Source organism: Sphingomonas sp. HITSZ_GF, assembly GCF_029543155.1.
Lineage (GTDB): Bacteria > Pseudomonadota > Alphaproteobacteria > Sphingomonadales > Sphingomonadaceae > Sphingomonas.
In genome coordinates, this window is the sequence record NZ_JARQXA010000002.1 from 168,118 (window position 1) to 222,403 (window position 54,286).

Annotated in this window: 57 protein-coding genes and 1 pseudogene (2 of these 58 running past the window's edge); 36 read left to right on the forward strand and 22 right to left on the reverse strand. The window is 67.4% G+C overall.

Annotated features, from left to right (window positions below; translation table 11 throughout):
• The 4 genes from P6144_RS06535 to P6144_RS06550 form a co-directional block, all read left to right on the forward strand.
• Nucleotides 1-646 carry the 3' portion of an N-acetylmuramoyl-L-alanine amidase gene (locus P6144_RS06535; RefSeq protein WP_277766932.1) on the forward strand. It extends 569 nt beyond the left edge of the window, so 646 of the gene's 1,215 nt are visible here — the last part of the coding sequence; the start codon falls outside the window, past its left edge; its stop codon occupies nucleotides 644-646.
• Between the two features lie 286 nt (nucleotides 647-932).
• Nucleotides 933-3,446, forward strand: a complete 2,514-nt coding sequence (locus tag P6144_RS06540; RefSeq protein ID WP_277766933.1) for a transglycosylase domain-containing protein — start codon at nucleotides 933-935, stop codon at nucleotides 3,444-3,446.
• Between the two features lie 131 nt (nucleotides 3,447-3,577).
• A complete protein-coding gene (gene prfB / locus P6144_RS06545; protein ID WP_277766934.1) occupies nucleotides 3,578-4,705 on the forward strand; it encodes a peptide chain release factor 2 in 1,128 nt (375 codons plus the stop codon).
• A 14-nt stretch (nucleotides 4,706-4,719) separates the two neighbouring features.
• Nucleotides 4,720-5,472, forward strand: coding sequence for a class I SAM-dependent methyltransferase (locus P6144_RS06550; protein ID WP_277767415.1), 753 nt, complete (start codon nucleotides 4,720-4,722; stop codon nucleotides 5,470-5,472).
• Here the strand turns inward: P6144_RS06550 and P6144_RS06555 are convergent.
• A complete protein-coding gene (locus P6144_RS06555) occupies nucleotides 5,458-5,823 on the reverse strand; it encodes a JAB domain-containing protein (RefSeq protein ID WP_277766935.1) in 366 nt (121 codons plus the stop codon). The two genes, P6144_RS06550 and P6144_RS06555, sit on opposite strands and share 15 nt — an antisense overlap.
• Nucleotides 5,824-5,982: 159 nt before the next feature.
• Between P6144_RS06555 and P6144_RS06560 the strand changes: the two genes are divergently transcribed.
• The 5 genes from P6144_RS06560 (at nucleotide 5,983) to P6144_RS06580 (ending at nucleotide 10,802) form a co-directional block, all read left to right on the forward strand.
• On the forward strand, nucleotides 5,983-6,777 hold the full coding sequence (locus tag P6144_RS06560) for a thymidylate synthase (protein ID WP_277766936.1): 795 nt from the start codon (nucleotides 5,983-5,985) through the stop codon (nucleotides 6,775-6,777).
• 59 nt (nucleotides 6,778-6,836) lie between these two features.
• The gene (locus P6144_RS06565) at nucleotides 6,837-7,655 is read left to right on the forward strand and encodes a hypothetical protein (RefSeq protein ID WP_277766937.1); all 819 of its coding nucleotides are present in this window, start codon (nucleotides 6,837-6,839) and stop codon (nucleotides 7,653-7,655) included.
• A gap of 149 nt (nucleotides 7,656-7,804) precedes the next feature.
• The gene (locus tag P6144_RS06570) at nucleotides 7,805-8,425 is read left to right on the forward strand and encodes a dihydrofolate reductase (protein WP_277766938.1); all 621 of its coding nucleotides are present in this window, start codon (nucleotides 7,805-7,807) and stop codon (nucleotides 8,423-8,425) included.
• A gap of 98 nt (nucleotides 8,426-8,523) precedes the next feature.
• The gene (locus tag P6144_RS06575) at nucleotides 8,524-9,696 is read left to right on the forward strand and encodes a dipeptidase (protein WP_277766939.1); all 1,173 of its coding nucleotides are present in this window, start codon (nucleotides 8,524-8,526) and stop codon (nucleotides 9,694-9,696) included.
• A 182-nt stretch (nucleotides 9,697-9,878) separates the two neighbouring features.
• On the forward strand, nucleotides 9,879-10,802 hold the full coding sequence (locus P6144_RS06580) for a bifunctional riboflavin kinase/FAD synthetase (protein ID WP_277766940.1): 924 nt from the start codon (nucleotides 9,879-9,881) through the stop codon (nucleotides 10,800-10,802).
• Here P6144_RS06580 and P6144_RS06585 read toward each other — a convergent pair.
• The gene (locus P6144_RS06585) at nucleotides 10,799-11,020 is read right to left on the reverse strand and encodes a hypothetical protein (RefSeq protein ID WP_277766941.1); all 222 of its coding nucleotides are present in this window, start codon (nucleotides 11,018-11,020) and stop codon (nucleotides 10,799-10,801) included. The genes P6144_RS06580 and P6144_RS06585 overlap by 4 nt on opposite strands.
• 107 nt (nucleotides 11,021-11,127) lie before the next feature.
• Between P6144_RS06585 and P6144_RS06590 the strand changes: the two genes are divergently transcribed.
• From P6144_RS06590 to P6144_RS06600, 3 genes are read left to right on the forward strand one after another with little or no spacing between them, the layout of a single operon-like run.
• Complete coding sequence (locus P6144_RS06590) at nucleotides 11,128-14,094, forward strand: isoleucine--tRNA ligase (protein ID WP_277766942.1); 2,967 nt, start codon at nucleotides 11,128-11,130, stop codon at nucleotides 14,092-14,094.
• On the forward strand, nucleotides 14,091-14,660 hold the full coding sequence (gene lspA / locus P6144_RS06595; protein ID WP_277766943.1) for a signal peptidase II: 570 nt from the start codon (nucleotides 14,091-14,093) through the stop codon (nucleotides 14,658-14,660). Before P6144_RS06590 ends, lspA begins: the two co-directional genes overlap by 4 nt.
• Nucleotides 14,653-15,066: a DUF3035 domain-containing protein gene (locus P6144_RS06600; protein ID WP_277766944.1), complete on the forward strand. Its 414-nt coding sequence runs from the start codon at nucleotides 14,653-14,655 to the stop codon at nucleotides 15,064-15,066. Before lspA ends, P6144_RS06600 begins: the two co-directional genes overlap by 8 nt.
• A 148-nt stretch (nucleotides 15,067-15,214) precedes the next feature.
• On the opposite strand, the gene P6144_RS06605 is transcribed toward P6144_RS06600, so the two are convergent.
• From P6144_RS06605 to P6144_RS06620, 4 genes are all read right to left on the reverse strand, one after another.
• Nucleotides 15,215-16,000 carry a TorF family putative porin gene (locus P6144_RS06605; protein ID WP_277766945.1) on the reverse strand — a complete coding sequence of 262 codons (786 nt, stop codon included), beginning with the start codon at nucleotides 15,998-16,000 and terminating at the stop codon, nucleotides 15,215-15,217.
• Nucleotides 16,001-16,239: 239 nt separating this feature from the next.
• Complete coding sequence (locus tag P6144_RS06610; RefSeq protein ID WP_277766946.1) at nucleotides 16,240-16,704, reverse strand: RidA family protein; 465 nt, start codon at nucleotides 16,702-16,704, stop codon at nucleotides 16,240-16,242.
• Between the two features lie 9 nt (nucleotides 16,705-16,713).
• Nucleotides 16,714-17,349 carry an HAD family hydrolase gene (locus P6144_RS06615; protein ID WP_277766947.1) on the reverse strand — a complete coding sequence of 212 codons (636 nt, stop codon included), beginning with the start codon at nucleotides 17,347-17,349 and terminating at the stop codon, nucleotides 16,714-16,716.
• Nucleotides 17,346-17,612, reverse strand: coding sequence for a DUF3572 domain-containing protein (locus P6144_RS06620; protein ID WP_277766948.1), 267 nt, complete (start codon nucleotides 17,610-17,612; stop codon nucleotides 17,346-17,348). The genes P6144_RS06615 and P6144_RS06620 overlap by 4 nt, the downstream gene beginning before the upstream one ends.
• Before the next feature lie 37 nt (nucleotides 17,613-17,649).
• Between P6144_RS06620 and P6144_RS06625 the strand changes: the two are divergent.
• Nucleotides 17,650-18,009 (forward strand): annotated as a pseudogene (locus P6144_RS06625) (response regulator); the annotation flags it as partial.
• Between the two features lie 156 nt (nucleotides 18,010-18,165).
• On the opposite strand, the gene rpmG reads toward P6144_RS06625, so the two are convergent.
• Entirely contained in the window at nucleotides 18,166-18,333 is a 168-nt protein-coding gene (gene rpmG, locus P6144_RS06630) for a 50S ribosomal protein L33 (RefSeq protein ID WP_025560997.1), read from the reverse strand.
• Nucleotides 18,334-18,650: 317 nt separating this feature from the next.
• Here rpmG and P6144_RS06635 point away from each other — a divergent pair, with 317 nt between their 5' ends.
• Together P6144_RS06635 and P6144_RS06640 are read left to right on the forward strand one after the other, a co-directional pair.
• Entirely contained in the window at nucleotides 18,651-19,214 is a 564-nt protein-coding gene (locus P6144_RS06635; RefSeq protein ID WP_277766949.1) for a TMEM165/GDT1 family protein, read from the forward strand.
• A gap of 88 nt (nucleotides 19,215-19,302) precedes the next feature.
• Nucleotides 19,303-19,806 carry a DNA starvation/stationary phase protection protein gene (locus tag P6144_RS06640; protein ID WP_277766950.1) on the forward strand — a complete coding sequence of 168 codons (504 nt, stop codon included), beginning with the start codon at nucleotides 19,303-19,305 and terminating at the stop codon, nucleotides 19,804-19,806.
• A 179-nt stretch (nucleotides 19,807-19,985) separates the two neighbouring features.
• Here the strand turns inward: P6144_RS06640 and P6144_RS06645 are convergent, their stop codons facing one another.
• Together P6144_RS06645 and P6144_RS06650 are read right to left on the reverse strand one after the other, a co-directional pair.
• Nucleotides 19,986-20,318 carry a hypothetical protein gene (locus P6144_RS06645; RefSeq protein WP_277766951.1) on the reverse strand — a complete coding sequence of 111 codons (333 nt, stop codon included), beginning with the start codon at nucleotides 20,316-20,318 and terminating at the stop codon, nucleotides 19,986-19,988.
• 35 nt (nucleotides 20,319-20,353) lie between these two features.
• Entirely contained in the window at nucleotides 20,354-21,205 is an 852-nt protein-coding gene (locus tag P6144_RS06650) for a metallophosphoesterase (protein WP_277766952.1), read from the reverse strand.
• 52 nt (nucleotides 21,206-21,257) lie between these two features.
• Between P6144_RS06650 and P6144_RS06655 the strand changes: the two genes are divergently transcribed.
• From P6144_RS06655 to P6144_RS06670, 4 genes are all read left to right on the forward strand, one after another.
• Nucleotides 21,258-22,835, forward strand: coding sequence for a cisplatin damage response ATP-dependent DNA ligase (locus tag P6144_RS06655; protein WP_277766953.1), 1,578 nt, complete (start codon nucleotides 21,258-21,260; stop codon nucleotides 22,833-22,835).
• 63 nt (nucleotides 22,836-22,898) lie between these two features.
• Nucleotides 22,899-23,963, forward strand: a complete 1,065-nt coding sequence (locus tag P6144_RS06660; RefSeq protein WP_347275371.1) for a M28 family metallopeptidase — start codon at nucleotides 22,899-22,901, stop codon at nucleotides 23,961-23,963.
• Nucleotides 23,964-24,014: 51 nt separating this feature from the next.
• Nucleotides 24,015-24,455 (forward strand): hypothetical protein, encoded by a 441-nt coding sequence (locus P6144_RS06665; protein WP_277766954.1) that lies wholly within the window; start codon nucleotides 24,015-24,017, stop codon nucleotides 24,453-24,455.
• Complete coding sequence (locus P6144_RS06670; RefSeq protein ID WP_277766955.1) at nucleotides 24,452-25,285, forward strand: DMT family transporter; 834 nt, start codon at nucleotides 24,452-24,454, stop codon at nucleotides 25,283-25,285. Before P6144_RS06665 ends, P6144_RS06670 begins: the two co-directional genes overlap by 4 nt.
• Before the next feature lie 165 nt (nucleotides 25,286-25,450).
• On the opposite strand, the gene P6144_RS06675 is transcribed toward P6144_RS06670, so the two are convergent.
• On the reverse strand, nucleotides 25,451-26,776 hold the full coding sequence (locus P6144_RS06675) for a S41 family peptidase (RefSeq protein WP_277766956.1): 1,326 nt from the start codon (nucleotides 26,774-26,776) through the stop codon (nucleotides 25,451-25,453).
• A 109-nt stretch (nucleotides 26,777-26,885) separates the two neighbouring features.
• Here P6144_RS06675 and P6144_RS06680 point away from each other — a divergent pair, with 109 nt between their 5' ends.
• Nucleotides 26,886-27,362, forward strand: coding sequence for an Lrp/AsnC family transcriptional regulator (locus P6144_RS06680; RefSeq protein WP_277766957.1), 477 nt, complete (start codon nucleotides 26,886-26,888; stop codon nucleotides 27,360-27,362).
• Here the strand turns inward: P6144_RS06680 and P6144_RS06685 are convergent.
• Both P6144_RS06685 and P6144_RS06690 read right to left on the reverse strand, forming a co-directional pair.
• Nucleotides 27,359-27,724, reverse strand: a complete 366-nt coding sequence (locus P6144_RS06685; RefSeq protein ID WP_277766958.1) for a hypothetical protein — start codon at nucleotides 27,722-27,724, stop codon at nucleotides 27,359-27,361. The genes P6144_RS06680 and P6144_RS06685 overlap by 4 nt on opposite strands.
• Nucleotides 27,725-27,797: 73 nt before the next feature.
• On the reverse strand, nucleotides 27,798-28,592 hold the full coding sequence (locus tag P6144_RS06690) for a cold-shock protein (protein ID WP_277766959.1): 795 nt from the start codon (nucleotides 28,590-28,592) through the stop codon (nucleotides 27,798-27,800).
• Nucleotides 28,593-28,804: 212 nt separating this feature from the next.
• Between P6144_RS06690 and P6144_RS06695 the strand changes: the two genes are divergently transcribed.
• The 7 genes from P6144_RS06695 (at nucleotide 28,805) to P6144_RS06725 (ending at nucleotide 34,632) form a co-directional block, all read left to right on the forward strand.
• Nucleotides 28,805-29,623 carry a TerC family protein gene (locus P6144_RS06695; RefSeq protein ID WP_277766960.1) on the forward strand — a complete coding sequence of 273 codons (819 nt, stop codon included), beginning with the start codon at nucleotides 28,805-28,807 and terminating at the stop codon, nucleotides 29,621-29,623.
• Between the two features lie 32 nt (nucleotides 29,624-29,655).
• Nucleotides 29,656-30,276 carry a ribonuclease D gene (locus P6144_RS06700; RefSeq protein WP_277766961.1) on the forward strand — a complete coding sequence of 207 codons (621 nt, stop codon included), beginning with the start codon at nucleotides 29,656-29,658 and terminating at the stop codon, nucleotides 30,274-30,276.
• A 43-nt stretch (nucleotides 30,277-30,319) separates the two neighbouring features.
• Nucleotides 30,320-30,964, forward strand: coding sequence for an LPS export ABC transporter periplasmic protein LptC (lptC, locus tag P6144_RS06705; RefSeq protein ID WP_277766962.1), 645 nt, complete (start codon nucleotides 30,320-30,322; stop codon nucleotides 30,962-30,964).
• Between the two features lie 5 nt (nucleotides 30,965-30,969).
• Nucleotides 30,970-31,566, forward strand: coding sequence for an LptA/OstA family protein (locus P6144_RS06710; protein WP_277766963.1), 597 nt, complete (start codon nucleotides 30,970-30,972; stop codon nucleotides 31,564-31,566).
• Nucleotides 31,567-31,691: 125 nt separating this feature from the next.
• On the forward strand, nucleotides 31,692-32,468 hold the full coding sequence (lptB, locus tag P6144_RS06715) for an LPS export ABC transporter ATP-binding protein (RefSeq protein WP_277766964.1): 777 nt from the start codon (nucleotides 31,692-31,694) through the stop codon (nucleotides 32,466-32,468).
• A gap of 116 nt (nucleotides 32,469-32,584) precedes the next feature.
• The gene (gene rpoN, locus P6144_RS06720) at nucleotides 32,585-34,117 is read left to right on the forward strand and encodes an RNA polymerase factor sigma-54 (RefSeq protein ID WP_277766965.1); all 1,533 of its coding nucleotides are present in this window, start codon (nucleotides 32,585-32,587) and stop codon (nucleotides 34,115-34,117) included.
• A gap of 128 nt (nucleotides 34,118-34,245) precedes the next feature.
• Nucleotides 34,246-34,632, forward strand: coding sequence for a hypothetical protein (locus P6144_RS06725; protein WP_277766966.1), 387 nt, complete (start codon nucleotides 34,246-34,248; stop codon nucleotides 34,630-34,632).
• Nucleotides 34,633-34,866: 234 nt separating this feature from the next.
• Here P6144_RS06725 and P6144_RS06730 read toward each other — a convergent pair whose 3' ends face one another.
• Complete coding sequence (locus P6144_RS06730; RefSeq protein WP_277766967.1) at nucleotides 34,867-35,313, reverse strand: hypothetical protein; 447 nt, start codon at nucleotides 35,311-35,313, stop codon at nucleotides 34,867-34,869.
• Between the two features lie 60 nt (nucleotides 35,314-35,373).
• Nucleotides 35,374-36,372 (reverse strand): ligase-associated DNA damage response exonuclease, encoded by a 999-nt coding sequence (locus P6144_RS06735; protein ID WP_277767416.1) that lies wholly within the window; start codon nucleotides 36,370-36,372, stop codon nucleotides 35,374-35,376.
• 18 nt (nucleotides 36,373-36,390) lie between these two features.
• On the opposite strand from P6144_RS06735, the gene P6144_RS06740 reads away from it, so the two are divergent.
• Genes P6144_RS06740 through P6144_RS06750 form a run of 3 tightly spaced genes read left to right on the forward strand, consistent with a single transcriptional unit; the run spans nucleotide 36,391 to nucleotide 41,355 of the window.
• Complete coding sequence (locus P6144_RS06740) at nucleotides 36,391-38,808, forward strand: ligase-associated DNA damage response DEXH box helicase (RefSeq protein ID WP_277766968.1); 2,418 nt, start codon at nucleotides 36,391-36,393, stop codon at nucleotides 38,806-38,808.
• 52 nt (nucleotides 38,809-38,860) lie between these two features.
• The gene (locus tag P6144_RS06745) at nucleotides 38,861-39,889 is read left to right on the forward strand and encodes a retroviral-like aspartic protease family protein (protein WP_277766969.1); all 1,029 of its coding nucleotides are present in this window, start codon (nucleotides 38,861-38,863) and stop codon (nucleotides 39,887-39,889) included.
• A 32-nt stretch (nucleotides 39,890-39,921) separates the two neighbouring features.
• On the forward strand, nucleotides 39,922-41,355 hold the full coding sequence (locus tag P6144_RS06750) for a mannitol dehydrogenase family protein (RefSeq protein ID WP_277766970.1): 1,434 nt from the start codon (nucleotides 39,922-39,924) through the stop codon (nucleotides 41,353-41,355).
• A 282-nt stretch (nucleotides 41,356-41,637) separates the two neighbouring features.
• Here the strand turns inward: P6144_RS06750 and P6144_RS06755 are convergent, their stop codons facing one another.
• From P6144_RS06755 to P6144_RS06765, 3 genes are all read right to left on the reverse strand, one after another.
• Nucleotides 41,638-42,735: an ATP phosphoribosyltransferase regulatory subunit gene (locus tag P6144_RS06755; RefSeq protein ID WP_277766971.1), complete on the reverse strand. Its 1,098-nt coding sequence runs from the start codon at nucleotides 42,733-42,735 to the stop codon at nucleotides 41,638-41,640.
• Between the two features lie 112 nt (nucleotides 42,736-42,847).
• The gene (gene serA, locus P6144_RS06760; RefSeq protein ID WP_277766972.1) at nucleotides 42,848-44,425 is read right to left on the reverse strand and encodes a phosphoglycerate dehydrogenase; all 1,578 of its coding nucleotides are present in this window, start codon (nucleotides 44,423-44,425) and stop codon (nucleotides 42,848-42,850) included.
• Nucleotides 44,426-44,550: 125 nt separating this feature from the next.
• Nucleotides 44,551-45,711 carry a phosphoserine transaminase gene (locus tag P6144_RS06765; protein ID WP_277766973.1) on the reverse strand — a complete coding sequence of 387 codons (1,161 nt, stop codon included), beginning with the start codon at nucleotides 45,709-45,711 and terminating at the stop codon, nucleotides 44,551-44,553.
• Between the two features lie 145 nt (nucleotides 45,712-45,856).
• Between P6144_RS06765 and P6144_RS06770 the strand changes: the two genes are divergently transcribed.
• From P6144_RS06770 to P6144_RS06780, 3 genes are read left to right on the forward strand one after another with little or no spacing between them, the layout of a single operon-like run.
• Nucleotides 45,857-46,516, forward strand: a complete 660-nt coding sequence (locus tag P6144_RS06770; protein WP_277766974.1) for a DUF4328 domain-containing protein — start codon at nucleotides 45,857-45,859, stop codon at nucleotides 46,514-46,516.
• A 37-nt stretch (nucleotides 46,517-46,553) separates the two neighbouring features.
• Entirely contained in the window at nucleotides 46,554-47,243 is a 690-nt protein-coding gene (locus P6144_RS06775) for an extensin family protein (RefSeq protein WP_277766975.1), read from the forward strand.
• A gap of 36 nt (nucleotides 47,244-47,279) precedes the next feature.
• Entirely contained in the window at nucleotides 47,280-48,206 is a 927-nt protein-coding gene (locus P6144_RS06780; RefSeq protein ID WP_277766976.1) for an LOG family protein, read from the forward strand.
• A 4-nt stretch (nucleotides 48,207-48,210) separates the two neighbouring features.
• Here the strand turns inward: P6144_RS06780 and P6144_RS06785 are convergent, their stop codons facing one another.
• The 4 genes from P6144_RS06785 to P6144_RS06800 form a co-directional block, all read right to left on the reverse strand.
• Nucleotides 48,211-48,606 carry a nuclear transport factor 2 family protein gene (locus P6144_RS06785; protein ID WP_277766977.1) on the reverse strand — a complete coding sequence of 132 codons (396 nt, stop codon included), beginning with the start codon at nucleotides 48,604-48,606 and terminating at the stop codon, nucleotides 48,211-48,213.
• A 13-nt stretch (nucleotides 48,607-48,619) separates the two neighbouring features.
• A complete protein-coding gene (locus tag P6144_RS06790; protein ID WP_277766978.1) occupies nucleotides 48,620-49,732 on the reverse strand; it encodes an HD-GYP domain-containing protein in 1,113 nt (370 codons plus the stop codon).
• A 67-nt stretch (nucleotides 49,733-49,799) separates the two neighbouring features.
• Nucleotides 49,800-50,744 carry a hypothetical protein gene (locus P6144_RS06795; protein WP_277766979.1) on the reverse strand — a complete coding sequence of 315 codons (945 nt, stop codon included), beginning with the start codon at nucleotides 50,742-50,744 and terminating at the stop codon, nucleotides 49,800-49,802.
• Nucleotides 50,745-50,847: 103 nt separating this feature from the next.
• Nucleotides 50,848-51,519 (reverse strand): cytochrome c family protein, encoded by a 672-nt coding sequence (locus tag P6144_RS06800; RefSeq protein WP_277766980.1) that lies wholly within the window; start codon nucleotides 51,517-51,519, stop codon nucleotides 50,848-50,850.
• A 102-nt stretch (nucleotides 51,520-51,621) separates the two neighbouring features.
• Between P6144_RS06800 and P6144_RS06805 the strand changes: the two genes are divergently transcribed.
• The 3 genes from P6144_RS06805 to P6144_RS06815 all read left to right on the forward strand — a co-directional run bounded on the left by P6144_RS06805 (nucleotide 51,622) and on the right by P6144_RS06815 (nucleotide 53,396).
• Nucleotides 51,622-52,512 carry a prephenate dehydratase gene (locus P6144_RS06805; RefSeq protein WP_277766981.1) on the forward strand — a complete coding sequence of 297 codons (891 nt, stop codon included), beginning with the start codon at nucleotides 51,622-51,624 and terminating at the stop codon, nucleotides 52,510-52,512.
• 84 nt (nucleotides 52,513-52,596) lie between these two features.
• On the forward strand, nucleotides 52,597-52,875 hold the full coding sequence (locus tag P6144_RS06810; protein WP_277766982.1) for a helix-turn-helix transcriptional regulator: 279 nt from the start codon (nucleotides 52,597-52,599) through the stop codon (nucleotides 52,873-52,875).
• A gap of 14 nt (nucleotides 52,876-52,889) precedes the next feature.
• Nucleotides 52,890-53,396 carry a hypothetical protein gene (locus P6144_RS06815; RefSeq protein WP_277766983.1) on the forward strand — a complete coding sequence of 169 codons (507 nt, stop codon included), beginning with the start codon at nucleotides 52,890-52,892 and terminating at the stop codon, nucleotides 53,394-53,396.
• A 48-nt stretch (nucleotides 53,397-53,444) separates the two neighbouring features.
• On the opposite strand, the gene nudC is transcribed toward P6144_RS06815, so the two are convergent.
• Nucleotides 53,445-54,286, reverse strand: partial view of an NAD(+) diphosphatase gene (gene nudC / locus P6144_RS06820; RefSeq protein WP_277766984.1) — the 3' portion only. It continues 22 nt past the right edge of the window; 842 of the gene's 864 nt are visible here — the last part of the coding sequence; its start codon lies beyond the right edge, outside the window — the gene reads right to left on this strand; the stop codon is at nucleotides 53,445-53,447.

Genomic DNA, 54,286 nt, shown 5'->3' on the forward strand with positions numbered 1-54,286 from the left:
CGCGAACGGGCTGCGCGAGAAGGACCTCACCCTCAAGGCCGCGCTGGCGATGAAGGACGCGCTGCTCGCATCGGGCCGGGTCCGCGTGGCGCTGACCCGGGACGACGATCGCTTCCTGGTGCTCCAGGAACGCTATGGCCTCGCCCGCAAGCTGGGCGCCGACCTGTTCATCTCGGTGCACTGCGACAGCGCCGGCAATGCCGACGCCTCCGGCGCGACGATCTATACGCTCTCCGAAGTCGCTTCCGACAAGGAAGCGGCCCGGCTGGCGGCGCGCGAGAACAAGGCCGATATCATCGCCGGCGTCGATCTCGGCAGCCAGAACCCGGATATCAGCTCGATCCTCATCGACCTCACCCAGCGCGAGACGATGAACATGTCGGCGAGCTTCGCCCGGTTGCTCGGCCGCGAGGCGCAGCCGCTGATGCCGATCAAGGCCAATTACCACCGCATGGCCTCGCTGATGGTGCTCAAAGCACCGGACATGCCCTCGGTGCTGTTCGAGACGGGCTACATCTCGAACAACAGCGATGCCGCCTTCCTCGCCTCGGACGAAGGCCGCCGGAAAGTCGCCGAAAGCGTGCGCAAGGCCGTCGAGATCCATTTCGCGACGCGCATGGCGTCGCGGACGCTGGCGGCCCGCTGATTGCATCCCCTCACTCCCCTCGTGCCTCATTATAGAGGCGCGCAGGGAAAGTGGTTTCGGCACTAGAATATTCCCGTTCCTGATTAAATCCTCCCCCAGCTTGTCTGGGGGAGGGGGACCGCCGCCGAAGGCGGTGGTGGAGGGGCCGGCGCAACGCGCCGGTGCTCGGCGCCCCTCCACCCCGACGCTTCGCGTCGCGGTCCCCCTCCCCGAGCAAGCTCGGGGGGGATTTGAGAATAGACTCCCCGCTTCCTTCCCCGGCCAATCCTGCTAAACCGCGACCCGCATGTCCGACGGTTCGACTTCCAGCGTAAAGATGCGCATCAAGCGCGAGATCGGGGGCTTCAAGGGGCTGTTCGGTCGCGTCCGCCACCGCTGGTGGTTCCGAATCCTCGCGGTGCTGGCGCTGCTCGCCGGCGTATTCGTCTTCCTCGTCTGGCTGTTCATCGCGCGCAACCTGCCCTCGGTCGACACGCTCAAGAACTACGAGCCGCCGCTGCCGACCAACGTCCGCTCGGTCGAGGGCCTGCCGATCCACAGCTATGCGCGCGAGCGCCGCGTGCAGCTGAGCTTCGCCGAATATCCCACCCAGCTCGTCCAGGCCTATATGTCTGCCGAGGACAAGACCTTCTTCGAGCATCACGGCGTCGATTTCCCCGGTCTGGTGCGCGCCGCCTTCCAGGGGCTGGTGAGCGGCTCGACGCCGCGCGGCACCTCGACGATCACCCAGCAGGTCGCCAAGAACCTGCTGGTCGGCAACGAAAGCAGCTATCTGCGCAAGGCCAAGGAAGGCATCCTGGCGTGGCGCATGGAGGACGTGCTCACCAAGCAGCAGATCATGGAGCTGTACCTCAACTCGATCGAGCTGGGGCGCAACGCCGGCGGCGTCGAGGCGGCGAGCCAGGCCTATTTCGGCAAGGAGCTCGGCCAGCTCACCCTGCCGCAGATGGCCTATCTTGCGATCCTGCCCAAGGGCCCGTCCAACTATGATCCCGAGCGCCACACCCAGCGCGCACTCGATCGCCGCAACTGGGTGCTCGGGCAGATGCTCGAGAACGGCTTCATCGACCAGGCCCAGCATGATTCGGCCGTGGCCGCGCCGCTAGGCACCGTGCCGCGCCAGACCCCCAAGTTCGAGCGCGTCGGCGGCTATTTCACCGAGGAAGTGCGCCGCCAGCTGCTCGACAAGTTCGGTGAGACCGACGAGAGCGGGCCGTACAGCGTTTATTCGGGCGGCCTGTGGGTGCGCACCTCGCTCGATCCCAAGCTCCAGCAATATGCCCAGAAGGCGCTGCGCGACGGCCTGCTGCGCTACGATCGCGGCCGCGGCTGGTCCGGGCCGATCGGCCACGCCGATGTCGGCAAGAGCTGGCTCCAGTCGTTCCTCAACACCAATATCGGCCTCGACTATGAGGATTGGCGCGCCGGCGTGCTGATCGAGCGCGCGGGCGATGGCTGGCAGATCGGCTTCGACGACGGCTCCACCGGCACGCTGCCCAAATGGGCCGCGACCATGCCGGTGCGCGGCAAGGGCGGCCAGGCGTTCGATGCATTCAAGCCCGGCGATATCGTCGCGGTGGCGCCCGAAAAGGGCGGCCAATATTCGCTGCGCTCGATCCCCAAGGTCTCGGGCGGGATGGTGATCGAGGATCCGCGCACCGGCCGCATCCTGGCGATGCAGGGCGGCTTCGATTCGCGCATCCAGAGCTTCAACCGCGCCACCCAGGCGCAGCGCCAGCCGGGCTCGACGATCAAGCCGATCGTCTATGCCGCCGCGCTCGAGCAGGGCATGACCCCCGCCTCGATCGTGGTCGACGGCCCGTTCTGCGTGTGGCAGGGCGCCAATCTCGGCCAGAAGTGCTTCCGCAACTTCGGCAATGCCCGCGGCGCCGGCCCCAAGACGCTGCGCTGGGGCATCGAGCAGTCGCGCAACCTGATGACGGTGCAGATCGCCAACCAGACCGGCATGGATCATGTCGTCGACCTGATGCAGCGCATCGGCGTATCGCGGCAGAAATTCCCGCCTTATCTCTCCTATGCGCTGGGCGCGGGCGAGACGACCGTGATGCGGATGGTCAACGCCTATTCGATCCTGGTGAACCATGGCCGCGCGCTCAACCCGACGCTGATCGACTTCGTCCAGAACCGGAAGGGCCAGGTGGTGTGGCCCGAGAACTGGCGCGCCTGCGAAGGCTGCAACGCCCCCGACTATCGCGGCGGCGCGATGCCGCGCCCGGTGAGCCGCGCCAAGCAGGTGATCGATCCGCTCTCCGCCTATCAGATGGTGCATATCGCCGAGGGCGTGGTCCAGCGCGGTACCGCCACGGTGCTGCGCGACCTGGGCCGGCCGATGATGGGCAAGACGGGCACCACCTCCGGCCCGACCGACGTGTGGTTCGTCGGCGGTACCCCGCAGATGATCGGCGGCCTCTATCTCGGCTATGACACGCCGGTGAACCTGGGCGGCTATGCCCAGGGTGGCTCGATCGCGGCGCCGATCTTCAAGGAATTCGCGATCCCTGCCTTCAAGGACATGGAGAAGCTGCCCTTCATCGCGCCGCAGGGCATCCGCATGGTCCGCATCGATCGTGCCAGCGGCAAGCCGGTGACCGGCGCCTGGCCGTCGAGCGATCCGCTCTCCAGCGTGATCTGGGAAGCGTTCAAGCCCGATACCGAGCAGCGCCGCGGCCGCCGCGGGCAGGACGAAGGCACCGAAACCAAGGCGGTGGAGAAGAAGGCCGAGCCGAAGAAGCAGGAAGGCGACAGCGACTTCTTGCAACGCGAGGGCGGAATCTACTAGCGCGGATACCTATATCGTTGTCCCGGCCCTTCTCGTCATCCCGGCGAAAGCCGGGATCTCAGGCCGTTGAAGCCCGAGGCACGAGATCCCGGCTTTCGCCGGGATGACGGAAAGATTTGGAGTTACTGAATATGCGCGCCGAAGCGCAGGCTCATGTCGACAACATCAAGGAGTCGCTCGCGCTGCTCCGCCGGTTCCTCGATTGGGACCGCGCGCTGCGCCGGCTCGACGAGCTCAATGCGCGCGTCGAGGACCCGACTCTGTGGAACGACGCCAAGCAGGCCCAGGACGTGATGCGCGAGCGCCGCCGCCTCGACGAGGCGATCGGGGCCACGCGCGCGATCGAGACCGAGCTCAACGACACCGCCGAGCTGATCGAGATGGCCGAGGCCGAAGGCGACGAGGAAATGGCGAGCGAAGCCACCGCCAGCCTCGCCGCGCTGGCGGAGCGCGCCGAGAAGGACAAGGTGATGGCCCTGCTCTCGGGCGAGGCCGACGCCAACGACACCTATGTCGAGATCAACTCGGGCGCCGGCGGCACCGAAAGCAACGACTGGGCGGGCATGCTCCAACGCATGTACACGCGCTGGGCCGAGCGCCACGGCCTCAAGGTCGAGCTGGTCGACTTCCACGCCGGCGAGCAGGCGGGCATCAAGTCGGCGACGCTGCTGATCAAGGGCGAGAATGCCTATGGCTATGCCAAGACCGAGAGCGGCGTGCACCGCCTCGTCCGCATCTCGCCCTATGACAGCGCCGCGCGCCGCCACACCAGCTTCTCCTCGGTGTGGGTCTATCCGGTGATCGACGACAATATCGAAGTCGAGATCAACGAGAGCGAGCTGCGCATCGACACCTATCGCGCATCGGGCGCGGGCGGCCAGCACATCAACACCACCGATTCGGCGGTGCGCATCACCCACTTGCCGACCGGCATCGTCGTGCAGTGCCAGAACCAGCGCTCGCAGCACAAGAACAAGGCCGAGGCCTATAACCAGCTGCGTGCCCGCCTTTACGAGCGCGAACTGGCCGAGCGCGAGGCCGCGGCCAACGCGACCAACGCGACCAAGACCGATATCGGCTGGGGCCACCAGATCCGCTCCTATGTCCTCCAGCCCTATCAGCTGGTGAAGGACCTGCGCACCGGCGTGACTTCCACTGCACCTTCGGATGTGCTCGATGGAGACCTCGACGCGTTCATGGCCGCCGCGCTATCCCAGCGCGTGACCGGCGAGACGGTCGAAGTGGAGGATGTCGATTGAGAACCGGCCCCGCCCTGTTGCTGACGATCGCACTGGCCGCCTGCAACGGCGCGCCGGTGATCGACAACAAGCAGCAGAGCGCGCCGTCGACCAATAACGGCTTCCCCGCCGCCGACCGGCCGGTCGCCTCGATCCTGTCGCCGCGCTGGTCGACCGAGGAAGCGCGCGACCGGCTCAACGAAGCGGCGCAGGTGATGGACCTGGCCGGGATCAAGCCGGACATGACCGTCGCCGATATCGGCGCGGGCGAGGGCTATTACACGATCCGCCTGGGCCAGCGCGTCGGCAAGAAGGGCCGTGTCGTCGCCGAGGACATCGTGCCCGACACGATCCAGAAGCTCGCCGGCCGCGTGATCCGCGAGCGGCTCGACAATGTCAGCGTGCGCCTCGGCCTGCCCGCCGATCCGCGCCTGCCCGAGGACAGCTTCGATCGCGTGCTCATGGTGCACATGTACCATGAGATCGAGAGCCCCTACGAATTCCTGTGGCGGCTGCGCCCCGCACTGCTCAACCCCGGCGGCCAGGTCGTGGTGGTCGACGCCAACCGGCCGACCGAGCTGCATGGCACCCCGCCCGAGCTGCTCAAATGCGAGTTCGCCGCGGTCGGCTATTCGCTGGTCTCGATCAAGCCGATGCCGTCCGCCGGCGGTTATATCGCGATTTTCGAGGCAAAGGGCGATCGGCCCGAGCCGAGCGCGATCCGCGCCTGCAAGAGCGGCAAGACCGCAACGCCGGCCAGCGTGCCGACCGACTCAAAGGAACCCTAGGCTCCGGAAGCTGGTGATGCCGCGCGCGGCGACCACCAGGTGATCGAGCAGCTGCACCCCGAGCGGATCGAGCGCGCGGGCGAGCCGGCGCGTCGCCTCCCGATCCGCTTCGCTGGGCGTGGGATCGCCGCTCGGGTGGTTGTGCGCCATCACCAGCGCGGTGGCGTCGAAGGCGAGCGCGTCCGCCGCGATCGCGCGGATCGGCAGATCGAGCCGGTCGCGGTGCCGCGAGCGGACATGGCGCATCCCCAGCACCTGTTGCTCCACACCCAGATAGACGAATGCCAGCACCTCTACCGGCTCGCGCGCGAGCGGGGCGAACAGGTCGCCCGCGGCTTGCGGATCGCGCAACCGCCAGGGATGAGGCGTTCCGGAAGCCATCGCCCCGTCCCTGCCACTGCGCACCGCTGCGTCGAAACGCTACCGCGTCCGGAGTGGCGCGGTATTCGTCCACAACGGACATGTCATCCACAGCTTGGCGGCGCGTGGGCCCGGGGCTAGGCTGGCGGCATGCAGCAATATCTCGACCTGATGGAACGCGCGCTCACCCAGGGTGCCGAGCAGATGGACCGCACCGGCACCGGCACCCGCAGCGTGTTCGGCCACCAGATGCGCTTCGACCTGTCGGCGGGCTTCCCGCTGCTCACCACCAAGAAGCTGCACCTGCGCTCGATCATCATCGAGCTGCTCTGGTTCCTGCGTGGCGACACCAATGTGAAGTGGCTGCAGGAGCGCAAGGTCAGCATCTGGAACGAATGGGCCGACGAGGCGGGCGAGCTCGGCCCGGTCTATGGCAAGCAGTGGCGCGACTGGGAGGCGACGGACGGTCGCCATATCGACCAGATCGCCGAGCTGATCGAGATGCTAAAGACCACGCCGCATTCGCGCCGCATGGTCATCTCGGCCTGGAACCCGGGCGACCTCCACGCCATGGCGCTGGCACCGTGCCACTGCCTGTTCCAGTGCCATGTAGCGAACGGCAAGCTGAGCCTGCAGCTCTACCAGCGCAGCGCCGACATCTTCCTGGGCGTGCCGTTCAACATCGCCAGCTACGCACTGCTCACCCATATCCTCGCCCAGCAGACCGGGCTCGAGGTGGGCGACTTCATCTGGACCGGCGGCGACTGCCACCTCTATTCGAACCATCTCGACCAGGCCCGCGAGCAGCTGAGCCGCACTCCGGGGCCGGCGCCGCGGCTGGAAATCCTGCGGAAACCGGCATCGATCAGTGACTATGACTATGAGGATTTCGTGATCCACGACTACGTCGCCCAGCCGCACATCAAGGCGCCCGTAGCGGTATGAAGCGGCTGACGGCCCTGCTCCTGCTTTCCCTGACGGGGCAGACGGACGCGGGCCCGGCCGTGCATCAGGTCATCCCTTCCGAGGCGGACCCGGCGATCGGGGCGTTCGACGATCCAAGCGTGGCGATCGCGCCGCCCGGCCTGCCCGCCGATGCGCCGCTCGCGATCTTCCTTCCCGGCACCAACGGCATTCCGGGCAACGGCCCCCTGCTCCGCGTTGTCGCCCAGCAGGGCTACCGGGTGCTGTCGCTGATGTACAATGACAGCCCGGCCGTGGTCGGCAAATGCCCGCGCGATCCCGACCCCGCCTGCTCGGGCGATTTCCGCGAGATGCGCATCCAGGGCACGGGCAAGTCGAAGGCCGTGCAGAACAGCGCCGCCGAATCGATCGATGCGCGGCTGGTTTCGACATTGCGCAAGCTCGACCATGACTATCCGGGCGAAGGCTGGGGCCGCTATCTCGATGGCGACGCGCCGCGCTGGGGCAACATCCTCGTCTCGGGCCTGTCGCAGGGCGCGGGCATGGCGGCCTGGATCGCCAAGCGTCACAAGGTCCGCCGCGTCGTGCTCTTCTCCAGCCCCTGGGACTCGACCGGCGCCGATTCGCACCCCGCGCCCTGGCTCTCCGAGCCCAGCGCCACGCCGATCGCGCGCTGGCAGGCCGCCTATAATGCCCGCGAGAACACCGCCAACCTGATCGCGCCGGCCTATGCCGCGCTGGGGCTGGGCAAGGCGCAGATCCACATCTTCACGCTCGATCTGCCCCAAGCGCTGCAGACCCGCAGCCCCAATCCCTATCACGGCATCGGCATCCGCGATCTGCGTTATGCCCCCCAGTGGCGCGCCATGTACGGCAAGGGCAGCTCGGCGGCGGAATAGCCCTACTTATCCTCGCGCAATCTCCGGACGATCCATCCACAGCTTATACACAACCGTTCGACACATTCGCTCGCAACGAAATTTTGTCCGAGGGATTCCCTGAGAGACTCCCATGTGTCAAAGCTTTGGCAAGGGGACAGAGTGAGCGTATGCGCCAGCTAACATCCATCGTTGCAATGAACGCCGCAGGTGCAATCGGCGCCGGGAATCACCTGCCTTGGCGCATCCGTAGCGATCTGCAGTTTTTCCGTCGCCAAACGCTTGATCAGGTGGTCATTATGGGTCGTAAAACATACGATTCATTGGGCGGCGCATTGCCTAGGCGTACGAATATCGTTGTAACACACGGCTTTTCGCTTTTTCCGACAACAGCTGAGTGCTCCGCAGTTGGAGCGATTGATGAGGCTCTCGTAGCCGCTTCGCGCGCACCTAAGAAAAAAGAGGTTTTCATTGTCGGCGGCGCCAGCATGTACGAGCAGTTCTCGCCGTACGTCGATCGCTATCTGATCACGCTCGTGGACAAAGAAGTGCCTGACGCAGACACGTTTTTCCGGGAAGCTTGGCTAGGCGACCAGTCCGATTGGGATAGTCAAATAATCAGCGAGGGGATCGCTGACGGGAAAGATAATGAAGCGAATTTCCGCATTTGGGAATTCCTTCCAAAGCGCCCACAAATCATTGCTGACCGTAGAATGGCAGCGATTGATGCCTTAAAGCGACGTGCATCGGCAGGGCTCAGTTTCTCCAATTTCTCGACCGCTCAAATCTGAACGCATAACGCTCTTGCTCTAAGCGGAAGCGCGCGCGAGGATTTCGCGCAAGAAGCGGGGCGCCCTGCCTACAGCTTCGTGACGCTGGAGCGGACGGGATGAAGAAGAAGATCCTCTGGGGGGTGCTGATCGTGCTGGCGCTGGCCGCGATCGGCTTTTTCGGCTTCGCCCCGGGGATCGTCGAAGGCGGGATGAACAAGGTGGTGCCGGTGAAGCTCGCCCGGCCGAGCGCCGCGGCGAAGCAGCTCCATGCCAGCCTGCAGATCGCCGACATGCATGCCGACACGCTGATGTGGCGCCGCAACCTGCTCGATCGCTCGAACACCGGGCAAGTCGATCTGCCGCGCCTGCTCGCCGGCAACTATACGCTCCAGGTCTTCTCCTCGGTCACCAAGACCCCGAAGCACCAGAATTACGATTCGAACCCGGGCGACACCGACAACATCACGCTGCTGACCATCGCGCAGCTTCAGCCGCCCAAGACCTGGACCTCGCTGCTCGAGCGCTCGCTGTTCCACGCCCGCAAGCTCGATCGCGCCGCCGCGGGTTCGAACGGCAAGCTGCGCGTGATCCGCACCGCGGCAGACCTTGACCTGCTCCTCTCAGATCGCGCGGCGGGCAAGAAGGTCGTCGGCGGCATGCTCTCGATCGAGGGGCTACAGGACATGGAGGGCAATCTCTCCAACCTCGACACGCTCTACGGCGCCGGCTTCCGCATGGCCGGCATGGCGCATTTCTTCGACAATGAAGTCGCCGGATCGATGCACGGCGTCCACAAGGGCGGACTCACCCCGCTCGGCCGCCAGGTGGTGGCGCGGATGGAGCAGCTCGGCATGATCGTCGACATCGCCCATTCGAGCCACGAGACCGTCGCCGAGATCCTCAGGATGGCGAAGCGCCCGGTCGTCTCCAGCCATGGCGGCGTCCAGGCGACCTGCAAGGTCAACCGCAACCTGACCGACGACGAGATCAAGGGCGTGGCGCGCACCGGTGGTGTCGTCGGCATAGGCTATTGGGACGCGGCGGTGTGCGGCACCGAGCCTGCCAATGTCGTCCGCGCGATCCTCCATGTGCGCCAGCTCGTCGGCATCGACCATGTCGGGCTGGGATCGGATTTCGACGGGGCGGTGACCACCGGCTGGGATTCGTCGCAGATCATCGCGATCACCCAGGGCCTGCTCGATGCCGGGCTCTCCGCCGACGAGATCCGCAAGGTGATGGGCGGCAATGTGCTCCGCGTCATCCGCGCGGGGATCGTGCCTGCCAAATAGTTCCTCCCCCAGCTCGCTGGGGGAGGGGGACCGCCGAGCGCAGCTCGGTGGTGGAGGGGCCGGCGCAACGCGCCGGTGCCCGGCGCGCCCCTCCACCCCGACGCTATGCGTCGCGGTCCCCCTCCCCGAGACAAGCTCGGGGAGGATTTGATTGCAGCAACGCTTCCCCTATAGCCCGCCGCATGGAGCGTCTCGACGGCGGCGCGCCGGTTCCGCCCCGCTATCGGGGCGCGATCGTCGCGCTCGGCAATTTCGACGGATTTCACCTGGGGCATCAGGCAGTGGTCGGCCATGCGGTGGCGCGGGCGCGCGCCGAGGGGCGGCCGGCGATCGTCGGCACCTTCGATCCGCATCCGCAGCGCTATTTCCGCCCGGACAGCCCCTGGTTCCGCCTCACCACCATGGACCAGCGCCAGCGCCTGCTCGCGGAGGCGGGCGTCGACGCGATGCTCGTCTTCCCGTTCAACGCCGAGCTGGCCGCGCTCAGCGCCCGCGCCTTTGCCGAGGAGCGGCTGCGCGACTGCATCGGCGCGGCCGGCGTGGTGACCGGCGGTGACTTCACCTTCGGCAAGGGGCGCGAGGGCGATGTGGCGACGCTCGCCACGCTCGGCGCAGAACTGGGCTTCACCGCAGAGACGGTGGCGCCGGTGCAGCTCGACGGCGAGACGGTCTCGTCGAGCCGGATTCGCACGCATCTGCGCGAAGGCCGGCCGGCCGAGGCGGCGCGGCTGCTCACCCGGCCGTTCACGATCGAAGGCGTGGTCCAGCATGGCGACCAGGTCGGCCGCACGCTCGGCTTCCCCACCGCCAATCTCAGCATGGCCAATTATCTGCGCCCGGCCTACGGCATCTATGCGGTGCGCGGGCGGCTGGCCGACGGGCGTGTGCCGGGCGGCGTGGCGAGCCTGGGCATCCGCCCCACCTTCGAGCCGCCGGTCGAGTTGCTCGAGCCCTTCTTTTTCGACTTCTCGGGCGATCTCTACGGCCAAGCGATCGAAGTGCAGCTGATCGACTATCTGCGCCCCGAGGCGAAGTTCGATTCGCTGGAAGCGCTCAAGGTGCAGATGGACCTCGATGCGGCGAAGGCGCGCGCGATCCTAGGTTAGCCCGAATCGCGCGCCTGCTGCTGGTGCAGCCGGATCAGCCGGAACTTCACCCGGTGCCATTTGCTGACATCGTCCCAGCGTGATTCGTCGGTGGCTCGCGTCACCTGCGCATCGATGCGCGCAAGGGCCTCCGCCTCGGGCAAGAGCATATGTTGGCCGGCCAGTTCGGCGATTTCATCCACTTCAGGCGCGGCAGCTCGCTTAACATGGATCATCATGGGATACCGACTCGCGAGCCCGGCGAGGGTTCCCCATATTGGTGGTAAATCGCCGCTCCAACATCTGCTTTGCATGTGGGGCCGCTTCCTCTAATTCCCGCGCACTCATGAGCGACGAAAAAGACTACCGCGACACCGTCTTCCTTCCGAAGACCGAGTTCCCCATGAAGGCAGGCCTCGCCCAGAAGGAGCCTGCCATCCTCGCGCGCTGGGCGCAGATCGGGCTGTACGACAAGCTGCGCGCGCAGCGTGCCGGCCGCACCCGCTTCATCCTGCACGATGGCCCGCCCTATGCGAATGGCGACATTCACATGGGCCATGCGATGAACAAGGTCCTCAAGGACATCATCGTCCGCTCGCAGAGCCTGATGGGCAAGGACGCGCCCTATATCCCGGGCTGGGACTGCCACGGCCTGCCGATCGAGTGGAAGGTCGAAGAGGCCTATCGCGCCAAGAAGCTCAACAAGGACGAAGTCGATCCCGTCGCCTTCCGCGCCGAATGCCGTGCCTATGCCGAGAAATGGGTCGGCGTGCAGCGCGAGCAGTTCGAGCGGCTGGGCGTGATGGGCGACTGGACCAACCCGTACCTCACGATGAACTATGAGAGCGAGGCGATCATCGCCGGCGAGCTGCTCAAGTTCGCCGAGAGCGGCCAGCTCTATCGCGGCGCCAAGCCGGTGATGTGGTCCCCGGTCGAGAAGACCGCACTGGCTGAGGCCGAAGTCGAATATGAGGACATCACCTCGACGCAGATCGACGTGGCGTTCGAGATCGTCGAGGCGCCCAACGCCCCCGAGCTGGTCGGCGCGCATGCGGTGATCTGGACGACCACGCCGTGGACGATCCCGGTGAACCAGGCTTTGGCGTACGGGCCGGAAGTCGAATACACGGCCTGTGTCGTCTATTTCGAAGTCAACGAAGGCGATCGAGCCGCAGCACTTGCAGCGTTGAATGCGCACTTTGGGCTGGGCAAAGCCGTCGATGACAGCCGCTTCCTCATTGCGCATGATTTGATTGAAGCTTTCGAGCGCCGCGTCTCGTCTGAAGCCAATCGCCTCGACCTGAGCACCTTCGGCGTGACTAATGTGGTCACGCACGTATCGGCGCTGAGCGAAAGCGCGTCGCGCATCTCGGGCGAAAAGCTCGCCGGCGCCATCGCCCGCCACCCCATGCACAAGCTCGGCGGCTTCTTCGCCAAGCCGCGTCCGCTGCTCGCCGGCGACTTTGTCACCACCGACGCGGGTACCGGCCTCGTCCATATGGCGCCGGATCACGGCGAGGACGACTTCCTGCTCTGCAAGGCCAATGGCATCGATCCGGTGTTCGCGGTCGATGCGGCGGGCATGTACCGCGCGGACTGGCTGTGGCTCGGCGGCCAGGGATCGGTGATCAACAAGAAGTTCACCGCGTCGGACGGCCCGATCTGCACCGACCTGCGCGAAGCCGGCGCACTGCTCGCCGCGTCGGACGACTTCACCCACAGCTATCCGCATAGCTGGCGCTCCAAGGCCAAGGTGATCTTCCGCTGCACCCCGCAATGGTTCATCCCGATGGACCGGCCCCAAGCCGTCATCCCGGCGCAAGCCGGGATCTCAGGCGAAGGCGCGGGACAAGAGCCGCACGAGATCCCGGCTTCCGCCGGGATGACGGCGAATGGCAACGGCGCCACCCTGCGCGGCATTGCGCTCGATGCGATCGAGAACACCCGCTGGGTGCCCGAAAAGGCGCAGAACCGCATCCGCGCGATGGTCGAGGGGCGCCCGGACTGGGTGATCAGCCGCCAGCGCGCCTGGGGCGTGCCGATCGCGCTTTATGTCCACCGCCAGACCGGCGAATATCTCCGCGATCCCGAAGTGAATGCCCGTATCCTCGAGGCCTTCACCACCGGCGGCGCCGATGCCTGGTTCCAGGCCGATCACCAGCAGCTGCTGGGCGAGAAATACGACCTCGCCCACTATGAGGTGATCACCGACATTCTCGACGTCTGGTTCGATTCGGGCTCGACCCACAGCTTCGTGATCGAGGCGCGGTACGGCGTCGGCACGCGGGCGGACCTGTACCTTGAGGGTTCGGACCAGCATCGCGGCTGGTTCCAGTCGTCGCTGCTCGAAAGCTCCGGCACACGCGGGCGCGCGCCCTATGACGCAGTGCTGACCCACGGCTTCGCGCTCGACGGCAACGGCCGGAAAATGTCCAAGTCGCTCGGCAACGTCGTCGATCCGCTCAAGATCATCGGCGAAAGCGGCGCGGACATCCTGCGCCTCTGGGTCGCGCAGACCGACTATTTCGAGGACGTCCGCATCGGCAAGGAAGTGCTTGCCGGCACCGGCGATGCCTATCGCAAGATCCGCAACACCTTCCGCTACCTGCTCGGCGCGCTCGACGGGTTCAGCGAGGCCGAGCGGCTGCCCGTCGCCGAGATGCCCGAGCTCGAGCGCTATATCCTGGCGAAGCTGGCCGAGCTCGATGCCGAGCTGCGCAGCGCCACCGACGGCTTCGAGTTCAACCGCTACAGCCGCGCGCTGACGGATTTCATGAACGAGGACCTGTCGGCCTTCTTCTTCGATATCCGCAAGGACTGCCTCTACTGCGAGGCAGAGACCAGCACCAAGCGCCGCGCCTATCGCACCGTGCTCGATGTGCTGTTCCACGCGCTGGTCCGCTATGCGGCGCCGGTGCTGGCCTTCACGGCCGAGGAAGTGTGGCAGGCGCGCTATCCGAGCGAGGACGAGTCGGTCCACATGCTCGAATGGCCGGTGCTGCCCGAGGGCGCGACCACGCAGAGCGACTGGATCGCGATCCGCGCGCTGCGCCAGCAGGTGACCGAGGCGATCGAGCCCTATCGCCGCGAGAAGCAGGTCCGATCGAGCCTGGAAGCCGAAGTGACCGTGCCCGATCTGCCGGCATCGGCAGAGGATCTCACCGAGCTGTTCATCGTCTCGCAGGTGACGAAGGGCGAAACGGTCACCGTCGTGCCCACCCAGCGCCATAAATGCGGCCGCTGTTGGCGGCATCTCCCGGAAGTTGCGCAGGACGGCGCCTTGTGCGACCGCTGTGCCGGGGTGGTGGAATGAACGTGACTCGTGGAATCGGCTTTGCCGTGGCGGCCCTGGTTTTCGTCATCGATCAGGTGACGAAGCTGCTGGTCGTGCGCGCGCTCGGCGTCGATCTGGCGTTCGTCCAGTCGCTGATCCAGCAGAAGCTCGGCCTGGACGGGCTCAACCATGTCCAGGAGATCCTGCCGATCTTCGACCTGCGCTTCGTCGCCAATATCGGCGTGTCGCTCGGCCTGTTCGCCGCGAACAGCGACGCCACCCGCTGGATGCTGGTGCTGCTCACCGGCGCGATTGCCGCGGGCGTGATCTGGTGGATGTTCCGCGAGAAGAAGCTGCCCGATGTCTGCGCGCTCGGCATGGTGCTGGGCGGTGCGCTGGGCAACATCCTCGATCGTGCCCGCCTCGGCTTCGTCGTCGATTTCGCCGACCTGCATTTCGGGACATGGCGCCCGTTTTTGGTCTTCAACGTCGCCGATGCGGCGATTACCATCGGCGTGCTGATCCTGTTGATCCGCGCGCTCCTCGTGCGCGATAAGGCCGCAGGCGAGAGCCCGGCCGCTGTGGAGAATGAAGTCAATGCGTAAGATCGTTACCATCGCGGCGGGCATTGCCGTCGCGGCCTCGCTCTCCGCCTGCTCGAAGAAGGGCTATGATCGCGCCCGTCCGGACGAGTTCGCCGTCGCCCGCCAGGCGCCGCTGGTGATCCCGCCCGATTTCTCGCTGGTGCCGCCGCAGCCGGGCGCCCCGCGCCCGCAGGAAGGCAACCCGGCCAACCAGGCGCTCGACGCGATGTTCGGCGGCTCCGCGGCGCGCAGCCCCGGCGAGCAGGCCGTCCTCGACAGCTCGGGCAGCACCGGCGCCGACCAGAGCGCTCGCTCGACCGCGGGCAGCCCCGGCACCACCGTCGTCGACAAGGGCACCACCACGCGCGACATCGTCGCGGCGCCCGAAGGCGACGGCAAGGACGCCAAGGCCAGCACCCCGCAATAAGCGCAGCGGCACCGCGCCGCCCCGGCGGCGCCTCGCCCTGCCCCAAATAAGACTTGCCCCAAATAAGAAACGCCGGCCTGGATCCCCCTCCAGGCCGGCGTTTCCGTATGGCGGGGAGCGCGCGAGGCGCTCCCCTTCCCCCCAACTTTTAGAAGGCGACGCTCACCGAGCCGATGACGCCACCCTTGGCGACGTCCTTGCCGCTCGGCGTGTAGAAGAAGGTGTCGGTGTCGACATAGGAGACGCCGAAGGTCAGCGACTTCCAGGTCGCGGTCGCGCCGATCGACCAGTCGGTGTACTCGTCGGTCGGGCCCGACAGCCAGCTCGGACCCCAGGTGTGGCCGAGATGGCCGGTGAGGCCGATCGGCGTGTTCGGGATCGCGACCGAAAGATCGCCGGCCAGGTAGAAATTGTCTTCCTTCTTGAACGCGCCGGTCAGGCCCTGGTCGATCGCCAGCGCCTTCTGCTTCGGCGCATAGTTGCCGGTGACCTTGCCGGTGACCGGGCCGACCGAATAGGCCACCGAGAGATAGGGCTCGATGAAGTCCGAGGCGCTGGTGTCGCCGCTCAGGCGCGTGCCCGGATAGACGTAATAGACGGCGCCGACATCGACGGTGACGCCATCGAAGCTCTTCTTGTAGCCGGCGATCAGGTCGAGCTCCTGATGGGCCGTGCCATGGACCGTGACATAGTCATCGATCGAGGAGCCCCAGGTGCCGATGTAGAAGCCCGATTCGTGGCTGACGGTGATGCCGCCCTGCACGGCGAAATTGCCATCGGTCTGCGAGATGCCGCGGAACTTGTAGTCGCTGACGACGCCGACGCTGCCGCTGACGGTAATAGCGGGTGCCGGATCGGTCTGATCCTGAGCCATCGCCGGCGTGGCGGCAGAAGCAACCGCGAGCGCGGTCAGGCTGATGATCGTGTAGCGCATGGAATACCCTTCCCAATGGTTCTAAAAAGGGTTCCCGCCTGCTTGCACCGGTGCTGCGTCGATTGCCCTGTCGGGGCCCGCGCTGCTTGCGGTTGCCCCGCTTCCTTGGCGTACGGCGCTGCACCGCACAACATTAATTGCTCTTCCGTCACAGGATCGTGACAAACTGTTGCTGGCGGGCCACAGGCGAGCGTTGTCAGCCCGGGACGCACCGGCAGGCGACAAGCCTTTGAGAAAATTCAGCGGATCTGGACGATCGCGTCGATTTCGACTGCCGCGCCGAGCGGCAGCGTCGGCACGCCCACGGCGCTGCGGGCATGCCTGCCGGCATCGCCGAACAGCGCCTGCATCAGCTCCGATGCGCCATTGGCGACCTTGGGCTGATCGGTGAAGTCACCGGCCGAATTGACGAACACCCCGAGCTTCACGATCCGCGCGACGCGCGACAGGTCGCCGTCGAGATACTTCTTGATCTGCGCGACCAGCATCAGCGCGCAGCGCTGCGCGGCGTCGGCGCCGAAATCGAGGTCGCGATCCTCGCCAAGCCGGCCGGTCATCAGCGCGCCGTCCTTGAAGGGAAGCTGGCCCGAGATGTGGAGCAGGCCGTTCGCCTCCACCACCGGGACATAGGCGGCGACGGGCGCCGCAGCTTCGGGAAGGGCGAGGCCGAGCTCTTCGAGCTTGCGATCGACATGCGTGGTCATGGCGCTCGCTCAACCACTCGCCGCGTCGGCGGTCAACCCCGCGGCGAAGCGTGCCTCGATCCAGCCGCGCGCTTCGCTCCAGTCGTCGATTCGGGCATGGGCGTGCGCCGCCTTGGCGACGCTCGGCGCCAGGCTGGGCTCGGCGACCATGTGGAGGCGGAACACCTCGGGCGCGTGCTTGGCCACCGATTCGTGATGGACCGCCAGATCGTCGACGAACACGGTCACGCTCGGGCGGAACTCGGCGATCAGTCGCGCGACCGGCGAGCCCTTGCCACCCTGGTTGCACTCGACCCGGTGCGCGATGCCGTGATTGGCGAGCTGGGCGATGCGGTGATCGCGGCAATGATCCTGGAGATTGGTGAGCACGACGATATCGGCCTGCTCCGCCAGCGCCGCCAGCGCCTCGCGGGCATGCGGCACCAGCGTCTGGCGCTCCATCTCGGCGGGGAAGAAGCCCTCGAGCAGCCCCCACATCTCCTCGCGCTCGATCGTCGACGAATCGCTGCGCCGGCGCATCGAATTGGCGAAGTCGGCGCCGTCCGGGGTGAACTCGATGTCATGGGTCTCGCCCAGCCAATGGCCGAAATGGCGGACCATATGGAGCAGGACTTCGTCGCAATCGGTGATCAGCAGCGGCTTCATGGTCTTTCCAGCGTCGCCCGGGCGGCGACCAGTTGTTCGGGGCCTATGTCGAGTGCCTCGGCGCAGGCGACAAGATCGGGTTCATAGGATTCGAGGAACGAAAGCGTGGCGGCGAGCAGCGTCGCTTCGCCGGCCCGCGCGCGCAGCTCGGAAGGATCGAGCCCGGTCAGGTCGAGCAGCCGCCGCGCCCGCGATTCGTCGCCCAGTGTCCACACAAGTGCTTGCAGCGCCAGCGCTTCCGCATTTGTTTCCGCGCTCGCCATATCCTACATCGCCTGTGAGTCGAACCGGGGGTAGCGCGTGGCAAAAAGGGTGCTCGTTGTCGAGGACAACGAACTCAATCTGAAGCTGTTCTGCGACCTGCTGCGCGCGCACCAGTTCGAGGCCGAGCCGGTGCGCGACGGGCGCGAGGCGGTGGCGCGCGCACGCGACTTCGATCCGCAGCTGGTGGTGATGGACATCCAGATGCCGCACGTCACCGGTCTCGAGCTGATCCAGCACATGAAGCTCGATCCGCGGCTGCGCACGATCCCGATCATGGCGGTGACCGCCTATGCCGGCAGCGGCGACGAGGAGCGGATCCGCGCCGCCGGCGCCAATGCCTATGTCTCCAAGCCGATCAGCCTGGTGCGCTTCATGGAAGAGGTGCGCGCGCTGATGCCCGCCGAATCGCCGGCCCCGGCGCCCGCACCCGAGGCAGCTGCCCCGGCGCCGGAAGCAGGCACAGAAGAAGCCCCGCGGCCTGGGGGCCCGGGGCTTCTCTTCTGATCAACCCCCGCGCGCGGCGGGGCGAGGCAAGCGGGCCGAAGCCCAGGCTTACTTGATCTTCGCTTCCTTGAACTCGACATGCTTGCGCACGACCGGGTCGTACTTGCGGAACGAGAACTTCTCGGTCTGGGTGCGCGGATTCTTCTTCGTGACGTAGAAGAAACCCGTGTCCGCCGTGCTGACGAGCTTGATCTTGACAGTGGTCGGCTTGGCCATGACCCGTAACCCTTGAATCTTGCGAAATGAAAAAGCGGCACGCAGGGCGCACCGCTGTCAGACGCGGGCAACTGCGCGAGTCTCTTCCAAAAGTCAAGGCTGGGGTGCGGAAGACTGCCAACCCGCTTCATATTCTTCGTCACCCCGGCCTTGTGCCGGGGTCCACGGGGAGGCACGCCATGGACAAGAGGCGCGCGCTTCACCGGTGCGGCACAGTGGACCCCGGAACAAGTCCGGGGTGACGGTTTGGGAACGCCCATCATGCTTCACGCGCATTTAACCCAACCGCGCCACATTTCCCCACGAAAGGGAGGCCCATGGAAGCTCTAGTCCCGGCCTTCCTTCTGGCCGTCCTGACCCAGCTTTGCGACAAGCCGGCGTCGCTCGGCGCGATTCTCGCCGATCGCTACGGGCGGCCGCTCACCGTGGCGGTGGCGGCGGGGCTCGCGCACGGGGTGACCAATTTCGCCGCCGGGCTGGGCGGGATGCTGATCGGCCCGATGATGACCCCCAATGCCCGGGCGCTGCTGCTCGCGCTCGCGCTGATCTTCGGCGCGCTCGGCATGATCGGCTCGAACCGGGTGAAAGACCGGCTCGACGGCTGGAAGCTCGGCGCCTTCTTCACCGCCTTTCTCGCGATCCTGATTCTCTCCTTCGGCGAGAGCACGCCCTTCTTCACGCTTGCGCTGTCGACGAGCGGCCAGCCCTGGTTCGCCGCGGCGGGCGCCTCGATCGGCGCGTTCGGCGTGGCCTTCGTTGCCGCGGTGCTCGGCGAGCGGATCTGGCAGGGCGTGCCGTTCCGCTGTCTGCGCGTCCTCGCCGGCATCGCCTTCCTGATCGCGGGCTGCTGGATCGGCGTGAACGCGCTTCGCTTGACCTGATCGATCAGTCACATCGGGAAAATGCAAGTGCGCGGCGCGGAGCCAGCGCTATATCCGTTCGTTGTACGTGCGAACCGATTCCCGGGAGATGACAATGGCAGATACGAATGCGGCGCTCCGCACCCCCACCGACCTCAACCGCAACGACACCAAGAGCGTGGCGGACGCGCTGAACAGCGCGCTGGCGGACTGCTTCGCCCTGTATTTCAAGACGAAGAATTTCCACTGGCACGTCTCGGGCCCGCACTTCCGCGACTATCACCTGCTGCTCGACGACCAGGCGGCGCAGATCTACGGCATCACCGATGCGATCGCCGAGCGCGTGCGCAAGACCGGCAACATCACGCTGCGCTCGATCGGCGACATCGCGCGCCGCCAGACGCTGACCGACAATGACGCCGACTATGTCGCGCCCGGCGACATGCTCGCCGAGCTGCGCGAGGACAATCTCAAGCTGGTCGAGAGCTTTCGCACGGTGAAGCAGGCTGCGGAAGACGCGGGCGACAACGCCACCAGCGGCATCGTCGACGAATGGACCGACCAGGCCGAGGAGCGCGCCTGGTTCCTGTTCGAGGCGTCGCGCAAGGGCTGAGGGATAGTTGGCGTTCGATGTTCGTACGCCACCTCCTCGATCCCCCGTCACCCTGAACTCGTTTCAGGGCTCAACCTGCCTCGGGCGATCTCGCTGGTGGAGGGTTGGATGCTGGAACAAGTTCAGCATGACAGAAGAGAATGAAGGGCCGGACTCTGATCGAGGCCGGCCCTTCTTCGTTACTTCACCTTCGCTAGGTCGGCGTCGAGCTTGGCGAGGATCTCGTCGGTGATCTTGCCTTCCGAATAGGGGGCGACCGCGCGGAAGCTCATCGCCTTGAACTGGTCATAGGCCGGGTGCTTGTCGACATCACCCAGGCCGTCGGCGACGAGCACCGCCTTGGTCGCCTCGTTGGCGAACAGCGCCTCGATCGGCGTGTCGGCGTTGAACTTGGCGGCGGCTGCCGGCGTCGCAGCGGGCGCGGGGGCCGGAGTCGGCGCGGGCGCCGGCGCAGTCTGGGCGAAGGCGGCAGGCGCGAAGGCGAGCGCGGCGGCAGTGAGAACAAGCTTCATTATGTGGAGTCCCCTCCGGTGGTGGAGCGGCGAGCCTAACGCGATTTCTGTGTCGGCGCCATTGCAACTGGCACGAGTGTAAGCAGCCACAGGTCGGGCGGCGCGCCCAGCCGGAGCGGCACCCCGCTCGCCCCCAGGCCGGCCGTGACCACCACCGTGCGATTGCCCTCGCGCACCAGCCCGCAGCGATAGCGCGCGCCGTAGCGGCTCACCTCGGGCGCGACCCGCATGCCGAACAGCATCGCCTGCCCGCAATGCGTGTGCCCGGCGAGCAGCAGCCGCGCGTCGGCGGGCAGGTCGGGCGCGACATCGGGCGAATGGGTGAGGAACACCATCGGCCGCCCCAGGAAGCGCGCGGCGCTGTAGGTGCCCAGCACATCGGCATGGCCGGTGAAATCGTCGGCGATCCCGCCCAGCGCGATCGGCCCGCGCACCACCGCGCTGTTCTCGAGCAGGGTAATCCCCGCGCGGGCGAGCTGGCCGCGCACCGTCTGCGCGCCGGTCCAATAATCGTGGTTGCCGAGCACCGCCGCCACGCCCAGCGGCGCGCGCAACTGCCGCAGCGGCGCGATCATCGCCTCGCCGCGCTCGGGCCTGGCGGCGCCGCGGGGATCATGGCCGAAGATGAAGTCGCCGGCGATCACCACCAGATCGGGCTTGAGCGCATTGATCTGGCCGACGATCCGCGTGAGCCGCTCCGGCCCCATCGCGGGATTCCCGATATGGATGTCGCTGATCAGCGCGATTCGCATCGGCTTTTCCAGCCCCGGCATCGCGACCTCGGCGCGGCGCACGAGCGGATCGCCGGTCGCCTCGCGGAAGCACCAGCCGGCAAGCAGGGCGAGCAACAGGCCAAGGCCGGCGAGCGTGGCGAGGATCGTGCGCATCGCCGAACATCGTAACGGGAGCGCATCGGCTGCGCCATGCGTTGCGCTTGTCATGCGCGCCTTTGCCGATCTTCTCGACAGCCTGATCTACACGCGCTCGCGCAACGCCAAGCTGCGGCTGATCGGCGACTACCTGCGCGCCACGCCCGATCCCGATCGCGGCTGGGCGATGGCCGCGCTCACCGGCACGCTCGACCTGCCCGCGGTGAAGCCCGCCTTGCTCCGCGCGATGATCGAGGCGCGCTTCGATCCGGTGCTCTATGCGATGAGCCGCGACTTCGTCGGCGATTCGGCCGAGACGATCGCGCTGCTCTGGCCCGAGCCCGCCGTGCCGCCCGACAAGGCCACGCCACTCACCGTTTCCGAAGTCGTCGCGACGCTCGGCAGCATCTCGAAATCGGATGCCCAGGCCGCACTCGCCGCGATGCTCGACCGGCTCGAGGCGGACGAACGCTTCGCCCTCCTGAAGCTCGCCACCGGCGCGCTGCGCGTCGGCATCTCCGCCCGTCTCGCCAAGACTGCGCTTGCCCAGGCCTTCGGGCTCGATGTCGATGCCGTCGAGGAAGTGTGGCACGGCCTCGCCCCGCCCTATGCCGCGCTGTTCGACTGGGCGGAGGGACGCGGCGCGCAGCCGAGCGCGCGCGACCTGCCGGTCTTCCGCCCCTTCATGCTCGCGCATCCGCTCGAGGTGGAGAGCGTCGATCTCGCCGACTATGCCGCCGAGTGGAAATGGGACGGCATCCGCGTCCAGCTCGTCCATGTCGCCGGCGAAACCCGTCTCTACAGCCGCGCGGGCGACGACATCACCCGCAGCTTCCCCGAAGTCGCCGCCGCCTTCCGCACCGCCGGCGTCCTCGACGGCGAGTTGCTGGTGAAGGGCGAATTCCAGGGCGGGGAAGCGGCGAGCTTCAACGCACTCCAGCAGCGCCTTGGCCGGAAGCTGGTCAGCGCGAAGACGCTGGTCGAATACCCTGCCTTCGTCCGCCTCTACGACATTCTCTTCGACGGGCCGGAGGATTTGCGCGCGCTGCCCTGGAGCGCGCGTCGCACCCGGCTCGAGGCCTTCGCCGCGCAGCTCGATCCCGGCCATTTCGACGTCTCCGCCGTGATCGACGCGCCCGATTTCGCCGCCCTCGAGGAAATCCGCGCCGGCGCGCGCGACGCGTCGATCGAAGGCGTGATGCTCAAGCGCCGCGACTCCCCCTATGTCGCCGGGCGCCGGGCGGGGCTGTGGTACAAGTGGAAGCGCGATCCGCTGATCGCCGATTGCGTGCTGATGTATGCCCAGCGCGGCTCGGGCAAGCGCAGCAGCTTCTATTCGGACTATACCTTCGGCGCCTGGACCGAGGAGGGCGATCTGCTCCCGGTCGGCAAGGCCTATTTCGGCTTCACCGACGAGGAGCTGAAATGGCTCGATCGCCATGTCCGCACCCATACCGTCAACCGCTTCGGCCCGGTGCGCGAGACCGACAAGAGCCTGGTGCTCGAAGTCGCCTTCGATTCGATCCACGAATCGAAGCGCCACAAATCGGGGCTGGCGATGCGCTTCCCCCGGATCAGCCGCATCCGCAACGACAAGCCGGCGCACGAAGCGGACACGATCGCGGCATTGCGCAAGCTGGTGACCTGAGCTTGCACCGAAATGGGTTTGCGCTAGCCTGCCTGGCTTTCCACCTGCTCTCAGGAAAACTCGATGCATTTCCGCGCCTTGCTCGCCGCGCTGCCCGTTGCGCTCCTGCTCACCGCCGCGCAGGACGCCCCCGCCCCGGCCGAGCCGCAGTTCAGCGCCGAGCGCATCCGCGCCGACGTCACCTATCTCGCCGACGACACGCTCGAAGGCCGGTTCAGCGCGAGCAAGGGCTATTTCACCGCCGCCGCCTGGGTCGCCAACCGCTTCGCCAAGCTGGGCCTCACGCCGGGCGGCGACGTCGAGAAATGGTTCCAGCTCTTCCCGCTCCGGCTGCCCAGCGGAAAGGCCGAGCAGACCTATCGATCGGCCAATGTCATCGGCATCATCCCCGGCAGCGATCCGGTGCTGAAGGACGAATATGTCGTGCTGAGTGCGCATCTCGACCATCTCGGCATGAGCAAGGAGCCGGGCGACAAGATCTATAACGGCGCGATGGACAATGCCTCGGGCGTGGCGACGATGCTCGAGGCGGCGCGCGCCTTCGCGACCAGCGGCAAGCCCCCGCGCCGCTCGATCCTGTTCGTCGCGCTGGGCGGCGAGGAGGAAGGGCTGATCGGCTCCGACTATCTCGCCCGCCACCCCGTGGTCGGCAGCGGCAAGGTGGTCGCCGACGTCAATCTCGACATGCCGATCCTGCTCTACGACTTCCAGGATGTCGTCGCGTTCGGCGCCGAGCATTCGACGCTGGGGCCGATCGTCGCCGATGCCGCGGCGAAGATGGGCGTCACCCTCTCGCCCGACCCGATGCCGTCGGAGAACCTGTTCGTCCGCTCCGATCACTACAGCTTCGTCAAGGTCGGCGTGCCGTCGATATTCCTCGTCACCGGGTTCAGGAATGGCGGCGAGAAGGCGTTCCGCAGCTTCCTGCGCTCGCATTACCATCAGGCCAATGACGACGTGACGCAGCCCTTTGACTGGCAGGCCGGCGCCAAGTTCGCGAAGATCAACTATCTGATCGCGCGCGAGATCGCCGATCGCGACGAGGCACCCCGCTGGTACGAGGGCAACAGCTATGGCGATCGCTATGCCAAGGGCGCGCCGCGGGCGCCCCGGCCGGCAAAGCCCTGATCGCGGCCGCGCTCTTGCCCCGGCGCCCGGCCTGCGCGAGACTGCGCGGCGATGGCTGACAGCAATCGCATTCCGGCACTGCCCCTGATCGCCTGCGTGCTTGCGGGGCCGGTGATTGCCGCGCTGCTGCCCGGGATCTTCTCGGCCGGAACCAGCCCGGCCGACAGCTTCCTGCGCATCTGGGGCACGCTGGCGCTGTTCGGCGTCTGCTATGCCGCCGTCGTCGGCGTGCCGCTGGCGCTGCTGCTGCTGCGCGATCCCGCCCTGCCCTGGCAGCGCTGGTTCGGCGCCGGGCTGCTCGCCGGGCTGATCACCGCCGCGCTGCTGCTCGCCTGGGCCGCGCTGACCAGCGCGCGCAACCTGATCCACGGCCAATGGGCGGAGATGCAGGTGCTGACGCTGTGGATCGTGGTGCCGCTGGTGCTGCTCTCGGCGATCGTGTCGCGGGTCGCGCTCGCGCTGTGGCTGGGCCGCCGCCAGACGAGCTTGTGAACGCCGCACTGCTCGCCCCGGCGATGATGATCGCCTCGGGCTCGATCCACGCCGTGGTCAACGCGATCCTCAAGGGCGGCAAGGACAAGATGGCCGGCCGCGCGATCATCGACGGATCGAGCGCGCTGATCCTGCTGCCCGCCACCTTGCTGGTACCGCTGCCGCACGGCGCCTGGGGCTGGATCGCGGGCACCGCGCTCGTCCATTGCCTCTATCTCTACGCGCTGGTGCGCACCTTTGAGGCGAGCGACTATTCCGCGGCCTATCCGATCCTGCGCGGCACCGCGCCGCTGGTCACCGCCGCGCTGTCGATCGGGCTGTTCGCCGAGCCCGCCGGCCCGCGCGAGCTGATCGGCATCGCGCTGATCGGCGCGGCGATGTTCGTGCTGGTGCTCGGCAAACATATCGGCCGCACCGGGCTTTTCTGGGCGCTGCTCACCGGGCTCACCATCGCCGGCTATACGGTGATCGACGCGCAGGGCGTGCGCGCCGCGCCGACTTCGACCAGCTATATCGTCTGGATGTTCGTGCTGATGGGAATCAGCACCACGGCGATGTTCGCGCTGCTGTCCAGGGGCGCGATCTTCGCCTCGGCGAAACAGCAATGGCGGCCGGGCGTCGCGGCGGGAGCGCTGTCGATCCTCACCTATGGCCTGGCGCTGTCGGCGCTGGCGATCGGCCCCACCGCCCCGCTGGCGGCGCTGCGCGAGACCGGCATGGTCACAGCGCTGCTGATCGCCACGCTCTTCCTCGGCGAGAAGGTGACGCCGGGCCGGATGGCGGGCGTCACCGGGATCCTCGCCGGCGCGGCGCTGATCCTGACGACGTAGGGGCGCTTGAACCCTTCTCCCTTGATGGGAGAAGGGAGGGGCCCGCCCGCGAAGCGGGTGGGAAGGATGAGGGTGTGCGCGCCTCCAGCGATTACGCCCGAGGATAGGTCACCCCCACCCAACCCTCCCCCATCAAGGGGGAGGGCTTATTAGGAGCCCCCCATCTCACCCCTTGGGCGAAGGCGTGCTGCTCCCGTCGGTGCGCTCGATCGTCACCCCGGCGACGGCGCCTTCGCCGGTGAAGCGCATCCGGCTGCGCGGATCGGCTTCCAGCATGAACAGGTCGCCGCCCAGCGGCACCAGCGCCGACTTGATCCCGCCGTCGCGCTGCCAGGTGAGCGTGCCATTCTCCACCGCCACAGTGCGCGGGCCATAGCGTCCGGCATAGGCGGCGAGCGGCCGTGCCGGTGCCGCCGCCGTAACTCGAGCCGCGTAGAGCGCGGCGGCCCATTCCAGCTCGGTCCTGCGCGGCCCCTGGGCCTTGGCCGCCAGCGCCGTCGCGGCATCCTGCAGCGCCCGATCCAGCGCCTTGTCGGCCGGCACCGCGATCTTCGGCGCCACGCCCTTGCCTTCCCAGTTGGTGCCATCCGGCAGCTCGGGATAGCCGACAGATACGCTCATCACATAGCCGCCCGGCAGCGGAAAATGCTCGTTGCGATAGGCGGCGCCCGCCGTCGTCTCGCCCACCAGCGTGCCGAAGCCCAGCCGCGCGACATGGCTGACGAACTCTTCCGCCGCCGATGCGGCACGATTGCTGGTCAGCACATAGAGCGGAAGCTGCATCTGCCCGCCGGGTACCGCCTCGCTGGTCGAGACGTCGGATGTCGCGCCGCGCATGTGGAAAGTCACCAGCCGGGTGCCGGCAGGCGCGAAGTAGCTGGTGATCCGCTTCACCGCCTCGGGGCTCCCGCCGCCATTGGTGCGCAGGTCAAGGATCGCCGCATCGCCGTCGCGCAGGAACGCCATCGCGGCATCGATCGCTTTCTGGCTCTCCTCGCCGGTCCAGCCGAACCCGTCATAGCGCAGATAGCGGACATTGCCGGGCAGCAGCTTCATCTCGCTGATGCCGTAGTTGCGCGCGCGCATCATCGCCTTGAAGAAGGGCGTGTCCTCGATGTCGTCGCGCTGCGAACCGCGTCGCGCCATCTCGGCCGAGCCGGCGGGATCGAAGAGCAGCTGGAGATGCTTGTCGGCCGCGACGGCATAGAGGTCGTCGTTGATCCGGCGGATCAGCTCACCCTGATCCTGCACCTCGTAGCGCCCCGCCTTGAGCCCCTTGGCCAGCGCGGCGTCGAGCGGTGCGCGCTTGTCCGCCAGCACGTAATTCTCCGCGATCGCCTTGCGGATCGCGGCGACGATCTCCGCCTTGCTCGCTGCGGGCACGGCGACCGCGCCCGGGCCCGGTCCGGGGCCGGGGCCCATCGGCTGCTGGGCAAGCGCGGGGCCGGCCAGGCAAGTGGCGGCAAGTGCGGCGATAAGCACGATCTTCATGGGTTCCCTCCCGGACTGTGTTACTCAGATAACACTGCATGACGCAGGCGCCGGGCATAAGGCGCGCAATTTCGGCTGACCTCTTGCCAAATTCTGGCATAGTCCACGCATGAAACCCCAGGACGACATGGACCTGCGCATCCTCGCGCTGCTCCAGCAGGATGCGCTGATGACTGCCGATGTGCTGGCCGAGCGGCTGCCGCTCTCGCCCAGCGCGATCGCGCGGCGCATCCGCCGGATGCGTGCCGACGGCACAGTCGCCGCCGATGTCGCGATCGTCTCGGAGGACGTGGGCCCGTTCCTCTCGGCGCTGATCCATGTCCAGTTCGACCGGCATTCGCTCGATGCGGTCCAGGGTTTCCAGCGCCGGCTGGTCGCCAGCCCGCACGTCCAGATGCTGCTCGAAATCACCGGCAGCTTCGACATCGTCCTGCTCGTCTCGGCGCGCGACATGGACTCGTTCAACGCGCTGGTCGATTCGCTGCTCGGCGGCGATCCCGTCGTGCGCCGCTACGAGACCAGCTTCGTCAAGCGTCGCCGCAAATTCACCCCCGCACTGCCGCTGCACGAGCTGCTGGAGGGCTAGGAGAAGTGGAACCAGTAGATGCCTTCGCCCACGGCAGAATAGCCGGTCCGCGCGGGCGGGCGCCGGGCGGGGTCGCGCGGAACGAAATAGCCCCAGCTGTCGTCGAAATAGATCTTGGTCACGATCTCGACGCCGTCCGCGTCGATCCGCACCCATTCGGGCCGTAGCGACGCGATCGCACGCGGCCAGCGCCTCTCCGGGACCCGCGACGAGGCATCGACCGGCGGATCTGCCATCAGGGCCCGCGCCTCGGCACGAATCGCCGCAAGCTGCGCGGGATCGCGAATCGGGTTCGGTCCGCAACCGGCAAGCAGCGCGGGCACCGCCAGGATCGTCATGCCGATTCGCACCCGGTTCGCCATTCGCCCCTTCCGAAAACAAAAGGGCCGGAGGTTTCCCCCCGGCCCCTGTGTCTTGCTAGCCTGAAGGCTGGCCTCAGCTCGACGGCGTGAGGTTCACCGCGGCGTACTTGCCGCGACGATCGACCTCGAGCTCGAACTCGAGACGGTCGCCTTCGTTGAGCGTCGGCATGCCGGCACGCTCGACGGCCGAGATGTGCACGAACGCATCGGGCTGGCCATCGTCGCGCTGAATGAAGCCGAAGCCCTTCATCGCGTTGAAGAACTTGACCGTGCCGGTCGCCTTCTCGCCGGTCAGCTGGCGCTGCGGGCCGCCGCGGTCGCCGCCGAAGCCGCCACCACCACGATCCTCGCGCGGCGCGCGCTCCTCGACCGGCATCGGCTCGCCGTCGATCTTGAGCTCGGTGGCCGAGATGCGGCCGCCGCGATCGACGAGCGTGAAGCCGAGCGGCTGGCCCTCGGCCAGGCCGGTGAGGCCCGCCTGCTCGACCGCCGAGATGTGCACGAAGACGTCTTCGCCGCCATCGTCACGGACGACGAAGCCGAAGCCCTTCTGCGCGTTGAAGAACTTAACGACGCCGGTGCCTTCGCCGATGACCTGCGGGGGCATGCGGTTGCCGCCGCCGAAGCCGCCGCCACCACCGCCGCCGAAGCCGCCACCGCCGCCGCCGCGGTAACCACCGCCGCCGCCACCACCGTAGCCGCCGCCACCACCGCCGCCAAAGCGATCACCGCCGCCGAAGCCGCCGCGATCCCCAAAGCCACCGCCGCCGTAGCTGCTGCTGCCACCGAAATCATCACCGCCGAAGCCATCACGCTTGTCGCGGCCACGTCCGCCGCGATCCCCACGGCGCCCTCTATCGAAACTCATGCCCTGTTCGTCTTCCCGGTTCGCCCACAAATCAAATCAAAAGCCAAGCGCCGGACGAAAAACGCAGGTCTTCCAGCGCAAAAACTTGCGCCATAGAATCGGGCATAGCCCAAAATTGTACAGCGAGCGAACGAAATTCGACTTGCATTGGGCGAACCATCGTTAACCGCGGCGCTTGCGCCACAGCAGGGCGCGCGGCAGAGGTAGCCGCCATGGACGCGATCCTCGAACTGCTCGCCAGTCCGGCCGCCTGGGCCGCGCTCGTCACGCTCATCGTGATGGAGGTGGTGCTCGGCATCGACAACCTGATCTTCATCTCGATTCTCTCGAACAAATTGCCCGAGGAGCAGCGCCAGCGCGCCCGCCGAGTCGGCATCAGCCTGGCGCTGGTGATGCGCCTGGGGCTGCTCACCGCGATCAGCTGGATCATCAGCCTGAAGAACACGGTGTTCTCGCTCGGCATCCACGGCCCGCTCGATTCGCACGGCGAGCGCGCCTTCGAGACCGATTTCTCGTGGAAGGACCTGATCCTGCTCGCCGGCGGCCTGTTCCTGATGTGGAAGGCGACCACCGAGATCCACCATTCGGTCGACGAGGAGGAAGGTCCGGGCGAGGACCAGCTGCTCGACAAGACGAAGAAGGTCGCGTCGATCACCTTCGCCTCCGCGATTGTCCAGATCCTGCTGCTCGACATCGTCTTCTCGGTCGATTCGATCCTGACCGCGGTCGGCATGACCGAGCATGTGCAGATCATGTATGTCGCGGTGATCGTCGCGGTCGGCACGATGCTGCTCGCCGCCGATCCGCTCGCCAATTTCATCAACCGCAATCCCAGCGTGGTGATGCTGGCGCTCGGCTTCCTGCTGATGATCGGCATGGTGCTGATCGGCGAGGCGTTCGGCGCGCATATCCCCAAGGGCTATATCTACACCGCGATGGGCTTCTCCGCGGCGGTCGAGGGGCTCAACATCTGGCAGCGCGGCGCCCGCGCCCGCAAGGCTGCCGCCAAACAGGATGACCCCGGCCATTGAGCCCGGCGGCGAACGAGTCTAGGCGACCTGACATGACTGTGCATTTCCACGAAGAAGATATCCCCGAGGGCCTGTTCGCGCCGGGCGCCTCGATCGCCGTCGACACCGAGACGATGGGGCTGATCACGCCGCGTGACCGGCTGTGCGTCGTCCAGCTCTCGGACGGCTCGGGCGACGAGCATCTCGTCCGTTTCGGCCCGCGCTCGTCGTACGACGCGCCCAACCTGCGCATGCTGCTCGCCGATCCCGAGCGGCTGAAGCTCTATCATTTCGCCCGCTTCGATCTGGCGGCGATCCGCTTCTATCTCGGCGTCACTGCCGGGCCGGTCTATTGCACCAAGATCGCCTCGCGGCTGGTGCGCACCTATACCGATCGCCACGGCCTCAAGGACCTCGCGCGCGAGCTGGTCGGCGTCGAGATTTCGAAGCAGCAGCAGAGCTCGGATTGGGGCGGCCCCGAACTTTCCGACCCGCAGCGTGAATACGCAGCGTCCGACGTGCGTTACCTGCACGCAATGAAGCTGGAACTCGACAAACGCCTCGAACGCGAAGGCCGCACCGATCTCGCCCAGGCGTGTTTCGAATTCCTCCCGGCCCGCGCCGAGCTCGACCTCGCCGGCTGGCCCGAAACCGACATTTTCGCGCATATGTGATGCCGAGCATGCGCCACACCGCCACTCCCGCTAGGAGCAACTGATGTCCGAGGTCGCGGCGCGCCTTCGTTCGCAGAAGCGCGGCTGGGCGCATCCCGGCAGCGCGCATGACCGTGTCGTGCGCCTGTCGCTCTTCTTCCTGCCGATCGGGATCGGCGTGCTTTCGGCGTTTCTGGTGGTGGCGCCGCTGCTGACCAAGGGCGATGTCAGCTTCGTGCTCGACAAGAACAAGGTCGACATGGCGACCGAGCGGCTCCGTCTCGAATCGGCGGTCTATCGCGGCGAGGACGAGAAGGGCCAGGCCTTCCGCCTCAACGCCGGCTCGGCGATCCAGAAGAGCTCGGCCGAGCCGATCGTCCAGCTCAACAACCTCGCCGCCGAGATCAACCTGCCCGAGGGCCCCGCGACGCTGAAGGCGGACAAGGGCCATTACGACCTCGACAAGGAGCAGGTCTCGGTCGATGGCCCGGTCAAGTTCCAGACGTCGGACGGCTATGTCCTCGACACGCAGAACGCCACCGTCGATCTCAAGACCCGCAAGATGGAAAGCGGCGGCGCAGTAACCGGCAAGACGCCGACGGGCGTATTCAGCGCCAACAAGCTGACTGCCGACTTGGAAAACCGCACCATCTCCCTAGATGGCAATGCACGCTTGCGGATTACCCCCAAGCGCGCGAATAGGCGCTAGACCATATGATCCGTGCGACTGCCCTGCTTCCGATCGGCTTCACGCTGGCGCTCCTCGCCGCCGCGCCCGCGGCCGCGCAGCAGCGGCATGACAGCAATGCGCCGATCGATTTCGACGCCCAGCATATCGAGCTGCAGGACAAGGCGAACCGCGTGACGCTTTCGGGCGGGGTGCGGATCAAGCAGGCCGAGATGACTCTCGCCGCCGCCCGCGTCACCCTCGCCTATACCGGCCAGATCACCGACGGCTCGCCCGAAGTCTCGCGGCTCGATGCTGCCGGCGGCGTCACCGTCACCCGGCCCGATCAGAGCGCGACCGGCCAATATGCCGTCTATGACGTCAACAAGCGGATCATCACGATGATCGGCGGGGTCACGCTGAAGCAGGGCGCCAACACCGTCTCGGGCGGCCGCCTGGTGATCAACCTCGACACCGGCCGCGCGACGATCGACGGATCGGGCGTCGGCGGATCGACCGGGGCCACCGGCACGACCGGCACCCAGAGCCGCGGCGGCCGCGTCACCGGCCGCTTCTCGGTGCCCAAGCGCACCGGCGGCACCGCGACTCCGGCCGCGCCCGCCACCCCCGCGCCCAAGCAGTAATCGCCCTTTTTCAACGCCACGGCGCGCGGGGCCTTCCCTTCCCCGGCTTTCTCATGCAGGAATCCTGCCAAATAGCCGCGGGAATAACCCGACGGTAACGCGAACCGTCCATGCAGGGACCGAGTATGGCTGACGTCAACACCCTCGAAACGCCCGTCGCGGATCCCGCGCCGCTGCCCGACAAGGGGCTCGCGGTCGTCTCGATCGCCAAATCCTACGACAAGCGCGTGGTGCTCACCGACGTCTCGGTCTCGGTCGGGCGCGGCGAAGTGGTCGGCCTGCTCGGCCCGAACGGCGCGGGCAAGACCACCTGCTTCTATTCGGTGATGGGGCTGGTAAAGCCCGACAGCGGCCGCATCATGCTCGACGGCGAGGACATCACCCGCCTGCCCATGTATCGCCGCGCGATCCTGGGCCTGGGCTATCTGCCGCAGGAAACTTCGATCTTCCGCGGCCTTTCGGTCGAGAAGAACATCCTCGCGGTGCTCGAGCTAGCCGAACCGGACAAGGCCGCGCGCCAGCGCCGGCTCGACGAACTGCTCGAGGAATTCGGCCTCACCCGCCTGCGCGCCGCGCCGTCTATGGCGCTGTCGGGCGGCGAGCGCCGCCGCGCCGAGATCGCCCGCGCCCTCGCCGCCGACCCGACGATCATCCTGCTCGACGAGCCGTTCGCCGGCATCGATCCGATCTCGATCTCCGACATTCGCGACCTGATCATCCAGCTCAAGAAGCGCGGCATCGGCGTGCTGATCACCGATCACAATGTCCGCGAGACGCTCGACATCGTCGATCGCGGCTACATCATCTATGACGGCCGCGTGCTGTTCGCCGGATCGCCGGGCGATCTCGTCAAGGACGAGAATGTCCGCCGCCTCTATCTGGGCGAGAGCTTCGAGCTGTAGGATATGAAAGGCGGCGCCTTTCATATCCGTCATCCCGGCGAACGCCGGGATCTCAGGCCGTATCGCGGATGCCTGCCGCATGAGACCCCGGCGTTCGCCGGGGTGACGATCCCGGCATGAGTCTCGCCCCACGCCTCGATCTGCGCCAGTCGCAATCGCTGGTGATGACGCCGCAGCTCCAGCAGGCGATCAAGCTGCTGGCGCTGTCCAATCTCGAGATCGAGACCTTCATCGCCGAGGAGCTGGAGAAGAACCCGCTGCTCGAGAATAACGGCACCGGCGGCGACGAGGAGCGCGGCGGCGACGCGCCCGAGGCGCCGGACACCGATTTCGAGTTCGAGGAACGCGACGGCCCGGCGGACGCGAGCGAGCTGCTCACCGGCGGCGGCGAAGCGGCCGGCGAGGCCGCGCTCGACGTCGATTTCGCCGCCGAGACCTTCCACCACGACAGCGGCAGCGACACGCTGGGCGGCGCCGGGATGGACGGCAGCCTGGGCCTGACCGGCACGGGTGGCGGCGCCGCGCCCGAGGACGGGCCCGATTTCGACAATCTCGGCAGCGCCGCGCTGAGCCTGGCCGACCATCTGATGGCGCAGGCCGGCGCCAGCATCGACGGGGCGGACATGTTCGTCGCCGCGCATCTGATCGACCAGATCGACGAGGCCGGATATCTCACCGCCGCGCTGCTCGACGTCGCCAACCGCCTGAACGTGCCGCTCGCCCGGGTCGAAGCCGTGCTGGCAACGATCCAGACCTTCGATCCTACCGGTGTCGGCGCGCGCAACCTGGCCGAATGCCTGGCGCTCCAGGCGCGCGAGGCCGATCGCTACGACCCGTGCATGGCGCGGCTGCTCGACAATCTCGATCTGGTCGCGCGCGGCGACCTGCCCCGGCTCAAGCGCATCTGCGACGTCGATGACGAGGATCTGGCGGACATGATCCGCGAGCTGCGCAACTATGATCCCAAGCCCGGCTGCCGCTATGGCGGCGAGCCGACGCTGGCGGTGACGCCCGACATCTTCGTCGCGCGGCGCGGCGCCGGCTGGGCCGTCGAGATCAACGCGGCCACCCTGCCCAAGCTGCTGGTCAACCGCGCCTATTACACCGAGATTTCCTCGGGCCCGCAGGACAAGGCGAGCAAGGCCTGGCTTTCGGACATGCTCGCCAGCGCCAACTGGCTGGTGAAGGCGCTCGACCAGCGCCAACGCACGATCATCAAGGTCGCCTCCGAGATCGTGAAGCAGCAGGAAGCCTTTTTCCTGAAAGGTGTCGCGCACCTCAAGCCGATGACGCTGCGCCAGGTCGCCGAAGCGATCGAGATGCACGAATCGACCGTCAGCCGTGTCACCTCGAACAAATATCTCAGCTGCGCGCGCGGCCTGTTCGAGCTCAAATACTTCTTCACCTCGGCGATCCAGTCGGCGGACGGCGGCGACGCAGTCTCGGCGGAAGCCGTGAAGAACGCGATCCGCACGCTGATCCAGGGCGAGGACCCCAAGAAGATCCTGTCCGACGACACGCTGGTCGAGCTGCTCAATGCCAAGGGCTTCGACATCGCCCGGCGTACGGTCGCGAAGTATCGCGAGGCGATGGGAATCGGCAGCTCGGTGCAGCGCCGCCGACAAAAGGCGCTCGAGGGCGTAGGCTGAGAGACGAGCACTCGAGCGATAGCTTCGGCAGCGTAACGTTCTGGCAACACGATCAAGGCTGGTTCTGCAAGCCAACTGCCGCTACGGATTCAGCATTTGGTAGCGTGCTACGGGTTAGTACCGAGTCGATGTCAGCCAACTTCTCTTTCGAGGTCGATCCCGCGCAGAACCTCGTCCGCATCCGGATGAGCGGCTTTTTCGCGCCCGAAGACATCGAGTCGTTCCTGGCAGCGCGCGCCGAGGCGCATGCGCAGCTCACCTGCGGGCCCAACCAGCATCTGACGCTCAACGATCTGCGCGACATGAAAATCCAGGCGCAGGAAAGCGTCGAGATGTTCCGCGAGATGCTCGCCGATCCCGCCTTCCGATCGCGCAGGCTCGCCTTCGTGATCGGCCGCACGCTGGCGCGTACCCAGCTCGGCCGCGCGCTCGACCGGCGCTATGCGCGCACCTTCGAGGATGCCTGGGCCGCGGAGGCCTGGCTGCTCACCGGCTCGGACCGCGCCGCCGCCTGAGCGGCCCTGCCTTGCAATGTAGGATTTCGTCGGATTGACTGGCGCGGCGGGAGGATTTCCGCCGCTCTTTCAAATTGTTGGAAATATAGGATCGCACCCGCGCACATCTGTTGCGGCACGGCCCGAATCTAACGCGCCGTCCATGCCCGCCTTGCGCGAGCTATGTAAATTTTGGCCGGCGTCCCGGCGCGAATTGCAAAGCCGCGCCGAGTCGCCCGATGTTCGCGTGTTGGATCAGTTCGCCGGTTTGTTGGCGCCGGCGACCATCGCGTCGAAATCCTTCTTGGTCAGCGCGAGCAACAGCCCCTTGCTGTTCTTGCCAAAGGCTTCGAGCGGCACTTCGACCTTGCCCGCCTCGGTCGCCACCACCGCGGCGGACATGCTGGTCGACTCGATCTTGCCGAGCACCACGCCCTTCGAATCGCGCACCTCGCTGCCCGCGGTGACGTCGCCGGGCTTGGCCGGCACCGCGCGGCTCGGCTTGGCCTTCTCGGCCTCGAGCCGCGATTCGCGCACTGCCTTGTCGATCCGCGCCGCGCTGTCGTCCGGCCCCTTGAGCTCGGGCGCATCGACCGACCCGACCAGCACCGGATTGCCCGGGCCGGTCGCGCTCTGCGCATGCGCCGCGCCTGCACCGAGCATCAGACCCGCGGCAAGCGCCGCCAGCTTCACTGCCTTCATGATCGCCTCTCCCTCTTGTCTTTTGCCGGCGATGGTATCGCTAACAGCATCGGGGAGCAATCAGTCGTCCTCGTCCTCGAACCCGGCAAGATCGAGCGCCCGCGCCTTGACCTGGTGGAGCCGGCACCAATGGACCAGCGCATCCTCGCGGCCATGCGTCACCCACACTTCGCGCGGCTCCAGCTCCTGGATGGTGCGGGTCAGCTCGTCCCAATCGGCGTGATCGGACAGGATCAGCGGCAGCTCGACATTGCGCTGCCGGGCGCGCTGGCGGACGCGCATCCAGCCCGATGCCATCGCGGTGATCGGATCGGGCAGCCGGCGCGACCAGCGATCGTTGAGCGCCCCCGGGGGACAGAGGATGATCCGCCCCTGGAGCTCGGCCTTGGCCACGCCGGTGGCCGGGCGCAGCTCGCCCAGATCGACGCCCTGCTCGACATAGAGGTCGCACAGCCGCTGGAGCGCGCCGTGCAGGTAGATCGGGTCGTCGAACCCCATGTCGCGCAGCTCGCGGATCACCCGCTGCGCCTTGCCCAGCGCATAGGCGCCGACGAGCACGCAGCGATCGGGATTGGCGCGCAGCGCCACGAGCAGCTTGTCGAGCTCGTCATGCGTCTCGGGATGCCGGAAGACCGGCAATCCGAAGGTGGCTTCGGTGACGAACACGTCGCACGGCACCGGCTCGAACGGCGCGCAGGTGGGGTCGGGCCGGCGCTTGTAGTCGCCCGAGACGACGATCCGCTCGCCGCGATGCTCGAGCACGATCTGGGCCGAGCCGAGGACATGGCCCGCGGGGACGAAGCGGATGTCGATGCCGTGCATGCTGATCCGCGCGCCATAGTCGACCGGATTGCCCTGTTGCGGGCCATAGCGCGCTTCCATGATCGCCAGCGTCTGCGGCGTCGCCCACACCGCCCGATGCCCGCCCCGGGCATGATCGGCATGGCCATGCGTTACCAGCGCGCGGCGCACCGGTTCGGACGGGTCGATCCAGATGTCCGCCGCAGGCAGATAGATGCCCGTGGGCCGCGGATCGATCCAGTCGCCGAGCTTCGCCATCATGCCTATATGGTCGGGATGCCCGCCGGTTCCCAGCTCCCCCCGATATTGTCCGACTGGTTCGCCTCGCGCGACTGGGCGCCGCGGCGCCACCAGCTCGAGATGCTCGAAGCCGGCAGGCGGGGCGAGCATGCGCTGTTGGTGGCGCCGACGGGCGCGGGCAAGACGCTGGCCGGCTTCCTGCCGACGCTTGCGGACCTGATCGAGAACCCCGCCGACGGGCTCCACACGCTCTACATCTCGCCGCTCAAGGCGCTGGCAGTGGACGTGCAGCGCAATTTGCTCACCCCGATCGAGGAAATGGGCGCGCCGATCCGCGTCGAGACGCGCACCGGCGACACGCCTTGGGAGAAGAAGGTCCGCCAGCGCGCGCGCCCGCCGCAGATCCTGCTGACCACCCCCGAAAGCCTCAGCCTGCTGCTCTCCTACGAGGACAGCCTGACGATGTTCGAGGGGCTGAAGACGGTGGTGATCGACGAGGTCCATGCCTTTGCCACCGGCAAGCGCGGCGACCTGCTCGCCCTGGCCATGGCGCGGCTGCAGCGGCTCGCCCCGAACCTGCGCCGCGTCGCGCTGTCGGCGACGGTGGCCGATCCGGACGGCTATCGCGCCTGGCTCGCCCCGCACGGCGACATCGATGCGGTGACGCTGGTGCAGGGCCAGAAGGGCGCCGAGCCCAACATCGCCATCCTGCTGCCCGAGGACCGGGTGCCCTGGGCCGGCCATTCGGGCGTCTATGCGATCCCCCAGGTGATGGCCGAGATCGAGACGCACCAGACGACGATCGTCTTCTGCAACACCCGCGGGCTTGCCGAGCTGGTCTTCCAGCAGCTGTGGAAGGTCAACGAACTCAAGCTGCCGATCGGGGTGCATCATGGCAGCCTGAGCCTGGAGGCCCGGCAGCGCGCCGAGCAGGCGATGGCCGACGGTCAGCTGCGCGCGCTGGTCGCCACCGCCAGCCTCGACCTGGGCGTCGACTGGGGCGATGTCGACTGCGTGATCCAGATGGGCGCGCCCAAGGGCTCGTCGCGGCTGCTCCAGCGCATCGGTCGCGCCAACCACCGGCTCGACGAGCCTTCGGAAGCGGTGCTCGTCCCCGGCAACCGCTTCGAATATCTCGAAGCCCGCGCAGCACTCGACGCCGTCGAGCAGGGCGAGCTCGACCCGGACGTCTTCCGCCCCGGCGCGCTCGACGTGCTGGCGCAGCACGTCATGGCCTGCGCCTGCGCCGCCCCGTTCGACCGCGACCAGTTGCTGCACGAGATTCGCGCAGCATTGCCCTATTCGGCGCTGACCGACGAAGTGTTCGACCGGGTGCTGCGTTTCATCGCCGATGGCGGCTATGCCCTGCGCGCCTATGACAAGTTCAAGCGGCTGACCCAGGGCAGGGACGGGTTGTGGCGGGTGACCACGCCGGCTTTTGTTGCGCAGCATCGGCTCAATGCCGGGATCATCGTCGAATCGCCGATGATGGAAGTGCGCTTCAAGAACGGGCGCCGCCTCGGCAAGGTCGAGGAAGCGTTCGGCACCCAGCTCTCGCCCGGCGATGCCTTCGTCTTCGCCGGCATGGCGGTGGAGGTCGAGCGGGTCGAGCTGACCGACCTCATCGTCCGCGCCACCGCCAAGCCGGCGCGCTACGTCTCGTATATGGGTGCGCGGCTGGCGATCACCGCGACGCTGGCCGCGCGCGTGCGCCACTTCCTCCACGACCGCAGCCAGTGGCGGCGCTTTCCCGACGACGTGCGCGAATGGCTGGAGGTCCAGGATCGCCGATCGGCGATCCCGGCACCCGGCCAGCTGCTGGTCGAGACCTTCCCGCACGAAGGCAAGCACCACATGGTCGTCTATAGCTTCGAAGGCTGGAACGCACACCAGTCGCTCGGCATGCTGGTGACCCGGCGGATGGAGGCGCTGGGGCTGAAACCGCTCGGCTTCGTCGCCAACGACTATGCGCTTGCCGTCTATGGGCTGGAGAAGATCGAGGATCCCGCCGCGCTCTTCTCGCCGGACATTCTCGAGCATGAGTTCGTCGAATGGGTGCAGGGATCGGCGCTGCTCAAGCGCGCCTTCCGCGAAGTGGCGATCATCGGCGGGCTGGTCGAGCGCCAGCATCCGGGCAAGAAGAAGACCGGGCGCCAGGTGACCTTCTCGACCGACCTGATCTATGACGTGCTGCGCAAATACGAGCCCGATCACCTTCTGCTGCGCGCCGCCTGGGAAGATGCCCGGGCACGGATGACCGATGTCGGGCGGCTGGGGCATCTGCTCGATACCGCCGCCGATACGATGCTGCACATCGACCTGCCCCGCGTCTCGCCGATGGCGGTGCCGGTGCTGATCATGATCGGCCGCGAGAATGTCGCGCAGGGGATGACCGAGGACGCGCTGTTGATGGAGGCCGAGGACATCGCAGCGGAAGCGATGCGGCTCGATTAGACACACTTCAGACAGATTGCTGCGCAGCATGGGAAGGTGTACCTTCACAGGCATGAACAGGCTCGCCGCGCTCCTTCTGCTCCCGCTCGCCGCAACCGCCGGGGCACGTGACCTCCAGAATCCGAGCGAGCCGGCGCCGCCGCCTCGCCAGGATCCTGCGCTTACCATGCCGTCGCCCGAAGATGTCGAGGCGACGCTGCTCGCGCTGGGCGAGATCGACAAGCGCCTGACCGTGCCGGTCGCGGTGGGCAGCAGCGGCCCCTACAACTTCATCATCGACACCGGTGCCGAGCGCACCGTCATCGCCCGCGAGCTGGCCGGGTCGCTGCGCCTCGGCGCCTCCAGCCCCGTCCTCGTGACCTCGATGACCGGGCGCGACATGGTCAATACCGTGGTGGTGCCGGGGCTGAGCATCAAGTCGATCGGCGAGCTGCACACGATCATCGCCCCCGCGCTCGAGGCCCGCGACCTGGGCGCGCTCGGCCTGCTCGGCATCGACACGTTGCGCAACCACCAGGTGACGATCGACTTCGAGAAGGGCACGATGGCGGTGCGCCCCAGCACGAAGCGCAGCACCTTCAGCAAGCGCGACCGCGACGAGATCATCGTCACCGCCAAGAGCGTGTTCGGCCAGCTGATCGTGACCGACGCCTATTACGACAATACCCGCATCCAGGTGGTGCTCGACACCGGCAGCCAGGTTACGATGGGCAACAGCGCGTTGCGCAAGCGCGTGGGCCGCGACGCGCCCAAGGCGCAGAAGATCGTACTGACCAGCGTGACCGGCGACCAGACCACCGCCGACTACACCCAGGTGCCCAACATCCTGGTGGGCCCGGTGCGCTTCGGATCGATGCCCGTCGCCTTTGCCGACGTGACGCCGTTCGAGCGCTTCGGCCTTACCCGCCGGCCGGCGCTGCTGCTCGGCATGGACGCGCTGCGCAGCTTCCGCCGGGTCGATATCGATTTCCCCAACCGCCAGGTGCGCTTCCTGATGCCCAAGGACGCCCGGCCGAAACAGGTGGGGACCGGATCGATGCTGCCCGGCGTCCGCCCGGCCGGACAGATCCGCACCTATTGACTTTGGGCCTGTGCAGCGGTTGACCGCTGCGCATGACCAGCCTTTCGCGCGCCGCGCTCGCCTCGCTCCCCGCCGCCATCGCCCGGCCGGGGCATGATCCCGCCGCGATCGCCACCGGCGTGGTCCATTTCGGCCCCGGCGCCTTTCACCGCGCGCACCAGGCCGCCACTTTCGACCGGGTGCTCGACAGCGATCCGCGCTGGGGCATCGCCGCGGTCTCGCTGCGCAGCGCAGGCACCGTCGACGCGCTCAAGGCGCAGGACGGGCTCTACACGCTGGCGGTGATCGACCGCGAGCCGGCCACCCGCATCATCGCCGCGCATTCGGACGCGATCGGCCCGGGCGAAGGCGCCCGGCTCAAGACGCTGCTCGCCGACCCCAGGGTCAAGCTCGCCACCAGCACGGTGACCGAGAAGGGCTATTGCCTGGCCGCGGACGGCAGCCTCGACTTCCACCACCCGGACATCGTCCATGACCGCGCCCGCCCCGCCGAGCCGGTGAGCGTGATCGGCTGGATCGTCTCGGGCCTGGCCGATCGCCGTGCCGCCGGCGCGCCGCCCTTCGCCATGCTCTGCTGCGACAACATGACCGGCAATGGCGGCAAGCTCCGCGCCGCCTGCGTCGCGCTCGCCGGCGAATGGGATGCGGGCCTCGCCGACTGGATCGCGGGCGAAGTCGCCTTCCCCGATTCGATGGTCGATTCGATCACCCCGGCGAGCGATCCGGCCTTCCTCGCCAAGGTCGCCGCCGAGCTGGGCGTCGAGGATCAGGCGGCGGTGCAGCGCGAGCGCTTCACCCAGTGGGTGCTCCAGCGCTTCGAGCTGGCCGACGGGCCCGACCTCGCCGCCGCCGGCGTGACGCTGACCAACGACGTCCAGGGCTATGAGCAGGCCAAGCTGCGCATCCTCAACGGCGCGCATTCGAGCCTGGCCTATATCGGCCTGGCGCTCGGCCACGAGACGGTGTTCGAGGCAGTGAGCGACCCGGCGCTGGGCGGCTTCGCCAGCCGGCTGATGCACGAGGACATCGCGCAGTCGCTCAAGCCGGTCGAGGGGCTCGACGTGCAGGGCTATGCCGATGCGGTGTTCGACCGGTTCCGCAACCCGGCGATCCGCCACCTGCTCAGCCAGATCGCCTGGGACGGCTCGCAGAAGCTGCCCTATCGCCTGCTCGACACCGTCCGCGACCGGCTGGCGGGAGGGCAGGACGTCGCGCGGCTCGCGGTGCCGGTGGCGGCATGGATCGCCTTTCTCGCCCGCAAGGCCAGCGCCGGCGAGACGATCACCGATCCGCTGGCGGCGGTGCTGGCGGGCGCCGCTTCGAGCAGCGATCCGGCAGCTGCGGTGCTGGCGCTGCGCCAGGTGTTCCCCGAGCAGCTCGCCGACGATGCGCGCTTCCGCGACCCGGTGGTCGCGGCGGTGCCGGCATTCCTCGACGGGCGTGGAGCGGCGCTGCTCGCACGCTGATCCTACAGCGCCGCGGCGGGCGACTCGGCAAAGGACACGAAGTACATGCCAGGAACGGGTTTCCGGCGCGCTTGCGTTGACACAGTTCCGGGAAACGCGGCGCATCTCGCAGCATTGTTGCGCGAGACGCGTCCTATATTTCCTACAGTTTGAAAGAGCGGCCGGGCAGAACCCGGCTGCGCGAGCCCAGCAGGCGAAATCCTACATTGCAAGAGTAACTGTTCCCCGGCGAAAGCCGGGCCCCAACGCCGCAAGCGAGCCGGCAGAGAAGCCTTTTGACCCCTAGATTTGCTGCGGCGCCCCGTCGCGCAGCACATGCGTGCAAAGCTGCGCCTCCGGCGTGTCGTCTTCCTCCAGCGCCGCGACGGTGACCCAGCCTTCGGCGCGCAGCCCCGCGCCGATGCCGGGCGGCGTGCCGAAGGGCAGGAACAGCCGGCGGCGCGCGTCGGCACCGATACCGGCATCGAGGATCGGATCGGCATAGAGCGAGAAGCCGACCGCGGTTTCCTCGCGGCCATTGCCGTGCAGGATGGTGTAGGTGCCGCCGCGGCCGATCTCGGCGCGAACCCCCTTCGCGAACAGCGAGAAGCCGAGCCAGCTCTGATATTCGAAGCCGTGGCGCTCGGTGGGATCGAGGGTGAGCGCCGCCTGGCCGCGGATGCTCGCCGCGATTTCGGCCAGGCCATCGAGTCGCGTCGCCAGCGCCTTGCCGGCATCGATCGCGCGCAGCCGCTCGATCGCCGCATCGAACGGCCCGGCGGCCTCGATCAGCGGCAGGTACCGCGGATCGATAGCGGCGACCCCGGCGGCGTCCTTGGCGTCGAGTCGCTCGCGCAGCGTTTCGAGCTGGGCCGGGGTCAGGCTGTCGCCTGCCAGGCAATCGACCAGATCGGGCAGCGTGAAATCGACGGCGATGCCCTCGACCCCGCCCGCCTGCAGCGCCTCGATCGCGACGCGCACCACTTCGGTGGCGGCGGCGACGGTATCGAGGCCGATCAGCTCGGCGCCGATCTGGCGCGTGGCGCGCAGCGGATCGAGCTCCGAGGCGGAAAGCTTCATCACCGGCCCGGCATAGGAGAGGCGCACCGGGCGCGGATGGTGCGCCATGCGGGTGGCGGCGATGCGGCCGACCTGCGCGGTGAGATCGGGGCGAACCGCCAGCGTGCGCTGCGACACCGGATCGACGAAGCGCACCGCGTCGCGCAGCCCGCCCGCCTTGAGGCGCGCGCTCAGCTCGTCGGCGAACTCGGCGAGCGGCGGATCGACCTGCTCATAGCCATAGGCGCGCGCAACGCCGAGCACGCGCGATTCGAGCCGGGTGGCCGCGTCGGCCGCGGGAGGGAGGCGATCGTGGAAGCCTTCGGGAAGTAAGCCGCTCATGCGCTCCCCCTAGAACATTCCGTCATCCCGACGGAAGTCGGGATCTCGTGCGGCAGGCATGGCGCCATCGCCTGAGATCCCGGCTTTCGCCGGGATGACGGGAATCGTGTCGTCAGAACGTCAGCGCCATCGCGGTCTTCACGCCCGGGAGCGCGCGGACCTTGGCGAGGAGTTCCTCGCCGACCTTGTCGTCGACCGAGAGCAGCAGCACCGCCTCGCCGCCCGCCTCGCGGCGGCCGAGGTGGAAGGTGCCGATGTTGACGCCTGCCTCGCCCAGCGTGGTGCCGAGGCGACCGATGAAGCCCGGCGCATCCTCGTTGACGATGTAGAGCATGTGGCCGGCGAGATCGGCCTCGACCTTGATGCCGAACAGCTCGACCAAGCGCGGCGCCGAATTGCCGAACAGCGTGCCCGCGACCGAGCGATCGCCCTGCGCGGTGCCGACGGTGACGCGGACCAGCGTGTGGTAATCGCCTTCGCGGTCGTGCCGGACCTCACGGACGTCGAGCCCGCGCTCCTTGGCGAGGAACGGCGCATTGACCATGTTCACCGTATCCGAATGGACGCGCATCAGCCCGGCGAGCACCGCGCCGACGATCGGCTTCTGGTTCAATTCGGCGGCGGCGCCTTCGCTCTCGATCGCGATGTTCTTGAGCTCGCCATGCGCAAGCTGGCCGACCAGCGAGCCGAGCTTCTCGGCGAGCGCCATGTACGGCTTGAGGCGCGGGGCTTCCTCGGCCGAGAGGCTCGGCATGTTGAGCGCGTTGGTGACGCCGCCCGAGACGAGGAAATCGGCCATCTGCTCGGCGACCTGGATCGCGACATTGACCTGCGCTTCGGTGGTCGAGGCGCCGAGGTGCGGCGTCGAGACGAAGTTCGGCGTGCCGAACAGCGGATGCTCCTTGGCAGGCTCGACCGCAAACACGTCGAGCGCGGCACCGGCGATATGGCCCGATTCCAGCCCTTGCTTGAGCGCCGCCTCGTCGATCAGGCCACCGCGCGCGCAGTTGATGATGCGCACGCCGCGCTTGGTCTTGGCGAGGTTCTCGGCCGAGAGGATGTTGCGGGTCTGGTCAGTGAGCGGCGTGTGCAGCGTGATGAAGTCGGCGCGCAGCAGCAGGTCGTCGAGATTGACCTTCTCGACGCCCATTTCGATCGCGCGCTCGGGCGTGAGGAACGGATCGAAGGCGACGACCTTCATCTTGAGGCCCTGGGCGCGATCGGCGACGATCGAGCCGATATTGCCGGCGCCGATCAGGCCGAGCGTCTTGCCGGTGAGCTCGACGCCCATGAAGCGGTTCTTCTCCCACTTGCCGGCTTGGGTGGAGGCATCGGCCTCGGGCAGCTGGCGGGCGAGCGCGAACATCAGCGCGATGGCATGCTCGGCAGTGGTGATCGAGTTGCCGAAGGGCGTGTTCATCACGACGATGCCGGCGGCCGAGGCGGCGGGGATATCGACATTGTCGACGCCGATGCCGGCGCGGCCGATGACCTTCAGGTTGGTCGCGGCTTCGAGGATTTCCTTGGTCGCCTTGGTCGACGAGCGGATCGCGAGGCCGTCATACTGGCCGATGATCGCCTTGAGCTCTTCGGGGGTCTTGCCGGTGATCTCGTCGACCTCGACGCCGCGCGCGCGGAAGATCTCGGCGGCCTTGGGGTCCATCTTGTCGGAAATCAGTACCTTGGGCATGGGATATGTTCCTGATGCTTTTGGTCGTCATCCCCGCGACAGCGGGGATCCATTGTCGCTGATGTGGCGGCTCTTTCGACGACCTGCGTGAATGGATTCCCGCCTTCGCGGGAATGACGTTCGAATTAAGCGGCCTTGGCTTCGGCATAGGCCCAGTCGAGCCACGGGCCGAGCGCCTCGATATCGGCGGTGTCGACGGTGGCGCCGCACCAGATGCGCAGGCCCGGCGGGGCGTCGCGATAGCCGGCGACGTCGTACGCCGCGCCTTCCTTCTCGAGCAGCGAGGCCATCTTCTTGATGAAGGCTTCGTCGGCGCCGGCGACGGTGAGGCAGACGCTGGTCTTCGAGCGGATGCCGTGCAGCTCGGCGAGATGGCCCAGCCAGTCGCGCTCGGCGACGATCTTGTTGAGCGCATCGGCATTGGCGGTCGCGCGGGCGATCAGCCCGTCGAGCCCGCCCAGGCCCTTGGCCCATTCGAGCGCGAAGATCGCGTCCTCGACGGCGAGCATCGAGGGGGTGTTGATCGTCTCGCCCTTGAACACGCCCTCGGCGAGCGCGCCCTTGGAGACGAGGCGGAACACCTTGGGGAGCGGCCAGGCCGGGGTATATTCGGTGAGGCGCTCGACGGCGCGCGGGCCGAGGATCAGCACGCCGTGCGCGCCCTCGCCGCCCAGCACCTTCTGCCAGGAGAAGGTGGCGACGTCGATCTTGTCCCAGGGCAGGTCGTAGGCGAACACCGCCGAGGTGGCGTCGGCGAAGCTCAGGCCCTCGCGATCGGCGGGAATCCATTCGCCGTCGGGCACGCGCACGCCCGAGGTGGTGCCGTTCCAGGTGAACAGCACGTCGGTCGACCAGTCGAGCGAATCGAGATCGGGAAGCTGGCCGTACTCGGCGCGGACGACGTTCGGCTCCAGCTTCAATTGCTTGACCGCGTCGGTGACCCAACCTTCACCGAAGCTTTCCCAGGCGAGCGTGGTGACGCCGCGGGCGCCGAGCATCGTCCACATCGCCATTTCGAAGGCGCCGGTGTCCGAGCCCGGCACGATGCCGATGCGGTGGGTGTCGGGGAGGCGCAGCGCCTCGCGCATCAGGTCGATGCAATATTGGAGGCGGGTCTTGCCGAGCTTCGAGCGATGCGAGCGGCCGAGCGACTCGGTGGCGAGCTTCTCGGGCGACCAGCCCGGGGGCTTGGCGCAGGGACCGGAGGAGAAATAGGGGCGAGCCGGCTTGGTGGCGGGCTTGGCGATGGACACAATGGCGGCGTCGGTAACGGTATTCTCAGTCATATAGACTCTCCTTGCAGAGAGCTCGCGCGGCGTTGGGACCGCGTGGCCCGTCGACGGCCCTAGCGGCGAACCCGGCAATGTCAATTCCGGAAAGTGCGTGGACAGCGGCTGCCCGCAGCCTCAAGATGCCAGCAGGGGGAAAAGCATGGATTATGAATTCAAGGACCCGCTCGCTCTGGCGCGGGTGGTTCGGATCGCGCTGATGGCCTGGCTGCTGGTGTCGGTCTGTTACGGCCTGTCCGCCGCCTTCAGCATCGTCGAGATTGGCCGCTATCAACAGGGCGGGGCAACGGTCCAGGACCTGGAAATAGTCGACCAGGTCAGCCGGGCAGTCGCGATTCCCATGTTGCTGGTGAACCTGGTCACGATCGTCCTGGTCGCCCGCTGGATCTACCGGGTGAACAAGAATGCCCACACGCTGTCGCACGGAATGACGATGACGCCGGGATGGAATATCGGCTTCTTCTTCATCCCGTTCGCCAATCTGTGGAAGCCGTTCGAAGGCATCCGCCAGACTTGGCGCGCGAGCCTTTCGCCGAGCGACCCCTATGAGGCGCCGCTGCCCGGCTGGATCACTTTGTGGTGGATCAGCTGGATCGTCTCCACGATCCTCAACAACGCCTCGTTCCGCATCAGCCTGCGCGCCAATACGCTCGACCAGATCCTGCTCGCCGAATGGCTGGACGCGATCTGCACGCCGGTGGATCTGCTCGCGGGCATATTGCTGCTCCAGCTGGTCGCCCGGCTTTCACAAATCCAGCACGATGCGAACGATGCCGAGGCGCATCAGGCGGTGTTCGAATAGGAAGGCGGTAGCGGGGTTCGCTCCTGACGCGCTATGCATGCCGGCCATGCGCGCTGCTGCACTTGCCCTGCTCCCCTCCCTGCTTCTGGCCGGCTGCATGTTCGGCGGCGGCGAGGATCGTCCGGCGCCGCAGCCGATTCGCGCGCGTTCGGGCGGGCCGGTCACGCTCAACCTGCCGACCCCGCGCGAGACGCAGCAATGCTTTGCCGACCTTTCGCGCGAGCACGTGCGCTATTCGCCCCTGCCCGACCGCGATTTCGGCAGCGGCTGCGTGGTGACCGGCGCGGTGCAGCTGATCGACATCGGCGTGCCGGTGACCGGATTGAAGTCGATGAAGTGCGGGCTGGCGCGCAGCTTCATCGCCTGGGTGCGTTTCGCAGTGGCGCCGGCGGCGCGGCAGATGCTGGGCAGCGACCTGGTGAAGGTCGAGACCTATGGCACCTATTCGTGCCGCGGGATCATCGGCAATGGCGCCGCTTCGGCGCAGCGCATGTCCGAGCATGGACTGGCCAACGCCGTCGACGTATCGGGCTTCGTGCTCGCCGACGGGCGCCGGGTGACGATCGAGCGCGACTGGCGCGGTGGCGACAGCCAGGTCCGCGCGTTCCTCGACACGATCCACAATTCGGCGTGCCGGCGCTTCGCCACGGTACTGAGCCCCGATTACAATGCGGCGCACTACAACCATCTCCACCTCGACATGGGACGCGGCCCATTTTGTCGCTGATTGCAGGGCGGTGCAGATGGGCCTAAGCCGGTCTAAATGAGCGATACGAGAGTTCCGAGCCGCGTCTTCCGCCCTGCCCAGCAGGAAGTCGAGAACGCCAACACGCACAGCGGCACGCCGCAGACCGAACACCCCGCCTACCGGCTCGCCTTCCAGGACATGGACTTCCTGCTGCGCGACGACCTGCGGCCGGTGCGCTTCCAGCTCGAGCTGCTCAAGCCGCAGCTGCTGCTCGACGAGGCGCACATCAAGTCGACCTTCGTGATCTATGGATCGGCGCGCATTCCCGAGCCGGAAAAGGCCGGGGCGCTGCTCGAGCTGGCCGAGACCGAGCAGCAGAAGAAGATCGCCGAGCGGCTGGTCGAGAAGTCGAAATATTACGACGTCGCCCGCGAGCTGGCGCACCTTGCCTCGAACTTCCCGCTCGACGAGGCCGGCAACCGCCACTTCGTGGTGACCTCGGGCGGGGGCCCCTCGATCATGGAAGCCGCGAACCGCGGCGCGCGCGACGTCGGCGCCGATACGATCGGCCTCAACATCCTGCTGCCGCACGAGCAGGCGCCGAACCCGTACGTGACCCCCGGGCTCAGCATGCAGTTCCACTATTTCGCGCTCCGCAAGATGCACTTCCTGCTCCATGCGCGCGCGGTGGCGGTGTTCCCGGGCGGCTTCGGCACGTTCGACGAATCGTTCGAGCTGCTCACGCTGATCCAGACCGGCAAGATCGAGCCGATCCCGGTGCTGTTCTACGGCAAGGATTTCTGGAACCGCGTCGTCAATTTCGAGGCGCTGGTCGAGGAAGGCGTGATCTCGCCCAAGGACCTGAAGCTGTTCCACTTCTGCGAGACCGCCGAAGAGGGCTGGGAAATCGTCCAGGATTTCTGGAAGGACAAGGACCACACCGTGATCGCGCGGCCGCGCCCGGGCATCGACAAGCCCGAGACGGTACTCAAGCAGGGCTGAGCACTCAGGCCAGCGTGAGGTAGAGCTCCGCCTCGATCACCCATTCGCCGCCGATCAGCCGCCATTTGGCGGTGTAGCTGCCTGACGCCTGCACCGCCCCGCCGGCCGCCGACACGCCTTGCCAGGCGCCGTGCTCGAAGGCGATCGGCGCGACCGGCGAGGCCTGGATCGCCTCGGGCGTGCGCGTGTAGATGCTGCGGTCGCGCGCGGCGAATTCGCGCTTCCAGGCGAGCAATTGCGCCTTGCGGCCGACGATCAGCGCCGAATCGGTGCCGGCGACCAGCACCGCGTCCTGCGCGAGGATCGGGCCGATCGCGGCGAGGTCCGCCTCGGCCAGCGCGCGGTTGAACGCCGCGCGGCGCAGGCGGATGGCGAGTTCGGGATCGGGGAGCGAGGCCATGGCCCTCCCCTAGCTATTCCGGGGCGAAGGCGTCCAGCAGTGCGGCGCGGCGCGGCTCGAAATCGGCCAGCCCCCATTTCCCCGCCATCTCGAGCCCGACGATCGGGTCCGAGCGAGTGGAGACGCGCACCGGCTCGAGTTCGCGCCGCGTATCGGCGTGGAGGAACACCGCAACATCGGGCGTGGTCGGCGATTCGGCAGGCTCGTCGATCACCACCCCGAGGCGCTGGCTTTCGAGCAGCACCAGCGATCCGACCGGGAACACCCCCAGCAGCGTGCGAAAGGCACGCAGCACGCGCGGATCGAAATGGCCGGTGGTGCCCATCATCCAGTCGAGCGCGGCGCCCGGCGACCAGCTGCGCTTGTACGCCCGGTTCGAGGTGACCGCGTCGAACACGTCGCACACCGCCGCCATGCGGGCATGGATGCTCAGCGTCTCCTGCGAGATGCCCGAGGGATAGCCGGTGCCGTCGACCTTCTCGTGGTGATGGAGGCAGACATCGAGCGCGATCTCGCTCTCGATCCCCGAATCGCGCAACAACTCATAGCCGCGCAGCGTATGCGCCTGGACCTGGGCATATTCGGTGAGGTCGAGCGGGCCGGGCTTGTTGAGCAGATCGGCGTCGATCCGCGCCTTGCCGATATCGTGGAGCAGCCCGGCCAGCCCGATCTCCTGCGTGAGCTCGGGCGGCAGCCGCAGCTCGTTGCCGAGCGCAAGCATCAGCCCGCAGACCGCGACCGAGTGGAGATAGGTATATTCGTCGTGCAGCTTGAAGCGGGTGACGCTGGGCAAAGCCGTGGGGCTGCGCGCCACCGAGGCGGCGATGGCGGAAACCACGGGCGCGAGGTTTGCGGCCTGGATCTTCCGACCGAAGCGGATTTCCGAAAAGGTCTCGGTGACGGTGTCCCGAGCCAGGCCGACGATCTCGCGGGCACGGTCGCGCTCCTGGGCCAGGCTGCCCGGCCGGGCATTGGTGTAGAGGCGGGTGGCGGAAAGGCGGCGGGCGGGCACGACCGCAGGCGCCGCAACCACGTCCTGTGGCGCGGCGCCTGCGAAATCGCGCCATTCCCCGGCATTCAGCCCGTCCTGCGCAGTGCCTCGCCCCGTCGGTTGCGAAGGCTCCATCTGACCCCCCGGTCAATACGCCCCATTTATCAGAGGCTTCCTAGGGTCATTTCGGAACCGGAAGCAATCAGCCAGCCTGCCAAAATGGGTCGGAGACCGGCTTGGCGCTACTCAGATTGGCGAGTGCCTGCAGCATCTGCTCGAAATGCAGAGCGATGCGCCGGTTGTTCTCGATATGGCGTTCGCTGCGCAACACGGCGACCGGCACCATCACGCCGTCTCCCACGCGCACGACGATGCCCGCCGCGATCAGCGCATGCACGCGGCGGCGGATCGTTTCGAAAGGCAAGTCGATCGCGCGGGACAGCGCGCGCAGCGAGATCGGCACGCGCACCGCATCGGGCGGCGGCATGTCCTCGCTCGAATAGAGGCGCGCGAGCTGGGCGTCCTCGGTGACGCGGCGGACATTGGCAGCCGTGATCGCCGCCGCGATCGTGCCCGCGGTGACGTCGCCATAGAGCGCAGTGAGCGTCTCGAGCGTGCGCAGGCTGAAGGCGAGGATCAGCCGCTCGATAACGCCGGGCGGCAAGCTGGCCACGCCTACCGCCAGCGAGCGGACGGCAGGCGCATAGCCGCTATCGGCAAGGTTGCGGAGCATGCGGACGAGATCGGCGGCGTCCTCCGCCGCGAGCCGCGACAGCGCGTCGCCCCGGAAGAAGTCCGGCGCGACGCTGAAGCCGGCGGGTCCGCGAACCAGCAGCCCCGCCGCGACCAGTTCGGCCGCACGGCGGCGCACCGTGGTGTGCGGCAGGCGCATCGAATGGGCGATCGCAGTGGCATTGACCGGCCGGCCGAGCGCACCGGCATCCTCCACTCCGATCCAGCGGTCCGTATCCGCGTCACGGAAAGGATGATGCGCGATGCTGCCGCCGAGCACGACTTCGAAGACGAAGCCGGCGAGCCGCTCCTGCGGCACCAGCGCGAGCCCGCGCCGGCTGCGCGCGAGCAGCAGCTCGGACACCTGGCGCGCAACGAGCCGGGCCGACAGCTTGCGGACATGCGCCTGGGGCATCGGGACCTAGCGCCGGGCGGGGGTGCAAGGGACGCAAAAGCGCCGCGGAATCACCCGCGGCGCCTGCTGCATTCGATCGCGTCCGATCACGGCGAACCCGCGCCTAGACGCCCTTCTTCTCGGCCTGTTCCTTGGCGGCGGGATCCTTGGAAGGCATGCCCGCGGCCGGAGTCGCCTCGTTGGAGAGGTTGCCGCCGGCGGCATGATCGTCGGTCGCATTGCCCTCGGCAGGCGCGGCGCCGGCAGCCGGCGCGGCCGGCAACGGCAGGTTCGAGCCCTGCGAATTGAGATAGGCAATGACGTTCGCGCGCTCCTGCGCGTCCGGGATGCCGGCAAAGGTCATCTTGGTGCCGGCGGCGAACTTGCGCGGGTTGGTCAGCCACGCGTCCATCTTGTCGAAGTCCCACTTGCCGCCGACGCCCTTCAGCGCGTCGGAGAAGGCGAAGCCGCCCTTCCCCTCGGCAATGCCCTCGCCCATCGTCGCATAGAGGTTCGGGCCGATACCGTTGGCGCCGCCCGAATTGATCGTGTGGCAGGCCATGCACTTCTTGAACGAGGCTTCGCCCTTGCCGAGATCGGCACTGGCCAGGCGCACCGCGATCGGGGCAACCACCGCCGCCCCGCCTTCGCTGGCTTCCTCCACGCCTTCGATGACATAGCCCATATGCTCGGGGCGCTCTGCATGGAAATACATGCCGCTGGCAATCGATAATCCAAGCGCGACAATGCCGCCCGCAAGTGCCCAGCCCGCGATCGTATTGAACCGATTGTCCATGAAGTGCCCCTGCGGAATAGTTGCGCTTCTTTAAAACCGCCATTGCAATGAAAGCAAGCGGGGCTTGCGGCGGAAGGGCCCGGCGGCTAGCCCGCGCGCGCTATGGAAAACTTCGCAAGCCCGGCGCGCAAGCTCGTCGCGGAAATGACCGAGGCCGCCGCCAACACCCCCGTTCGCGCCGTTGCCTTCCAGGGTGCCCCCGGCGCCAACTCGCACATCGCCGTGCGCGAAGCCTTTGCCGAGGGCCTGCCGCTTCCCTGCTTTTCGTTCGAGGACGCGATCGACGCGGTGAAGGAAGGCCGTGCCGGCTGCGCGATGATCCCGATCGAGAATTCGCTGCACGGCCGCGTCGCCGACATCCATTTCCTGCTGCCCGAATCGGGGCTGTCGATCATCGGCGAGCATTTCCTGCCGATCCGCTACGGACTGATGGGCATCGGCCCGGTCGAAGGCGTCCGCCAGGCGATGAGCCATCCCCAGGCGTTGGGCCAGTGCCGCCACTGGCTGAAGGCGCAGGGCATCCAGCCGCTCGCCTATCCCGACACCGCCGGCGCCGCCGCGGTGGTGGCCGAGAATGGCGATGCCAGCGTCGCCGCGCTGGCGCCGCCGGGCGCGGCGGAGCTCTACGGCCTGAAGATGCTGGGCGAGGACATCGCCGATGCCGAGCACAACATGACCCGCTTCGTGATCCTGGCGCGCGAGCCGCTTGCGGCCGAGATCGACGGGCCGGCAATGACCACCCTCGTCTTCGAAGTGAAGAACGTCCCCGCCGCGCTCTACAAGGCGCTGGGCGGCTTCGCGACCAACGGCGTCAACATGACCAAGCTGGAGAGCTACCAGCGTGGCGGCAGCTTCGCGGCGACCGAATTCTATGCGGACATCGTCGGCAGCCCTGCCGAGGCACCGGTCGCCCGCGCGCTCGAGGAGCTGAAGTTCCACACCAAGTGGATGCGCGTGCTCGGCACCTATCCGCAGGCGCGCGAGCGGGCATAGCCGCACCGCAAAGTACAGGAAGTACACGCCCGGACGCGCTTTCCGGCATGGGCGGAGCCTGCTTGACTCGCGTGATGAATCGTTGTGTATAGACAACATATCGTCATTCGAGTCGCCAAATTGCCGCAGATCCACAATCGCATTGCCCTGTTTCGCGCCGAACGCGGGATGAGCCGGCGCGAACTTGCCGAAGCGGTGGGGGTGAACCCCCAGACGATCGGCTATCTCGAGCGCGGCGACTACAGCCCCAGCCTGGAGCTGGGCATGAAGATCGCCGCGGTGTTCGGTGCGCCCGTCGAGCTGCTGTTTTCCTTCACCCCCTTCGAATCGGTCGCGGCGGCACTTCGCCGGGCGGCCGAGTGAGCGCGGAGCTTCGCATGTCCCGTTTCAACCAACGCCTTTTCGCCAGCCTCGACGCCGCGGCCGAGCATACCGGCGTGCCCCGCCTCGCCCGGCGGGACATACGCCGGCGGCACCTGCGCTGGCTGCCGATCGTTGCGCTGGCGATAGCGATCGGCGGCTGGACCTGGGGCCTGGTGCGGCCGGACCGGGCGTATCTCGGCTATGCGGCGATCTCGGTGGGATTCGCGATCGCGGCGTTCCTGCCGATCTTCGGGCCGATCAAGCCCTGGGGCGGCGGCAAGCTGGCCGACGAATATGACCGCCAGGTGCGCCAGCGCGCCTTTCTCTACGGCTTTGCGACAGTGACCTTCGCGGCCTTTGGCGGCATCTGGCTGCTGCTCGCGCTCGCGCTGCTCGACAATTGGAGCCGCGAGGCGCTGATCACCCAGATCGCCTATTTCGACTATCTGCTGTTTGTCCTCTATTTGGCCGTGCCGACGCTGCAGGCGAGCTGGGCGACGCGGCCGGTGGAAGAGGATTGAGGGGCAAGCCTGAGCGTTCCCCCGGCTTTCGCCGGGGAACAGCTTTCTTCAGGCGCCTTCCACCCAGACCGTGAGCAGGCTGTGCGCGATGGCGTAGCGCGGCGGGCCGAGAAAAGGCGCGGCAGGATCGCGGGCGAGCGCCTGCTGCACCTCCTCGCGGGTGAACCAGCGGGCATCCTCCAACTCGTTGGCATCGATCCGGATATCGTCGTTCAGCGCCTCGCCGATGCAGGCGACCATCAGCGACGACGGGAAGGGCCAGGGCTGGCTGGCGACGTAGCGGACCGCGCCGATGCGGATGCCCGACTCCTCGCAGGTCTCGCGGCGCACCGCTTCCTCGATCGATTCGCCGATTTCGAGGAAGCCGGCCAGCGCCGAATAGCGGCCCTGCGGCCAGCTTGGCTGGCGCCCGAGCAGCACCTGGTCACCGCGCTCGGCGAGCATGATCACCACCGGCTCGACCCGGGGGAAATGCTCGGCGCCGCAATTCGGGCAGTGGCGGGACCAGCCGGCATGCGCGACGCGGGTGGGCGCACCGCAATTGGCGCAGAAGCGGTGGCGGCCGTGCCAGAAGACCAGGCTGCGCGCCGCGGCATAGTTGGCGGCATCGGGCGCGGCGAAGCGATCGAGCATCGCGAACATCGCCGGCGAGCGGCCAGTCGGCACCGGCTCGCCCTCGGGCCAGGCCGAGACGAAGCGCGGCACCCCCGCCTCATAGCCTAGGAAGAGCAGCTCGCCCCGCGCTTCGGCGAGATCGGTCCACCCCAGCCGGCCCTCCTCGTCCAGGATCGGATCGAGCCCGTCGAGCAGAAGCAGCCGCGCGCCCGGATCGGCCAGTGCCGCCTCGAGCAGCGCCGGCTCGTGGCGGACGCGATCGGCGCGATCGAGCG

Coding starts and splice junctions, on each gene's coding strand:
- P6144_RS06570 (WP_277766938.1), top strand. CDS start 7,805: ATGCGCCAGCTAACATCCATCGTTGCAATGAACGCCGCAGGTGCAATC.
- P6144_RS06590 (WP_277766942.1), top strand. CDS start 11,128: ATGAGCGACGAAAAAGACTACCGCGACACCGTCTTCCTTCCGAAGACC.
- P6144_RS06815 (WP_277766983.1), top strand. CDS start 52,890: ATGTCCCGTTTCAACCAACGCCTTTTCGCCAGCCTCGACGCCGCGGCC.
- P6144_RS06790 (WP_277766978.1), bottom strand. CDS start 49,732: ATGGAGCCTTCGCAACCGACGGGGCGAGGCACTGCGCAGGACGGGCTG.
- P6144_RS06795 (WP_277766979.1), bottom strand. CDS start 50,744: ATGCCCCAGGCGCATGTCCGCAAGCTGTCGGCCCGGCTCGTTGCGCGC.
- P6144_RS06765 (WP_277766973.1), bottom strand. CDS start 45,711: ATGACTGAGAATACCGTTACCGACGCCGCCATTGTGTCCATCGCCAAG.
- P6144_RS06660 (WP_347275371.1), top strand. CDS start 22,899: ATGCATTTCCGCGCCTTGCTCGCCGCGCTGCCCGTTGCGCTCCTGCTC.
- P6144_RS06575 (WP_277766939.1), top strand. CDS start 8,524: ATGAAGAAGAAGATCCTCTGGGGGGTGCTGATCGTGCTGGCGCTGGCC.
- lspA (WP_277766943.1), top strand. CDS start 14,091: ATGAACGTGACTCGTGGAATCGGCTTTGCCGTGGCGGCCCTGGTTTTC.
- rpmG (WP_025560997.1), bottom strand. CDS start 18,333: ATGGCCAAGCCGACCACTGTCAAGATCAAGCTCGTCAGCACGGCGGAC.
- serA (WP_277766972.1), bottom strand. CDS start 44,425: ATGCCCAAGGTACTGATTTCCGACAAGATGGACCCCAAGGCCGCCGAG.
- P6144_RS06750 (WP_277766970.1), top strand. CDS start 39,922: ATGACCAGCCTTTCGCGCGCCGCGCTCGCCTCGCTCCCCGCCGCCATC.
- P6144_RS06635 (WP_277766949.1), top strand. CDS start 18,651: ATGGAAGCTCTAGTCCCGGCCTTCCTTCTGGCCGTCCTGACCCAGCTT.
- rpoN (WP_277766965.1), top strand. CDS start 32,585: ATGAGTCTCGCCCCACGCCTCGATCTGCGCCAGTCGCAATCGCTGGTG.
- P6144_RS06645 (WP_277766951.1), bottom strand. CDS start 20,318: ATGAAGCTTGTTCTCACTGCCGCCGCGCTCGCCTTCGCGCCTGCCGCC.
- P6144_RS06740 (WP_277766968.1), top strand. CDS start 36,391: ATGCCCGCCGGTTCCCAGCTCCCCCCGATATTGTCCGACTGGTTCGCC.
- P6144_RS06785 (WP_277766977.1), bottom strand. CDS start 48,606: ATGGCCTCGCTCCCCGATCCCGAACTCGCCATCCGCCTGCGCCGCGCG.
- P6144_RS06680 (WP_277766957.1), top strand. CDS start 26,886: ATGAAACCCCAGGACGACATGGACCTGCGCATCCTCGCGCTGCTCCAG.
- P6144_RS06710 (WP_277766963.1), top strand. CDS start 30,970: ATGATCCGTGCGACTGCCCTGCTTCCGATCGGCTTCACGCTGGCGCTC.
- P6144_RS06540 (WP_277766933.1), top strand. CDS start 933: ATGTCCGACGGTTCGACTTCCAGCGTAAAGATGCGCATCAAGCGCGAG.
- P6144_RS06800 (WP_277766980.1), bottom strand. CDS start 51,519: ATGGACAATCGGTTCAATACGATCGCGGGCTGGGCACTTGCGGGCGGC.
- P6144_RS06585 (WP_277766941.1), bottom strand. CDS start 11,020: ATGATGATCCATGTTAAGCGAGCTGCCGCGCCTGAAGTGGATGAAATC.
- lptC (WP_277766962.1), top strand. CDS start 30,320: ATGTCCGAGGTCGCGGCGCGCCTTCGTTCGCAGAAGCGCGGCTGGGCG.
- P6144_RS06735 (WP_277767416.1), bottom strand. CDS start 36,372: ATGGCGAAGCTCGGCGACTGGATCGATCCGCGGCCCACGGGCATCTAT.
- P6144_RS06615 (WP_277766947.1), bottom strand. CDS start 17,349: ATGAAGCCGCTGCTGATCACCGATTGCGACGAAGTCCTGCTCCATATG.
- P6144_RS06745 (WP_277766969.1), top strand. CDS start 38,861: ATGAACAGGCTCGCCGCGCTCCTTCTGCTCCCGCTCGCCGCAACCGCC.
- lptB (WP_277766964.1), top strand. CDS start 31,692: ATGGCTGACGTCAACACCCTCGAAACGCCCGTCGCGGATCCCGCGCCG.
- P6144_RS06560 (WP_277766936.1), top strand. CDS start 5,983: ATGCAGCAATATCTCGACCTGATGGAACGCGCGCTCACCCAGGGTGCC.
- P6144_RS06610 (WP_277766946.1), bottom strand. CDS start 16,704: ATGACCACGCATGTCGATCGCAAGCTCGAAGAGCTCGGCCTCGCCCTT.
- P6144_RS06700 (WP_277766961.1), top strand. CDS start 29,656: ATGACTGTGCATTTCCACGAAGAAGATATCCCCGAGGGCCTGTTCGCG.
- P6144_RS06770 (WP_277766974.1), top strand. CDS start 45,857: ATGGATTATGAATTCAAGGACCCGCTCGCTCTGGCGCGGGTGGTTCGG.
- P6144_RS06690 (WP_277766959.1), bottom strand. CDS start 28,592: ATGAGTTTCGATAGAGGGCGCCGTGGGGATCGCGGCGGACGTGGCCGC.
- P6144_RS06605 (WP_277766945.1), bottom strand. CDS start 16,000: ATGCGCTACACGATCATCAGCCTGACCGCGCTCGCGGTTGCTTCTGCC.
- P6144_RS06685 (WP_277766958.1), bottom strand. CDS start 27,724: ATGGCGAACCGGGTGCGAATCGGCATGACGATCCTGGCGGTGCCCGCG.
- P6144_RS06805 (WP_277766981.1), top strand. CDS start 51,622: ATGGAAAACTTCGCAAGCCCGGCGCGCAAGCTCGTCGCGGAAATGACC.
- P6144_RS06675 (WP_277766956.1), bottom strand. CDS start 26,776: ATGAAGATCGTGCTTATCGCCGCACTTGCCGCCACTTGCCTGGCCGGC.
- P6144_RS06640 (WP_277766950.1), top strand. CDS start 19,303: ATGACAATGGCAGATACGAATGCGGCGCTCCGCACCCCCACCGACCTC.
- P6144_RS06620 (WP_277766948.1), bottom strand. CDS start 17,612: ATGGCGAGCGCGGAAACAAATGCGGAAGCGCTGGCGCTGCAAGCACTT.
- P6144_RS06665 (WP_277766954.1), top strand. CDS start 24,015: ATGGCTGACAGCAATCGCATTCCGGCACTGCCCCTGATCGCCTGCGTG.
- P6144_RS06695 (WP_277766960.1), top strand. CDS start 28,805: ATGGACGCGATCCTCGAACTGCTCGCCAGTCCGGCCGCCTGGGCCGCG.
- P6144_RS06580 (WP_277766940.1), top strand. CDS start 9,879: ATGGAGCGTCTCGACGGCGGCGCGCCGGTTCCGCCCCGCTATCGGGGC.
- P6144_RS06730 (WP_277766967.1), bottom strand. CDS start 35,313: ATGAAGGCAGTGAAGCTGGCGGCGCTTGCCGCGGGTCTGATGCTCGGT.
- P6144_RS06780 (WP_277766976.1), top strand. CDS start 47,280: ATGAGCGATACGAGAGTTCCGAGCCGCGTCTTCCGCCCTGCCCAGCAG.
- P6144_RS06775 (WP_277766975.1), top strand. CDS start 46,554: ATGCCGGCCATGCGCGCTGCTGCACTTGCCCTGCTCCCCTCCCTGCTT.
- P6144_RS06655 (WP_277766953.1), top strand. CDS start 21,258: ATGCGCGCCTTTGCCGATCTTCTCGACAGCCTGATCTACACGCGCTCG.
- P6144_RS06600 (WP_277766944.1), top strand. CDS start 14,653: ATGCGTAAGATCGTTACCATCGCGGCGGGCATTGCCGTCGCGGCCTCG.
- P6144_RS06755 (WP_277766971.1), bottom strand. CDS start 42,735: ATGAGCGGCTTACTTCCCGAAGGCTTCCACGATCGCCTCCCTCCCGCG.
- P6144_RS06650 (WP_277766952.1), bottom strand. CDS start 21,205: ATGCGCACGATCCTCGCCACGCTCGCCGGCCTTGGCCTGTTGCTCGCC.
- P6144_RS06725 (WP_277766966.1), top strand. CDS start 34,246: ATGTCAGCCAACTTCTCTTTCGAGGTCGATCCCGCGCAGAACCTCGTC.
- prfB (WP_277766934.1), top strand. CDS start 3,578: ATGCGCGCCGAAGCGCAGGCTCATGTCGACAACATCAAGGAGTCGCTC.